General features: G+C 61.0%; 58 protein-coding genes and 5 tRNA genes (1 of these 63 only partly in view). 15 read left to right on the top strand and 48 right to left on the bottom strand.

Features of this window, described 5'->3' with window-relative positions; genetic code table 11:
* The 5 genes from pheS to thrS form a co-directional block, all read right to left on the bottom strand.
* A protein-coding gene (gene pheS, locus AC1RMG_RS00315; RefSeq protein ID WP_011060419.1) for a phenylalanine--tRNA ligase subunit alpha crosses the window boundary here: on the bottom strand, positions 1 to 597 show its 5' portion. Its footprint begins 420 nt before the window's first position; the window shows 597 of its 1,017 coding nt (coding positions 1–597); the start codon lies at positions 595 to 597; its stop codon lies off the left edge, out of view.
* 110 nt (positions 598 to 707) lie between these two features.
* The gene (rplT, locus tag AC1RMG_RS00310; RefSeq protein ID WP_011060418.1) at positions 708 to 1,064 is read right to left on the bottom strand and encodes a 50S ribosomal protein L20; all 357 of its coding nucleotides are present in this window, start codon (positions 1,062 to 1,064) and stop codon (positions 708 to 710) included.
* 30 nt (positions 1,065 to 1,094) lie between these two features.
* A complete protein-coding gene (rpmI, locus tag AC1RMG_RS00305; protein WP_002553160.1) occupies positions 1,095 to 1,289 on the bottom strand; it encodes a 50S ribosomal protein L35 in 195 nt (64 codons plus the stop codon).
* A 60-nt stretch (positions 1,290 to 1,349) separates the two neighbouring features.
* A complete protein-coding gene (gene infC, locus AC1RMG_RS00300; protein WP_169893379.1) occupies positions 1,350 to 1,901 on the bottom strand; it encodes a translation initiation factor IF-3 in 552 nt (183 codons plus the stop codon).
* Positions 1,901 to 3,823 carry a threonine--tRNA ligase gene (thrS, locus tag AC1RMG_RS00295; RefSeq protein WP_011060417.1) on the bottom strand — a complete coding sequence of 641 codons (1,923 nt, stop codon included), beginning with the start codon at positions 3,821 to 3,823 and terminating at the stop codon, positions 1,901 to 1,903. The genes infC and thrS overlap by 1 nt, the downstream gene beginning before the upstream one ends.
* A 384-nt stretch (positions 3,824 to 4,207) precedes the next feature.
* Here thrS and AC1RMG_RS00290 point away from each other — a divergent pair, with 384 nt between their 5' ends.
* Together AC1RMG_RS00290 and AC1RMG_RS00285 are read left to right on the top strand one after the other, a co-directional pair.
* A complete protein-coding gene (locus AC1RMG_RS00290; RefSeq protein ID WP_011060416.1) occupies positions 4,208 to 4,507 on the top strand; it encodes a hypothetical protein in 300 nt (99 codons plus the stop codon).
* Positions 4,508 to 4,799: 292 nt separating this feature from the next.
* A complete protein-coding gene (locus AC1RMG_RS00285) occupies positions 4,800 to 5,012 on the top strand; it encodes a cold-shock protein (RefSeq protein ID WP_003179963.1) in 213 nt (70 codons plus the stop codon).
* 70 nt (positions 5,013 to 5,082) lie between these two features.
* Here the strand turns inward: AC1RMG_RS00285 and AC1RMG_RS00280 are convergent, their stop codons facing one another.
* Together AC1RMG_RS00280 and AC1RMG_RS00275 are read right to left on the bottom strand one after the other, a co-directional pair.
* On the bottom strand, positions 5,083 to 5,394 hold the full coding sequence (locus tag AC1RMG_RS00280; protein ID WP_041117049.1) for an I78 family peptidase inhibitor: 312 nt from the start codon (positions 5,392 to 5,394) through the stop codon (positions 5,083 to 5,085).
* A gap of 161 nt (positions 5,395 to 5,555) precedes the next feature.
* Complete coding sequence (locus tag AC1RMG_RS00275; protein ID WP_493167866.1) at positions 5,556 to 5,861, bottom strand: hypothetical protein; 306 nt, start codon at positions 5,859 to 5,861, stop codon at positions 5,556 to 5,558.
* A 165-nt stretch (positions 5,862 to 6,026) separates the two neighbouring features.
* Here AC1RMG_RS00275 and AC1RMG_RS00270 point away from each other — a divergent pair, with 165 nt between their 5' ends.
* Positions 6,027 to 6,239 (top strand): hypothetical protein, encoded by a 213-nt coding sequence (locus tag AC1RMG_RS00270; protein WP_011060413.1) that lies wholly within the window; start codon positions 6,027 to 6,029, stop codon positions 6,237 to 6,239.
* 33 nt (positions 6,240 to 6,272) lie between these two features.
* Here AC1RMG_RS00270 and AC1RMG_RS00265 read toward each other — a convergent pair whose 3' ends face one another.
* From AC1RMG_RS00265 to AC1RMG_RS00230, 8 genes are all read right to left on the bottom strand, one after another.
* Entirely contained in the window at positions 6,273 to 7,301 is a 1,029-nt protein-coding gene (locus AC1RMG_RS00265; RefSeq protein WP_011060412.1) for a nucleoside hydrolase, read from the bottom strand.
* Positions 7,302 to 7,343: 42 nt separating this feature from the next.
* Positions 7,344 to 7,748, bottom strand: coding sequence for a D-ribose pyranase (rbsD, locus tag AC1RMG_RS00260; protein WP_072451517.1), 405 nt, complete (start codon positions 7,746 to 7,748; stop codon positions 7,344 to 7,346).
* Positions 7,745 to 8,662, bottom strand: coding sequence for a ribokinase (gene rbsK / locus AC1RMG_RS00255; protein ID WP_015634921.1), 918 nt, complete (start codon positions 8,660 to 8,662; stop codon positions 7,745 to 7,747). The genes rbsD and rbsK overlap by 4 nt, the downstream gene beginning before the upstream one ends.
* 24 nt (positions 8,663 to 8,686) lie before the next feature.
* Complete coding sequence (locus AC1RMG_RS00250; protein WP_011060409.1) at positions 8,687 to 9,709, bottom strand: LacI family DNA-binding transcriptional regulator; 1,023 nt, start codon at positions 9,707 to 9,709, stop codon at positions 8,687 to 8,689.
* A gap of 3 nt (positions 9,710 to 9,712) precedes the next feature.
* Complete coding sequence (locus tag AC1RMG_RS00245; protein WP_011060408.1) at positions 9,713 to 10,687, bottom strand: ABC transporter permease; 975 nt, start codon at positions 10,685 to 10,687, stop codon at positions 9,713 to 9,715.
* On the bottom strand, positions 10,684 to 12,237 hold the full coding sequence (locus AC1RMG_RS00240; RefSeq protein ID WP_123473679.1) for a sugar ABC transporter ATP-binding protein: 1,554 nt from the start codon (positions 12,235 to 12,237) through the stop codon (positions 10,684 to 10,686). The genes AC1RMG_RS00245 and AC1RMG_RS00240 overlap by 4 nt, the downstream gene beginning before the upstream one ends.
* Before the next feature lie 57 nt (positions 12,238 to 12,294).
* Entirely contained in the window at positions 12,295 to 13,251 is a 957-nt protein-coding gene (locus AC1RMG_RS00235; RefSeq protein WP_011060406.1) for a sugar ABC transporter substrate-binding protein, read from the bottom strand.
* A 272-nt stretch (positions 13,252 to 13,523) separates the two neighbouring features.
* Complete coding sequence (locus AC1RMG_RS00230) at positions 13,524 to 13,973, bottom strand: hypothetical protein (RefSeq protein WP_011060405.1); 450 nt, start codon at positions 13,971 to 13,973, stop codon at positions 13,524 to 13,526.
* A gap of 338 nt (positions 13,974 to 14,311) precedes the next feature.
* Here AC1RMG_RS00230 and AC1RMG_RS00225 point away from each other — a divergent pair, with 338 nt between their 5' ends.
* The 3 genes from AC1RMG_RS00225 to AC1RMG_RS00215 all read left to right on the top strand — a co-directional run bounded on the left by AC1RMG_RS00225 (position 14,312) and on the right by AC1RMG_RS00215 (position 16,551).
* On the top strand, positions 14,312 to 15,400 hold the full coding sequence (locus AC1RMG_RS00225; protein ID WP_011060404.1) for an asparaginase: 1,089 nt from the start codon (positions 14,312 to 14,314) through the stop codon (positions 15,398 to 15,400).
* Positions 15,401 to 15,587: 187 nt separating this feature from the next.
* Positions 15,588 to 15,857, top strand: a complete 270-nt coding sequence (locus tag AC1RMG_RS00220) for a DUF1654 domain-containing protein (protein WP_015634917.1) — start codon at positions 15,588 to 15,590, stop codon at positions 15,855 to 15,857.
* A 4-nt stretch (positions 15,858 to 15,861) separates the two neighbouring features.
* Positions 15,862 to 16,551, top strand: a complete 690-nt coding sequence (locus AC1RMG_RS00215) for an endonuclease (RefSeq protein ID WP_011060402.1) — start codon at positions 15,862 to 15,864, stop codon at positions 16,549 to 16,551.
* Between the two features lie 51 nt (positions 16,552 to 16,602).
* Here the strand turns inward: AC1RMG_RS00215 and AC1RMG_RS00210 are convergent, their stop codons facing one another.
* A complete protein-coding gene (locus tag AC1RMG_RS00210) occupies positions 16,603 to 16,953 on the bottom strand; it encodes a hypothetical protein (protein WP_011060401.1) in 351 nt (116 codons plus the stop codon).
* Positions 16,954 to 17,218: 265 nt separating this feature from the next.
* Here AC1RMG_RS00210 and csrA point away from each other — a divergent pair, with 265 nt between their 5' ends.
* Positions 17,219 to 17,413 carry a carbon storage regulator CsrA gene (csrA, locus tag AC1RMG_RS00205; RefSeq protein WP_007920550.1) on the top strand — a complete coding sequence of 65 codons (195 nt, stop codon included), beginning with the start codon at positions 17,219 to 17,221 and terminating at the stop codon, positions 17,411 to 17,413.
* A 238-nt stretch (positions 17,414 to 17,651) separates the two neighbouring features.
* Here csrA and AC1RMG_RS00200 read toward each other — a convergent pair whose 3' ends face one another.
* From AC1RMG_RS00200 to AC1RMG_RS00175, 6 genes are all read right to left on the bottom strand, one after another.
* Positions 17,652 to 18,092 (bottom strand): bleomycin resistance protein, encoded by a 441-nt coding sequence (locus AC1RMG_RS00200; protein WP_125062826.1) that lies wholly within the window; start codon positions 18,090 to 18,092, stop codon positions 17,652 to 17,654.
* Between the two features lie 79 nt (positions 18,093 to 18,171).
* Positions 18,172 to 18,633, bottom strand: coding sequence for a DUF2214 family protein (locus AC1RMG_RS00195; protein WP_493168749.1), 462 nt, complete (start codon positions 18,631 to 18,633; stop codon positions 18,172 to 18,174).
* A gap of 163 nt (positions 18,634 to 18,796) precedes the next feature.
* Positions 18,797 to 20,263 (bottom strand): glycosyl hydrolase family 18 protein, encoded by a 1,467-nt coding sequence (locus AC1RMG_RS00190; protein ID WP_015634913.1) that lies wholly within the window; start codon positions 20,261 to 20,263, stop codon positions 18,797 to 18,799.
* Positions 20,264 to 20,308: 45 nt separating this feature from the next.
* Complete coding sequence (locus tag AC1RMG_RS00185) at positions 20,309 to 20,938, bottom strand: lytic polysaccharide monooxygenase auxiliary activity family 9 protein (protein WP_011060397.1); 630 nt, start codon at positions 20,936 to 20,938, stop codon at positions 20,309 to 20,311.
* 343 nt (positions 20,939 to 21,281) lie between these two features.
* Complete coding sequence (locus tag AC1RMG_RS00180; RefSeq protein WP_041117035.1) at positions 21,282 to 21,632, bottom strand: hypothetical protein; 351 nt, start codon at positions 21,630 to 21,632, stop codon at positions 21,282 to 21,284.
* A gap of 88 nt (positions 21,633 to 21,720) precedes the next feature.
* Positions 21,721 to 22,041, bottom strand: a complete 321-nt coding sequence (locus AC1RMG_RS00175) for a helix-turn-helix domain-containing protein (protein ID WP_011060395.1) — start codon at positions 22,039 to 22,041, stop codon at positions 21,721 to 21,723.
* 275 nt (positions 22,042 to 22,316) lie between these two features.
* Between AC1RMG_RS00175 and AC1RMG_RS00170 the strand changes: the two genes are divergently transcribed.
* The 3 genes from AC1RMG_RS00170 (at position 22,317) to catB (ending at position 24,845) form a co-directional block, all read left to right on the top strand.
* The gene (locus AC1RMG_RS00170; RefSeq protein WP_493167865.1) at positions 22,317 to 23,450 is read left to right on the top strand and encodes an RNA ligase RtcB family protein; all 1,134 of its coding nucleotides are present in this window, start codon (positions 22,317 to 22,319) and stop codon (positions 23,448 to 23,450) included.
* Complete coding sequence (gene prfH / locus AC1RMG_RS00165) at positions 23,450 to 24,067, top strand: peptide chain release factor H (protein ID WP_493167864.1); 618 nt, start codon at positions 23,450 to 23,452, stop codon at positions 24,065 to 24,067. Before AC1RMG_RS00170 ends, prfH begins: the two co-directional genes overlap by 1 nt.
* Before the next feature lie 142 nt (positions 24,068 to 24,209).
* Positions 24,210 to 24,845 (top strand): type B chloramphenicol O-acetyltransferase, encoded by a 636-nt coding sequence (gene catB, locus AC1RMG_RS00160; protein WP_011060392.1) that lies wholly within the window; start codon positions 24,210 to 24,212, stop codon positions 24,843 to 24,845.
* Between the two features lie 144 nt (positions 24,846 to 24,989).
* Here the strand turns inward: catB and AC1RMG_RS00155 are convergent.
* Positions 24,990 to 25,066, bottom strand: a tRNA-Val gene (locus AC1RMG_RS00155).
* Positions 25,067 to 25,253: 187 nt separating this feature from the next.
* On the opposite strand from AC1RMG_RS00155, the gene AC1RMG_RS00150 reads away from it, so the two are divergent.
* The gene (locus tag AC1RMG_RS00150; RefSeq protein WP_011060391.1) at positions 25,254 to 26,537 is read left to right on the top strand and encodes an NAD(P)/FAD-dependent oxidoreductase; all 1,284 of its coding nucleotides are present in this window, start codon (positions 25,254 to 25,256) and stop codon (positions 26,535 to 26,537) included.
* A gap of 51 nt (positions 26,538 to 26,588) precedes the next feature.
* Complete coding sequence (locus AC1RMG_RS00145; RefSeq protein ID WP_262213300.1) at positions 26,589 to 26,735, top strand: hypothetical protein; 147 nt, start codon at positions 26,589 to 26,591, stop codon at positions 26,733 to 26,735.
* A gap of 8 nt (positions 26,736 to 26,743) precedes the next feature.
* Here AC1RMG_RS00145 and AC1RMG_RS00140 read toward each other — a convergent pair.
* The 12 genes from AC1RMG_RS00140 to truA form a co-directional block, all read right to left on the bottom strand.
* A tRNA-Asp gene (locus AC1RMG_RS00140) sits at positions 26,744 to 26,820 on the bottom strand.
* 102 nt (positions 26,821 to 26,922) lie between these two features.
* Positions 26,923 to 26,999: transfer RNA gene (locus AC1RMG_RS00135), tRNA-Asp, on the bottom strand.
* Between the two features lie 59 nt (positions 27,000 to 27,058).
* Positions 27,059 to 27,134 (bottom strand) — tRNA-Val (locus AC1RMG_RS00130).
* Between the two features lie 154 nt (positions 27,135 to 27,288).
* Complete coding sequence (locus AC1RMG_RS00125; protein ID WP_041117029.1) at positions 27,289 to 28,065, bottom strand: SDR family oxidoreductase; 777 nt, start codon at positions 28,063 to 28,065, stop codon at positions 27,289 to 27,291.
* Positions 28,062 to 29,273: an O-succinylhomoserine sulfhydrylase gene (locus tag AC1RMG_RS00120; protein WP_015634907.1), complete on the bottom strand. Its 1,212-nt coding sequence runs from the start codon at positions 29,271 to 29,273 to the stop codon at positions 28,062 to 28,064. The genes AC1RMG_RS00125 and AC1RMG_RS00120 overlap by 4 nt, the downstream gene beginning before the upstream one ends.
* Positions 29,274 to 29,309: 36 nt before the next feature.
* Complete coding sequence (gene purF, locus AC1RMG_RS00115) at positions 29,310 to 30,815, bottom strand: amidophosphoribosyltransferase (RefSeq protein ID WP_011060388.1); 1,506 nt, start codon at positions 30,813 to 30,815, stop codon at positions 29,310 to 29,312.
* Between the two features lie 41 nt (positions 30,816 to 30,856).
* Entirely contained in the window at positions 30,857 to 31,414 is a 558-nt protein-coding gene (locus AC1RMG_RS00110) for a CvpA family protein (RefSeq protein ID WP_019094938.1), read from the bottom strand.
* A 98-nt stretch (positions 31,415 to 31,512) separates the two neighbouring features.
* Entirely contained in the window at positions 31,513 to 32,172 is a 660-nt protein-coding gene (locus tag AC1RMG_RS00105; protein ID WP_015634906.1) for an SPOR domain-containing protein, read from the bottom strand.
* Positions 32,156 to 33,463, bottom strand: a complete 1,308-nt coding sequence (gene folC / locus AC1RMG_RS00100; RefSeq protein WP_493167863.1) for a bifunctional tetrahydrofolate synthase/dihydrofolate synthase — start codon at positions 33,461 to 33,463, stop codon at positions 32,156 to 32,158. The genes AC1RMG_RS00105 and folC overlap by 17 nt, the downstream gene beginning before the upstream one ends.
* A complete protein-coding gene (accD, locus tag AC1RMG_RS00095; protein WP_019094939.1) occupies positions 33,460 to 34,380 on the bottom strand; it encodes an acetyl-CoA carboxylase, carboxyltransferase subunit beta in 921 nt (306 codons plus the stop codon). The genes folC and accD overlap by 4 nt, the downstream gene beginning before the upstream one ends.
* A 259-nt stretch (positions 34,381 to 34,639) precedes the next feature.
* A complete protein-coding gene (locus AC1RMG_RS00090; RefSeq protein WP_072451529.1) occupies positions 34,640 to 35,272 on the bottom strand; it encodes a phosphoribosylanthranilate isomerase in 633 nt (210 codons plus the stop codon).
* A 61-nt stretch (positions 35,273 to 35,333) separates the two neighbouring features.
* The gene (truA, locus tag AC1RMG_RS00085; protein WP_011060382.1) at positions 35,334 to 36,158 is read right to left on the bottom strand and encodes a tRNA pseudouridine(38-40) synthase TruA; all 825 of its coding nucleotides are present in this window, start codon (positions 36,156 to 36,158) and stop codon (positions 35,334 to 35,336) included.
* A gap of 228 nt (positions 36,159 to 36,386) precedes the next feature.
* Here truA and AC1RMG_RS00080 point away from each other — a divergent pair, with 228 nt between their 5' ends.
* Positions 36,387 to 37,046 carry a M24 family metallopeptidase gene (locus tag AC1RMG_RS00080; protein ID WP_493167862.1) on the top strand — a complete coding sequence of 220 codons (660 nt, stop codon included), beginning with the start codon at positions 36,387 to 36,389 and terminating at the stop codon, positions 37,044 to 37,046.
* A gap of 74 nt (positions 37,047 to 37,120) precedes the next feature.
* Here AC1RMG_RS00080 and AC1RMG_RS00075 read toward each other — a convergent pair whose 3' ends face one another.
* From AC1RMG_RS00075 to leuC, 7 genes are all read right to left on the bottom strand, one after another.
* Entirely contained in the window at positions 37,121 to 39,709 is a 2,589-nt protein-coding gene (locus AC1RMG_RS00075; RefSeq protein ID WP_493167861.1) for a FimV/HubP family polar landmark protein, read from the bottom strand.
* 205 nt (positions 39,710 to 39,914) lie between these two features.
* Positions 39,915 to 40,925: an aspartate-semialdehyde dehydrogenase gene (locus AC1RMG_RS00070; protein ID WP_125063441.1), complete on the bottom strand. Its 1,011-nt coding sequence runs from the start codon at positions 40,923 to 40,925 to the stop codon at positions 39,915 to 39,917.
* A 181-nt stretch (positions 40,926 to 41,106) separates the two neighbouring features.
* Entirely contained in the window at positions 41,107 to 42,219 is a 1,113-nt protein-coding gene (gene asd / locus AC1RMG_RS00065) for an aspartate-semialdehyde dehydrogenase (protein WP_015634899.1), read from the bottom strand.
* A 54-nt stretch (positions 42,220 to 42,273) separates the two neighbouring features.
* A complete protein-coding gene (gene leuB, locus AC1RMG_RS00060; protein WP_011060378.1) occupies positions 42,274 to 43,356 on the bottom strand; it encodes a 3-isopropylmalate dehydrogenase in 1,083 nt (360 codons plus the stop codon).
* Between the two features lie 51 nt (positions 43,357 to 43,407).
* On the bottom strand, positions 43,408 to 44,172 hold the full coding sequence (locus AC1RMG_RS00055) for a class I SAM-dependent methyltransferase (RefSeq protein WP_401021764.1): 765 nt from the start codon (positions 44,170 to 44,172) through the stop codon (positions 43,408 to 43,410).
* A 94-nt stretch (positions 44,173 to 44,266) separates the two neighbouring features.
* Positions 44,267 to 44,911, bottom strand: coding sequence for a 3-isopropylmalate dehydratase small subunit (gene leuD / locus AC1RMG_RS00050; RefSeq protein ID WP_015634896.1), 645 nt, complete (start codon positions 44,909 to 44,911; stop codon positions 44,267 to 44,269).
* A 10-nt stretch (positions 44,912 to 44,921) separates the two neighbouring features.
* Positions 44,922 to 46,340 carry a 3-isopropylmalate dehydratase large subunit gene (leuC, locus tag AC1RMG_RS00045; RefSeq protein ID WP_493167860.1) on the bottom strand — a complete coding sequence of 473 codons (1,419 nt, stop codon included), beginning with the start codon at positions 46,338 to 46,340 and terminating at the stop codon, positions 44,922 to 44,924.
* Between the two features lie 153 nt (positions 46,341 to 46,493).
* On the opposite strand from leuC, the gene AC1RMG_RS00040 reads away from it, so the two are divergent.
* Both AC1RMG_RS00040 and AC1RMG_RS00035 read left to right on the top strand, forming a co-directional pair.
* Positions 46,494 to 47,384 carry a LysR family transcriptional regulator gene (locus AC1RMG_RS00040; protein WP_011060374.1) on the top strand — a complete coding sequence of 297 codons (891 nt, stop codon included), beginning with the start codon at positions 46,494 to 46,496 and terminating at the stop codon, positions 47,382 to 47,384.
* Between the two features lie 83 nt (positions 47,385 to 47,467).
* A complete protein-coding gene (locus tag AC1RMG_RS00035) occupies positions 47,468 to 50,746 on the top strand; it encodes an EAL domain-containing protein (RefSeq protein WP_011060373.1) in 3,279 nt (1,092 codons plus the stop codon).
* 48 nt (positions 50,747 to 50,794) lie between these two features.
* Here the strand turns inward: AC1RMG_RS00035 and AC1RMG_RS00030 are convergent, their stop codons facing one another.
* The 6 genes from AC1RMG_RS00030 to AC1RMG_RS00005 all read right to left on the bottom strand — a co-directional run bounded on the left by AC1RMG_RS00030 (position 50,795) and on the right by AC1RMG_RS00005 (position 54,599).
* The gene (locus tag AC1RMG_RS00030) at positions 50,795 to 51,241 is read right to left on the bottom strand and encodes an Hsp20 family protein (protein ID WP_011060372.1); all 447 of its coding nucleotides are present in this window, start codon (positions 51,239 to 51,241) and stop codon (positions 50,795 to 50,797) included.
* Between the two features lie 114 nt (positions 51,242 to 51,355).
* Entirely contained in the window at positions 51,356 to 52,315 is a 960-nt protein-coding gene (locus AC1RMG_RS00025; RefSeq protein WP_493167859.1) for a tRNA dihydrouridine synthase, read from the bottom strand.
* A 144-nt stretch (positions 52,316 to 52,459) separates the two neighbouring features.
* Positions 52,460 to 52,894: an acyl-CoA thioesterase gene (locus AC1RMG_RS00020; protein WP_011060370.1), complete on the bottom strand. Its 435-nt coding sequence runs from the start codon at positions 52,892 to 52,894 to the stop codon at positions 52,460 to 52,462.
* Positions 52,895 to 52,941: 47 nt separating this feature from the next.
* Positions 52,942 to 53,775 carry an alpha/beta fold hydrolase gene (locus tag AC1RMG_RS00015; protein WP_015634891.1) on the bottom strand — a complete coding sequence of 278 codons (834 nt, stop codon included), beginning with the start codon at positions 53,773 to 53,775 and terminating at the stop codon, positions 52,942 to 52,944.
* 26 nt (positions 53,776 to 53,801) lie between these two features.
* Positions 53,802 to 54,341 (bottom strand): TetR/AcrR family transcriptional regulator, encoded by a 540-nt coding sequence (locus AC1RMG_RS00010; protein ID WP_011060368.1) that lies wholly within the window; start codon positions 54,339 to 54,341, stop codon positions 53,802 to 53,804.
* 182 nt (positions 54,342 to 54,523) lie between these two features.
* A tRNA-Glu gene (locus tag AC1RMG_RS00005) sits at positions 54,524 to 54,599 on the bottom strand.
* Between the last annotated feature and the right edge of the window lies 1 nt (position 54,600).

Below are 54,600 nucleotides of genomic sequence, written 5' to 3'. Positions count from 1 at the left end.
ATCGGAGTCGCTACGATAGACACGGCCTGGGCAGACAATGCGAATCGGCGGCTGCTGCGACTCCATGGTGCGGACCTGTACCGGTGAGGTATGGGTGCGCAACAACATGTTCGCGTTGAAATAGAAGGTGTCGTGCATCGACCGGGCCGGGTGGTGGCCTGGGATGTTGAGCGCTTCAAAGTTGTGATAGTCGTCTTCAACCTCAGGGCCTTCGGCGATGCCGTAGCCAATATGAGTGAAGAACTGTTCGATACGCTCCAGGGTCCGCGTAATCGGGTGCAGACCGCCCGAGGTCTGGCCACGGCCCGGCAGAGTGACGTCAATGCACTCGGCGGCGAGCTTGGCGCTGAGTTCCGCCTCCTCGAAAGCCGCTTTGCGAGCATTGAGAACCTCTGTTACACGCTCCTTGGCAACGTTGATCAGCGCACCGACTTGCGGACGCTCTTCGGCAGGCAGGTTGCCCAGGGTCTTCATCACCTGAGTCAGCTCGCCCTTCTTGCCAAGGAAGTGAACCCGGATCTGTTCCAGGGCATTGATGTCTTCAGCGTGTTGCACGGCCTCAAGTGCTTGAGAAACCAGCGCATCCAGGTTTTCCATGTACAGACTCCAGATACAAAATAGGGGAAGAGCTTGAAGGCTCTTCCCCTATTTATGACGTTTAACATCTGGGCTCACGAAAGGTGAGCCCGGATGACTGTCGGGGGTACTTAAGCCAAGGTGGCTTTAGCTTTCTCGACAATCGCAGCAAACGCCGCTTTTTCGTTCACTGCCAGATCAGCCAGAACCTTACGGTCGATCTCGATGGACGCCTTTTTCAGGCCAGCGATCAGACGGCTGTATGACAGGCCGTTATTACGAGCACCAGCGTTGATACGAGCAATCCACAGAGCGCGGAACTGACGTTTTTTCTGACGACGGTCACGGTAGGCGTATTGGCCTGCCTTGATTACCGCTTGCTTGGCAACACGGAATACGCGCGAGCGAGCGCCGTAGTAGCCTTTAGCAAGTTTCAGAATTTTTTTGTGACGTTTACGGGCAATGACGCCACGCTTTACACGAGCCATGAGTTACTTCCTCTATTCTTGATCCAAAAATTAACGAAGGCGCAGCATGCGCTCGACTTTTGCCACGTCAGACGGATGCAGCAAGCTGCTACCGCGCAGTTGACGCTTACGCTTGGTCGACATTTTGGTCAGGATGTGGCTCTTGAAAGCGTGCTTGTGCTTGATACCGTTAGCAGTTTTCAGAAACCGCTTAGCAGCACCACTTTTGGTTTTCATCTTTGGCATGTTCGGATACTCCGCATTCAGTTGATAAACATAATCAGAAGGCCTGCCGTGCCCTGTTGATTACTTCTTCTTTTTCGGGGCGATGACCATGATCAGCTGGCGTCCTTCCATCTTAGGATGCTGTTCGACCGAACCGTACTCTTGCAGGTCAGCTTCAACCCGCTTGAGGAGTTCCATCCCCAGCTCCTGGTGGGCCATCTCACGGCCGCGGAATCGCAAGGATACCTTGGCCCTGTCCCCGTCACTCAGGAAACGTACCAGGTTGCGCAGTTTTACCTGGTAATCCCCTTCCTCCGTCCCTGGACGAAACTTGATTTCTTTAACCTGAATCTGCTTCTGGTTCTTCTTCGCAGCAGCAATCTGCTTCTTCTTTTCGAAGATCGACTTGCCGTAATCCATCACCCGGCAAACAGGTGGGACTGCGTCGGCGGAAATTTCCACCAGATCCAGCTTGGCTTCTTCAGCTATACGAAGCGCTTCATCAATCGAGACGATGCCAATCTGCTCGCCGTCAGCGCCAATTAACCGAACCTCGCGTGCCGAGATATTCTCGTTGATCGGGGCTTTCGGTGCAGCTCGTTTATCTTGTCTCATATCACGCTTAATAATAATTACTCCGAATCTTGGCGACCACGCCGGGAAACCGCTTGTGCGAGGAACGCCGAGAATTGGGCGACAGGCATCGAGCCCAGGTCTTCACCTTCACGGGTACGCACAGCGACAGTCTGCATCTCGACCTCCCGATCTCCAATAACCAAGAGATAGGGAACCTTGAGCAAAGTATGCTCGCGGATTTTAAAGCCGATCTTTTCATTTCTCAAGTCGGACTTGGCACGAAATCCGCTTTGATTGAGTGTTTTTTCCACTTCGAGGGCAAAATCTGCCTGTTTATCAGTGATATTCATCACCACGGCCTGAGTCGGAGCCAGCCACGCAGGGAATGCACCCTCGTAATGCTCGATCAGAATCCCGACAAAACGCTCGAAGGAACCGAGGATCGCCCGGTGCAACATCACCGGATGCTTACGGCTGTTGTCTTCGGAAACGTACTCGGCGCCCAGACGGATCGGCAGGTTGAAGTCCAACTGCAAGGTACCGCACTGCCAGACACGACCCAGACAGTCCTTCAGCGAGAACTCGATCTTCGGACCGTAGAATGCGCCCTCGCCCGGCTGCAGGTCGTATGGCAGGCCGGCGCTATCCAGAGCCGCTGCCAGTGCGCTTTCCGCACGGTCCCACAGATCATCGGAGCCCACGCGCTTTTCAGGGCGAGTGGACAGTTTCATCTCGATGTCCTTGAAGCCGAAGTCGGCATAGACATCCATGGTCAGCTTGATGAACGCCGCAGACTCGGCCTGCATCTGGTCTTCAGTACAGAAGATGTGAGCATCATCCTGAGTGAAGCCACGCACACGCATGATGCCGTGCAGAGCGCCCGAGGGTTCATTACGGTGGCAGGCACCGAACTCGGCCAGGCGCATCGGCAGCTCGCGGTAGCTCTTCAGGCCCTGATTGAACACCTGCACGTGGCAAGGGCAGTTCATCGGCTTGATTGCGTAGTCGCGGCTTTCCGACTCGGTGGTGAACATATTCTCGGCGTAGTTGGCCCAGTGCCCGGATTTTTCCCAGAGACTGCGGTCAACCACCTGCGGAGTCTTGATCTCCAGGTAACCGTTGTCACGCTGCACCTTGCGCATGTACTGCTCGAGCACCTGGTACAGGGTCCAGCCATTAGGGTGCCAGAACACCATGCCCGGCGCTTCTTCCTGGGTATGGAACAGGCCCAGGCGCTTGCCGATCTTGCGATGATCGCGCTTCTCGGCCTCTTCGATACGCTGGATGTAGGCAGCGAGCTGCTTCTTGTCCGCCCAGGCAGTACCGTAGATCCGCTGCAACTGCTCGTTCTTGGCATCACCGCGCCAGTAGGCACCGGACAACTTGGTCAGCTTGAAGGACTTCAGGAAACGCGTGTTCGGCACGTGCGGACCGCGGCACATGTCGACATATTCTTCGTGGTAGTACAGGCCCATCGCCTGCTCGTTCGGCATGTCTTCGACCAAACGCAGCTTGTAGTCCTCGCCACGGGCCTTGAACACCTCGATCACTTCGGCGCGCGGCGTGACCTTCTTGATCACGTCGTAGTCCTTCTCGATCAGCTGCTGCATGCGCTGCTCGATGGCGGCCATATCCTCAGGCGTGAAAGGACGCTCATAGGCGATGTCGTAATAGAAGCCTTCATCGATGACCGGACCGATGACCATTTTCGCGGTCGGATACAACTGTTTGACCGCATGCCCCACCAAGTGAGCGCAAGAGTGGCGAATGATCTCCAGCCCCTCTTCGTCCTTTGGCGTGATGATTTGCAGGGTTGCATCGCCGTCGATCACGTCGCAGGCATCGACCAGCTTGCCATTGACCTTGCCAGCCAATGTGGCCTTGGCCAGGCCCGCGCCAATGGATGCGGCGACCTCGGCTACGGATACTGCGTGATCGAATGAACGTTGACTGCCGTCGGGAAGAGTAATAGTGGGCATGGCGCCTCCTCTCCTAGTGGTGACCCCTACCAAAGGTCACGTGGGTTGGGATGAGCCAGTACGCGATTCAGTCCGGCCGTTCTGCTACGAACGCCTGCCTCACAGTGGCAAGAGCCTTGCGGCCAACCGAAAAACCGAACCAGAGTGACTGGGGTTCACATCAAGATTAATGAGGCATAGACGGCAAGGGCTAGAAAAGGCCCAAAGCTTGAAAACACCGAAGCCGGGCATGCTAGCACAGATACATCGCAATCGCCGTGCAGCAAATTATCGCGAGCCTGGTTTACAGTCTTTTATTGTTGAAAGTGAACTTGAGATGTACGTCGAGCCTCAAATAACCGGAGAATCGTCGTCCTTGCTACCGACTTCAGGAGAACCCGACTCATGCGCCTTATCAAACTGCTCGCCCTTGCCGCACCGCTCACCCTGCTACTGCCTTTGAGTGCACAGGCGGCATGGCCTGCCGGAGCACGCGCCGACTACATGAAGGACTGCACCGCGGCGGCCAGCCAGAACATCGACGCCAAGAGCGCCGAAAAGCACTGTGCCTGCGGCGCCGACAAGCTAAATGAAAAATTCACCACCGAGGAGATCAAGGAGCTGATGAGCAAAACCAAGCAACCCAGCGCAGATCTGCGAACCCGAGCATTGGACGCCATCGCTGCTTGCCGGGTGGTCAAATAAGCTGCTGATGCCCGGAACAGGCTGCGCCAGTGCTCGCCACAGAGCCTGAAACGCGGTCTTTTTCACAATTTACGCAGCTTTTACGGGTTTTTTTATTACCCTCTGTTTTACGCCAAAGCCCCTTAAACCGGGGCCTGCAGCCAACTCAGATGGCAAAATACACAGGTACATCGGGCAAAGAGCGCCTCTGGGGGGCTCCCAAGCCGAACATTTCGACTATGATAGCTCGGTGTGCCCAGTTGGCCTGAGCAGCACAGCACTACTGAAAATATATGTTTCTTGGAGATACACCATGTCTAATCGCCAAACCGGCACCGTAAAATGGTTCAACGATGAAAAAGGCTTCGGCTTCATCACTCCTCAAGGTGGCGGTGACGACCTGTTCGTACACTTCAAAGCTATTGAAAGCGACGGTTTCAAAAGCCTGAAAGAAGGCCAGACCGTTTCCTTCGTGGCTGAGAAAGGCCAAAAGGGTATGCAAGCTGCACAAGTTCGCCCTGAGTAATTTCTCAGCGAGCTAAAAAAACCCCGTCCATGTGACGGGGTTTTTTATGCGTGATCCAAAGGCCTCAGCCTCAACCACAGTTGACCCGGGTCACCACCAGGCCGGCATCAGTGTTCAGGTTCAGGCGATCCGAGCGGTACTCCAGGGTGATCATGTCGTTGGGCTTGAGGAACCGTGCGTACTGCGCGCCTGCGCGTGTACGGGCCTGCTCGAGCAACTCGGGAGAAGCCTTCTTGCCGACGGCGAATTCGGCGGCCGATGCTTCACAACGAGTGTGCCCGGACTCAGCGGCCACAGGCTCCTTTGTCGACCCGGCAGTGCTGCACCCACCAAGGACGACAGCGGCCAACAAGGTTCCGAATGAAGCGAGCTTCCAAGGCATGAAGCCTCCTTTTCAAAATTAAGCAGAGATCGTGCGACAGCCGATTTGGCTTTTGGTTTCAAAACAAATGGCCATTTGCCGTATCAGGTGAACAGCGGGCAAGTCTGCCTCAGCCGGTGCCACTCTTTCACGGGACAATCGTCACCGGATATGAACGACGCTCAATAGATGTCGATGTAGTCGAACGCCGGCTTGGGCCAGTTCTGTTTGAGCGCATTGAAGATCTGCATCACCCAGACCTCGTCGGCGGCAGCCACCTTGCCGACATACCCGGAGCCGGCCGCCCAGGTTTCCAGGCGAAACAGCAAACCTTCTATCTCGGCACCGCCCACCACCCCCGCAGAGATATAGGCAATTCCGGTTTTGCTCACGCGCAACTGGGTATGCACGTTGTCGCTGGCAGACGCCAGCAGCTGACGCACCGCCTCCAGGGTCAGGGCATCAGGCTGGTTCAAATCGATTTGCACGGAGGCTTCCTTGAGCACAGGAAAAGCCGCAGTGTCGCACAGCACTCGCCTGATGCCTAAGTCGGAGTGCCAAACGCCCGGCAACATGGTTAACTCTGCAACGCAGCAAATACCCGCCCAGAGCCCTGCCCTGGCACCCGCCTTATCCGAATTCGTGAGACTTTCATGGCCACCGTGAGTATCGACGCCGACATCAAAGCCAAATGGCCCCAGGGCCAATGCTCCTACAGCCCAGGGAGCCCGGAGGAGCTGGCGATCATTGGCATAGACCTGCTGGTCAAGGAACTGGGCACCCAGTCCGCCCGAGCCTTCATTGAACAAGTCTTCGAGAAATACCCGGCCGACCACCTGGGCGTACAGGACCCGGAACGGGAATAGAACCCCGCAGGCAGGTACCTGCGGGGGCAAGGTTTACTTGAGACGCGCCAGGCGCTCGGTGAGCAAGTCGAAGAAGCCCTGGGCATCGCCGTTCTCAACCCAGAACACGTTCTTTTCCTGCTTCAGGCCGTCGTACCAATCGACGATGGTCTGACCGAAGGTCGGCCCCTCGCGGCTGTCGATGACCATATTGGCTTGACGACCGGTGAACAGCTCGGGCTTGAGCAGGTAGGCAATCACTGTAGCGTCATGCACCGGGCCGCCGGGAATACCGTAGTGCTCCATGTCACCCTTGACGTACTCGTTGAGGATGTCCCCCACCACCTTGCTGGCGTTGTTGTTCAACGCCGCGATCTTCTGCAGCCGCGCATCGCTGGTCAGCACCTTGTGGGTCACGTCCAGCGGCAGATAGGTCAGTTTGACGCCGCTCTTGAGCACCACTTCGGCCGCCTGGGGGTCGGCGAACAGGTTGAACTCGGCCACCGGCGTGATGTTGCCACCGTTGAAGTGCGCACCGCCCATGACCACCACTTCCTTGATGCCCTGGGTGATGTCCGGTGCCTGGATCAGCGCCAGCGCCAGGTTGGTCTGCGGGCCGAGCATGGCGATGGTGATGCTGTGGGGCTTGGCCGCCCGCAGCGTATCGATCAGGTAGTTGATCGCATTGCCCTTGGCCAGAGGCGCCTTGGGCTCGTGCACCGTCACCCCGGAAATGCCTTCCTTGCCATGGATATTCTCGGCATAGATGGGGGTACGCAGCAGCGGCTTGGGCGCTCCGGCGTATACCGGCACCTCCTCGCGCCCCGCCCACTCACGGGCCAGACGCGCATTGCGCGAGGTCTTGTCCAACCGCACGTTGCCCGCCACCGTGGTCAGGGCGCGGATCTGCAGCTCCTCGGGGGAAGCCAGGGCGAACAGCAGGGCTACCACATCGTCGGCCCCCGGATCGGTGTCGATGATCAGATCGATTTTTTCCGCCGCCTGAGCGCCGGTAGCAGTGAGCAGAGACAAAAGCAGCAGACTCCGGAACCAGTGGTGAAACAACTGAGCATAGCGGCGCATGGCGCACTCCTTGTGCAAGATGGAAAAAGGCCCGACAACGGCCTAGAAGGTCACCCCGGCAATCAGGGCGATATTGCAATACGGCTGGCACTCCCCGGTGCGGATCACCGCACGGGCCTGGCGGCTGAGCACCTTGAAACCCTCGTGGTTCATGAGCTGCCGCTGCCCCAGCTCACCACCGGCGGTCATGCCTTCAAGCGCCGCCAGCGGCGTAGGCTGCTTGAGCAGAATTTCTTCGGCCAGCACATGACGCTCCACCTGCATCTCGCTGAGCAACACCTTCAAGGTAGTGAGAAAGTCGGGAACGCCGTGGGTCAGCGCCAGGTCGATCAACTCCACGCCCGGGGGCACCGGCAGGCCGGCATCGCCGATCACCACGATATCGCCGTGGCCCAGGGACGCGATCAAGCGTGACAGGGCAATGTTGAGCAAAGGTGTCTTTTTCATGAAGGGATAAACGCCTGAACGTCGGACAGCGTGGGAATGGAAGGTTGCGCACCGGCGCGCGTCACCGACAGCGCCGCAGCCACCTGGCCAAAGCGGATGGCCTCGGCTTCGCTCTTGCCGGCAGCCAGGGCCGCGGCAAATCCGCCGACAAAGGTGTCCCCGGCCGCCGTGGTATCGATTGCCTTGACCCTGGGCGCCGGGAAATGCTCGAAACGCTGGCCATCGGCAAACAGCGAGCCTTGCGCACCGAGGGTGATGATCACCTTCCCAGCACCCGCAGCGATCAAGCGACTGGCAGCCACTTCAGCGCTCTCCAGGGAGTCCACCGCTACCCCGCTCAAGGCCGAAGCCTCGCTCTCGTTGGGAATCAGGTAGTCGATCGCGCCATACCACTGCGCCGGCAGCGGGCCACTGGCCGGCGCCGGATTGAGGATCACCGTCTTGCCCAGTTCACGCCCGCGCTTGAGGGTGTAGCCCACAGTCGCCAGCGGCACTTCAAGCTGGCAGATGATGACTTGCCCATCCTGCAGCACCCCATCGAACCCGGCGACCTTCTCGGGAGTGAGCTGGCCATTGCCGCCGGCGACGATGACAATCGCATTCTGGCTACTGTCGTCCACCACGATCAGCGCCACCCCACTGGAGCCTTCGACCACACTCACCGCCTGGCAATCGATCTGCTCGGCCAGCAAGGCACCTCGCAGTTGCTCGCCATAGGCATCGTCGCCGACACAGCCGACCATCGACACCTGCGCTCCCAGCCTGGCCGCAGCCACTGCCTGATTGGCGCCCTTGCCACCGGATACCGTGGCGAAGGATTTGCCAATCAGCGTCTCGCCCCCTCGGGGCAGGCGCTCGGCCCGAGTCACCAGGTCCATGTTGAGGCTACCCACTACCACTACTTTTGCTGACATACATCGGTACTCAATCAGTTGGGTTCAGCGGTATTCGGCGAAAGCGCCACCGAGCGGCGCCGTCGACTCCCGCAAGACGATATTCGGCGTAACGATGCGCTGGTCGACCGGCAGCTCCCGGCAGGCGATCCGCCGCAGCAGCAACTCTGCCGCGGTTTCCCCCAGTTGCAGGATCGACTGGCCGACCGTGGTCAGCGCCGGGTAGACGTACCGGCTCATGAGGATGTCGTCGAAGCCGATCACCGAAAGCTCGCTGGGCACGCGGATATTGCGCTCCGCTGCCGCGCGCAGCACCCCGATGCCCATCATGTCGTTGCCAGCGAAAATCGCGCTCGGCGGCTGTCCGCCATCGAGCAACTGCGCGGCTGCGCGATAACCACCAGTGCTACTGAAATCACTTTCCAGGATGCGCTCGGCAGGCGCCTCGACACCGGCCTCACGCAGCGCCTGCTGGAATCCCGCCAGGCGCATCTGCGCCACACTGGTATTGCCCGGGCCGCCGATGCAGGCAATGTCCCGATGCCCCAGCTCCAGCAGGTGTCGGGTGGCCAGGTAGGCACCGTGCTGGTGGTCGATACGCACCAGGTCGGCGTTCACCCCTTCCAGCCCACGGTCGACAATCACCATCGGCGTGCGCACGCCGGCCAGCCCCTGGGCCAGGCCGCTGTCGCCACCGGCCGAGGTGACAATCAACCCGTCGATACGTTTTTCCAGTAATACCCGCAGGTAGTTGCGCTGCTTCTGCGGGTTGTCGTCGGAGTTGCAGAGGATCACGCAGTAGCCGTTGCGTTCGCAATAATCCTCGATCCCCCGAGCCAACTCGGCGAAGTACGGGTTGAGGCTGTTGGGTACCAGCAAGCCGATGGTCGCCGTGGTCTTGGCCTTCAGCGAACGCGCCACCGCGCTGGGCACATAGTCCAGGCGCGCGATAGCGGCCTCGACCTTGACCCGAACTTCCTCACTGACTGGCCGCGTCTTGTTCAGCACATGGGACACCGTGGTGTAGGAAATCCCCGCCAGCGCCGCCACATCCTTGATTGTTGCCATGAATCAAACCCGCCGATTGGCGCGCTGGCTGCGATAAGTGTCCAGCACCACGGCAATCACGATGACCGCACCAGTGATGATGCGCTTGGTCGGTTCGGATGCGCCGATTTGCGCCAGGCCCGCAGCCAGCACGGAAATAATCAAGACGCCAAAGAAGGTACTGATCACCGAACCGCGCCCGCCCATCAGGCTGGTGCCGCCGATCACCACCGCAGCGATGACTTGCAACTCCAGACCGGAGCCCGCGTTCGGGTCTGCCGCTTCCAGGCGAGAAATCTGAAACAGTGCAGCGATACCTGCCAGCAACCCCATCAGGCTGAAGACCAGAATCTTGTAGGGTTTGGGGTTGATCCCCGCCAGACGCACTGCCTCTTCGTTGGTACCGATGCCGATCAGGTAGCGACCGAACACGGTGCGAGTCAGCACCGCCTGGGCCAGGAAAATAATCAGCAGGGCAATGATAAACGACGGCGAAATGCCGAAGGCAATCGGATTCGACAACCAGGCGAAGGCGTCACCGATGTAGGCGGTGCGTGAGCCCGTCATCTGGTAGGCCACGCCGCGGGCCATTTCCAGTACACCCAGGGACACGATGAACGAAGGAATGCGCCAGGCCACGGTGATGGAACCGGTCACCGTTCCCGCCAGCGCCGCGCAAGCCATGCCCAGCAACGCCGCGGGCACCACGCTCCAGCCCCAGCCGAGAATCGCCACGCTGACGGTCGACGCCGCCAGGGCCAGCACCGAGCCCACGGACAGGTCGATGCCACCGATGATCAGGACGAAGGTCATGCCCACCGCCAGCACCATCAGGTCGGGAATCTGGTTGGCCAGGGTACTGAAGGTGTCATAGGACAGAAAATGACTGCTGAGTAGGGAGAACAGCACGATCATCCCCAGCAGCGCCCCCGCCAACCCCAGGTAAGTGCCGAGGCCGTAGTAGTGGCCGCCTCGCTTGCCGCTTGCTGCAGTTTTCATGATGCATTCCTAGGCGCTGCTTCATCGATCAGCGCATCTCGTTTTTGATAGCCGGCAAATGCCGCGGCAAGCAGTTCATCCTGGGTCCAGCTGTCGCGCTCGAAGGTATCGATCAGCCGCCCGGCCGAGAGCACGCCAATGCGATCGCAGATCAGCATCAGCTCGCGCAGGTCGCTGGACACCACCACAAGGGCCTTGCCCTGCCGGGTCAACTCCCCCAACAGGCCGTAGATATCGAACTTGGCGCCGACATCGATGCCACGGGTCGGCTCATCGAACAGCAGCACCGAACAGTCGCGCTCCAGCCAGCGGCCGATCACCACCTTCTGCTGGTTGCCACCGGACAGCTCGCTGACCAGTTGCGCCGGGCTGGAGCTGCGGATACGCATGGCGTCGATCTGGCGCCGCGCCAGATGCTCCTCGTCCTGGCCATTGACCAGGCCGCTGCTGGAAATCGCCGGCATGTTGCCCAGGGCGATATTGGCGCTGATGGACTGGGTCAACAGCAGCCCCTCACCCTTGCGGTCCTCGGTAATCAGGGCGATGCCGTTGGCCACCGCATCCGCTGGCGAGCGGATGCTCACCGGGCGCGCCGGGGTGCCCAGGGCGATGGTGCCGCTGTCGGCGACATCGGCACCGAAGATCAGGCGCAGCAGCTCGGTGCGCCCTGCCCCGATCAACCCGGAAATCCCGAAGATCTCGCCACTGCGGACCTCGAAGGACACATCGCGGACTTTGTCCGAGCGGCTGAGGTTGCTCACCGTCAAGGCCGGCGCGCCGATCCGGCGCTCGCCCAGGTCGATGTGCTCGCCCAACTCGCGGCCCACCATCAGGTTCACCAGTTGCTCGCTGTTGTAGTTGGCCATCGGCTCGACACAGACCAGGCAGCCGTCACGCAATACCGCGATACGCTGGGCAACCCGGGCCAGCTCTTCCAGGCGATGGGAGATATAGATGATCGACACGCCGCGGGCCTGCAGGCGGGTGATCTGCTCGAAGAGCATTTCTACCTCGCGGGACGTGAGCATGGCGGTGGGCTCATCGAGAATCAGCACATGGCAGTCGCCGATCAGGTTACGGGCGATCTCCACCATCTGCTGGTGGCCGATGCCCAGCTCGCCCACCAGGGTGTCGGGGTCGATGGCATCCAGACCGACCTGGGCCATGGCCTCGATCGCCGCCTTGCGCAATTGCCGGCGGCTGATCCAGCCACCACTGCTGGGCAGGTTGTCGAGAAACAGGTTCTCGGCCACCGACAGGGTCGGCAGCAGGTTGAGCTCCTGCATCACCATGCGAATGCCCAGATCCTCGGCCTGGGCGCGACTGCCCGGACGATAATCCTGACCATTGAACTGCATGTGCCCTGTGGTGGGGCTGACCAGGCCACCGATGATCTTCGACAGGGTGCTCTTGCCGGCACCGTTCTCGCCGGTGAGCGCCAGCACTTCACCGCGCAACAGCGTCAGGTCGATGCCGGTCAACACCGGTTGCGCATAAGTCTTGCCGATACCGCTGACCGATAGGACAGCGTTGGCAGCAGAAACTGACATAGGAAACTCTCCATGCGCCCGCCCAACCGGGCGAGCGCCGTTGTACCGCCGCAATGACTACTGAGTGACCAGTTCAACCGGAGTTTCGATCACGCCATTGGTGCCGCTGTCGACTTTCTCGCCCTTGAGGATCTTCAGCGCGGTCTCGATACCGAACACCGCCTGCTTGGCAGCGAACTGATCGGCAGTGGCCAGGACCCGGCCATCCTTGAGCATCGGCTTGATGGCGTTGATGTTGTCGTAGCCCACGACCTGCACCTTGCCTGCCTTGCCGGCAGCCCGGACTGCCGAAACCGCGCCCACCGCCATGCTGTCGTTACCGGCCAGCAATGCCTTGAGGTTCGGGTATTCGCTGAGCATGGCCGAGGCCACACGATTGCCGGCGTCGATTTCCCAGTCGCCCGACTGCAGCGACACCACCTTGATCTGCGCGGCTTCCATTGCATCCTTGAAGCCGGCGGTGCGCTGCTGCGCGTTGGTGGTGGTGGAAACCCCTTCGATGATTCCCACTTCGTCACCGGCCTTGAGCTGCTTGGCCAGGTACTCACCCACCAGACGCGCGCCCTTGCGGTTGTCCGGGCCAACGAAAGGCACGCTGATATTCTTGCTCTTCAGCACGCCGGGGTCGAGCTGGTTGTCGATGTTGATCACCGTGATCCCGGCGTCCACGGCCTTCTTGATCACCGGAACCATGGCCTTGGAGTCAGCCGGGGCAATCACCAGGGCGTTGACCTTGGAGACGATCATCTGCTCGACGATGCGGATCTGGTTGGCGGTATCGGTTTCATCCTTGATGCCGTTGGACACCAGGTCGAAATCGGCGGAATGCTCTTTCTGATAGGCCTTGGCACCATCTTCCATCGTCAGGAAGAACTCGTTGGCCAAGGATTTCATGACCAGGGCGACCTTGGGTTTCTGCGGGGTATCGGCTTGAGCCGAGGAAAAAGGAAGGGCCGCGGATGCAGCGGCGAGAACGGCGACAGCGAGGAGACGTCCAGCAAAGGGCAGCTTCATGGGTTCACTCCGATCTTATGATTATTGTGAGCAGCGTTCGTCAAACGGAACCGCCAGGTAGGCAGCCCCACTGGCCGACGGCGAACCTTGCAAAGATAGACGATTATCCTTGTCCGAAGGCCGCGCAAACGTTTGCGTAAAACGAACTATGCGAACCTCGCCAGCGTTTGTCAACGCTGTTCAAAGTGCGATCAGAGAGAGTGGGTAGCCATCCGCAGCCGGCCACGAGGAGAAAAACCTGCCCGAAAAATGCTCCCGGACAGGCTGATGATTCAGGCAGTGGTGTTCACCAGGCCACCGGAAGACGACTCCTTGGCCAACTCCCGGACCAGGTTGCCAGAGACTTCCGCCAGCGCGCCGTTGGTATCGGCGACTTGCCCTTGAATGGCCATCACTGCCGTCTGCTTGGCCTCAGGGGTTGGGTAGTTGGCGGCCTGGGCGGCAGCCAGTTGCTGTTGCAGCTCGCGAAGTTGCTGCTGCAGCTCCTGCATGCGCTTGAGCAGCATCTTTACCACGATGCCGTGCTTGTCTTCGCTTGGGCTTTCGCTTTCAGACTGTTCGGCCTGCTTGCTGGAGCCGACCCGCAAAGTGCCCGACTCGTCGGTACCCAACGCCGTAGACGCCTGTTCGGCGGCGGCATTACTCAACGCATCGATGGTCGCGGGCGACTTGCCATTGATCAGAATGGCTCCTGCCCCTGGAAATCCTACTGACAGTGACATGGGAACTCCTGGTGAAAAATCCTAGAAGGATCATCGACCGCTGCAGAACAATCTTTAATGGATGAGCGAGAAGTCATCCCGGGACTTGTGACGAGCATTTTCGGATTGCCGAACGCACCACCTTGAAAACGTTCGGAAACCCGGACGCCACATGATTTCTTACGCATAAAAACAGAAATAAAATTGATATAAATCAGTAACTTAAAATAGTCATCCAGCCAAGGTAGCGCTGGTACAGATCCTGCTCCACCCTCGCTGCCCCGGCGCATACAGATCTGCCGCCGGGGTGTTTCTAGATGAACCTGCATCAGCACCGTCTCACTACTAGAGAGAAAATAATGAAATCTGCCTTCAAATCCTTCGCCCCGGGCGCTTTGGCCCTCCTCTTGCTTCTACCTGCAGCCCTGCAAGCCAAAGAAGCTGAAACCCAACAGAAACTGTCCAACGTCGTGGTTCTCGCCACCGGCGGCACCATCGCCGGCGCCGGCGCCAGCGCGGCCAACAGTGCCACCTACCAGGCGGCCAAGGTCGGCATCGAACAATTGATCGCCGGCATCCCCGAATTGAGCCAACTGGCCAACGTGCGTGGCGAGCAAGTCATGCAGATCGCCTCGGAAAGCATCACCAACGAAAACCTGCTGCAACTGGGCCGCCGCGTTGCCGAACTGGCCGACAGCAAGGACGTCGATGGCATCGTCATCACCCACGGTACCGATACCCTGGAAGAAACCGCCTACTTCCTCAACCTGGTGGAAAAGACCGACAAGCCAATCGTTGTAGTCGGCTCCATGCGCCCGGGTACCGCAATGTCGGCTGACGGCATGCTCAACCTGTACAACGCTGTGGCTGTGGCCGGCAGCAAGAACGCCCGCGGCAAAGGCGTACTGGTGACCATGAACGATGAAATCCAGTCCGGCCGCGATGTCAGCAAGATGATCAACATCAAGACCGAAGCCTTCAAGAGCCCATGGGGCCCACTGGGCATGGTGGTGGAAGGCAAATCCTACTGGTTCCGCCTGCCAGCCAAGCGCCACACCATGGATTCGGAATTCGACATCAAGAACATCAAGAGCCTGCCTGACGTAGAAATCGCCTACGGCTACGGCAACGTCAGCGACACCGCCTACAAGGCCCTGGCCCAAGGTGGCGCCAAAGCCATCATCCACGCCGGTACCGGCAATGGCTCGGTGTCTTCCCGTGTGGTCCCTGCCCTGCAGGAACTGCGCAAGAATGGCGTACAGATCATTCGTTCTTCCCACGTCAATGCCGGCGGTTTCGTACTGCGCAACGCCGAACAGCCTGACGACAAGTACGACTGGGTCGTGGCTCATGACCTGAACCCGCAGAAAGCCCGCATCCTGGCCATGGTCGCCCTGACCAAGACCCAGGACAGCAAGGAACTGCAACGCATGTTCTGGGAATACTGACAGCCCCTCTGCTCGACCGGCCCCGGTCGAGCATGCTTGCAACCACTCGCCCGCCCGGGCGGGTGGTTCCCCGCCTTTCCCCCATGCAAAAAAATCTGCTCTCCTCGTGAGACAAATGCATAAAGCGTTGTCAGAGGAACTTCTTGAATTTTAAGCAGTTGCGAAATGCCCTACAGTTAAATACTGTATGCACGTACAGCTTAATAAGGAATGTTCCGTGGCCACGACCCAAACGCCCCTCAGCTCCTACGAACGCCTGGGTGTGCGCATCCAGAAAATCATCAACTCTCCCACCGCACAAAAGGCCAAGGCAGCGCTGATCTTCCGCCTCGCCGATGAGCCACAGGATGAGTGGGAACGCCTGCTGGAGGAGATCGCCGAAAACGATAACGTCACCCTCGCCTACCGCGACGATGGCGGTGTGCAGATTTTCTGGGTCGTGCCGAAGGAAGATTGAGTCGATGAGTGTCCGTTGTTTTGCCCTGCTGTTGCTGTTTCTCGCCTGTTCCGCCCAAGCCGATGCACCCCGCACCTTCAGCGAAGCCAAGAAAGTCGCCTGGAAGCTCTACGCCCCCCAATCCACCGAGTTCTATTGCGGCTGCAAATACAACGGCAACCGGGTGAACCTGGCGGCCTGCGGCTATGTTCCGCGCAAGAACGCCAAACGCGCCGAACGCATTGAATGGGAGCATATAGTGCCGGCCTGGCAGATCGGCCATCAGCGCCAGTGCTGGCAACAAGGCGGTCGCAAGAACTGCACACGCACCGATTCGGTCTATCAGCGCGCCGAGGCCGACCTGCACAATCTGGTACCGAGCATTGGCGAAGTGAATGGTGATCGCAGCAATTTCAGCTTCGGCTGGCTGCCGGAACAATCGGGCCAGTACGGTTCGTGCCTGACCCAGGTCGACTTCAAGGCCAAGAAGGTCATGCCTCGCCCTTCGATTCGCGGGATGATCGCCCGCACCTACTTCTACATGAGCAAGCAGTACGGCCTGCGCCTTTCCAAACAGGATCGTCAGCTCTTCGAAGCCTGGAACAAGACCTATCCAGTACAGGCCTGGGAGCGCCAGCGCAATCAGAGCGTGGCTTGCGTGATGGGGCGCGGCAATGAATTCGTCGGCGCAGTCAACCTCAAGGCTTGTGGCTGAACGCAGATCGCCCGCGGGTGGCGGGCGATCATTGAGCCTATGGAAACGGGCTTACTGCGCGGCTTGATGCTCGATGACCGTGACTTCGATGTCACGCTTCTTGGCCTTGACCAGCTTTTCGGTCACTTCATTCTTCTTCGCCTCGGCCTCGGCCTGGGAAGCAAACGGACCGACCACGACCAGACGCTTGCCGTCCACGGTCACCACATTGGAAATCACCCCGTGCTCGATCAGCCAGCCGGTCAGGTCACTCACCGCCAGGGGGAGCGGGCTGCCCACCAGCACATCCCATTGCGGCTCGGTCGAGGCCGGCTGGGTCTGTACTGCCACCGCCGTGCTCTTGTTCGCTTCGACCCGCTTGCCTTCCCCACAACCGGCCAACGCCAATACCGCCATCATCATCGCTACTGTGCGCACAACCTAACCCCTAGAAAGTCTGAGGTGGCGATTTTAGCACTCATGACCCGAGAGACCTCGTCACAAAATCGGACCGAAACAGGAAGAATGATATTTATTGCCTATGTATAGTTGCGCCTTGGGAATTAATAGATCTTCTGCGCGTCAGAAAGAGGCACCCACTCAGTGGAACTTCGCACTAATCTATACCTAAGACCGACCTCTGCACTGTTTGAATCTGGTGCCCTACAAAGCTATCAAGGAGAAGATCATGCTGATACTCACCCGCAAAGTCGGTGAAAGCATAAACATCGGTGACGACATTACGATCACCATTCTCGGCGTCAGCGGCCAGCAAGTGCGCATTGGTATCAACGCGCCAAAAGACGTCGCGGTACACCGTGAAGAAATCTATCAACGCATTCAGGCAGGCCTGACCGCTCCGGACAAACGCGAAACCCCCTGAACAGCATGAGCACCAGCCTTTTGCCCGCGCACAACGGCTGGCGCAGCGCCTGTCTTGTTTGCCTTGAGCTTTTCCCCGCAGACGGCCCGCACACCCTCGCCCGGTTGCAGCCACAGCAGATTCCCGCCCATCAGACTGTCGTCAACCACTGATTATCGCCCTTTCGCGATAGCGAGCCCGACCGTTGATTCCCGACACACGCCGCCGCTGCATTGCAGGCGGCGCACCGGTGCGGCGGTCAGGCGTCCGCTGCAGGCTCCACAGGCTTGAAGCCCAGGTCCTGGGTAAAGCGCAGCAGGTAACCATCCGGGTCGAGTACCAGCAGGTTCAACTCGCCGTGCAGCAATTCGTCGTGACGGTACCAGCACTCCTGAATCTCTCGACGCAAGGCAATGCCCGCCCGAGCCAGGGCGGATGCCAACTGGCGAATATCCGGGCACTCGATGGACAGGTTCATGCCGCGGCCAAATGGAGCCTGCAAGGGCCCCACGCGCCACTCCGATTCCTGCTGATCATCCTGCTCCAGCATCAGTTGGGCACCATTGAGGGAGAGGAAGGCAAAGAAGTGTTCCGGCCGCTGATACTCCACCTTGAAGCCCAGAAGATCGCAGTAGAAGGCCAGACTGCGCTGCAGGTCGGTGACCAGCATCTCCGGCACCAGGTCATTCATTTGAAACATCGAAGGCTTCCATTGCTCATTGATAGAGCCGCGAGCCTACTCTCAAGCAGCCACGCAGTGCAGCCCCGCTTACCAATGATTACAACTGAGCCCAGGTCACCCCACGCGCCATGCCGCTGGCGGCGATGACCATCAACACCATGAGCAGGGCCTGCACATCGCTGATACGGGCGAACAGCAGCGCCCGCCCGATCTGTGGCGCCCCCCCTCGCCCCAGGGCCATGCGCCAGCGGATCAAGGTCAGCATCGGCAGGATCTCCAGCAACAGGATGATCACGAACAGCGCCATCTTCAGGTGGAACAGCGGCTGGTGCAGGTAATACTCCGCACCCTTGCCATAACCGCCAAAAGCCCGCAACAACCCGGTGATCAACAACACCGCGGCCATCAGCCCCCAGACATTGTCGGCCCGCAACACCTGCCCGGGCGCCGCAGCGCCGCCGCTCAGGCGACGCAATGCCGAAGCGCGCGCCAGTACCCCGGCAAAGGCACTGGCAAACGCCAGCAAATGCACAGCCGCCAGCAACCATTGCTGCAACATCGAGCTCATCTCCGCTTGATTGATCGACACATCCGGGCAGCTCAGTAATAGCTCATAACCCGGGCTGTTGCCGGCCAGCGGAAACGAAAAAGGCGGCTCGCACGGATCGACAACTTCCGCAAGAACCGCCTGGCCACTCAACTTCATCAATGGCCGTCACAACTCAGCCATGACGCTCCTGCAGCACCTTGCTCCACAGGGTGAACGCTACGGATGGCGTCCAGCCCGGGTTGGAGGTGTGCTCCTGAAGGCACAGGTAACGATTGCCTTCGTAAGTCACTCCATCCTCCCTGAGGTAGTGCTGGCTGGTGCGCCACTCGGGAAAGCTCGGATCGACCGCACCGCCTGCGGTCCTGGCACTCACACTGCGACTGGGGAGCGACTCCTGGCCCTGAGTGTCGGTAGCGGTCACAAAATAGCTGTATTGGGTGTCCGCACTCAGCCCCTGATCCTCGAAGCCCGGAGAGGGAGTGCGAGCGACCGCATTGCCGTCGCGGTACAAGGTGTAGAACTCCACCGGCCGCACACTACCGGAAACACCCCAGCTCAGGTTGACGCTGCTGCGACTGGTGCCCAGTACCATCAGGTTTCCAGGAGCACCTGGGCGCTCCGGCTCACCGCCATCGCCATGGATCAGCGGCGCATAGCGATGACGAAACTCCCAGTTGTAGGGCACGCCCTGCCGACTGATGCCGGCATCCCAGTTCACCGACCAGGTCATCAACCCCTTGATGGCGTGACCGGCGCCCTGCAAGCGCTTGAACGCATTGCTCACCGCCGACGGGTCGATCACATAGCCGGTGGCCGCGGCATCGACGTTGCTTGGCAGGCCTATCACCAGCTTGTCCGCGGCAATGCGAGTGAAACCGCGGGTACCGGAGGCCAGGCTTTCGCTCAGGTAGTAGAGGAAATCCTCTTTCATCGCGTCATTGTTCTGGGCGATCCAGGCGCCCTGCCCGCCATTGGCCTCCTGCACCCAGAGCCCGTCGCCTCCCTGGTTATAGAACTGCGGCGCGACAAAGTCGTAATAGCCTTCCAGGGCCTGCAGGTAGGCCACGTACTTGCCATTGCTGGTCAGGTAGGGAAACTCAGGCGCCATGCTGATGATGAAGTGCTTGCCCTGGCCGGCGTAATGATCCTTCACCAGCTTCAAGGCGGCTGGCAGCACACTCTTGTTGTCGGCAAAGTCGATGGCGCTCTGCTCCAGGTCGATATCCAGGCCATCGAAGCCGTAGGTTTCCACCAGACGGATGATTTCGTTGGCCAGGGGCTGTTCGTTGCCCTTGTGCAATTCGATATGGGCATCGGCGCCGCCCAGAGAGATCAATACCGCCCGGCCCTGGCTGTTGAGCACGCCCACCTGGCGCCGGAACTCGGCGTCCGAAAGGTTGTAGGGCTTGAAGGTGGGAATACCGTTGCCCTTCATGAAGGCCACTGCAACCACGTTGTATTCCTTGGGCACGTCCACCAGATCCAGGTTGGCGAATTGCCCCTGCTGGTAGCCGTCGCTGTGACCGGCGGCCCAGTTGTGCCAGAAGCCCATGAGCACCTTCTTGCCGGCAATGCTCGGCATCAGGGAAGCAGCATCTGCGGCCTGACTCTTGATTAATGCAAAATCGATCTTATCCACGTTCTAATCCTTCAGAACTTTCAGAAAATGTTAACTACCTGAAACTTATTTAAAGTCCAGATCGAAAGCCTGATAAAAGCCATTGCCGGTATTGGCAACAATCCACACCAGTACTACAACATGGTGGCCCTTTTTATTTTTGGGCAGCACAACTTCATGATGAGTCTTGGCTTTCAATACCGAACCGAACTTGTCGAATGGCACTTCGGTGTAGAAGTCCTGATAAAAAGCCTGGGGTTCCAGCTGGGCGCGACTGATGCGCTGTTTCGGGTCCCAGCCGTCCTTGGTGATGAACCAGTTATAGCCCCGGGTAACGTGAGGTGCGGTGTATTCCCACTGCACCTGGAACACCTGGCCCGGGTTCACGTTCACCAGCGGCCAAGTGAAGGGCCGGTTGATCTTTTTCGACATTTCCTCGTTGGTGAAGTTGATGCAATCGCGATCATCAACCTTGCCGCCACTGAGAATATGACCATCGGCGGGTGGCGCGACACTGGCCACATCGCTGTCGTAAGGCTTTGGGAAAGGACCGGCGGCGAGGGCCGGAAAGTTTTTCCCGCCTTCCATCTCGTTGACCTGCCAGGTTCCCAGCAGCCCCAGTTCTACCGCTACCGCACCGCGGCTGGACGGAGAAACAACGCGACCATGTTTTAGTTGAGCCTGTGGCTTATTCATATCTTTCACTCCATTGATTAATTAACTACTGCTCCTTATTGAGCACCCTCAACTTAGCGCACTTTTCCCTGCTTTTTTCATCACCACAAAAACTAACCATTCAGGACAATTTACAAAAGTCCGCCCTAGCCCCCTTAATCCCTGGACTTCCTTATTTCAACTGACAGTTTGAAGAGGCAATGTATTACACGCTTTGCTACAGGCTTATTGGGTGTTTCCACAGATCGCCAATAACAGCTGGCCTGACCAGCTGGAAACCCTTCCCCAGAAATGACAAAACCCGGCCGATGCCGGGTTTGTACCTGATAGCGTCAAATGCCAACGCCAGTGACTATCCTCTGCGTTACAGACAGGTCGCTAGCGCCGCCAGGCGGCGCTTCGAGACATAGCTGTCTGCAACCGCATAAAAGTGGACGGTGGTCGTCGCGGCCTCGGCCTTGATATCGACAAAAGTCTCGGCGGAACGGGTATACACGGTGTACCCCCCAGCCTTGCCCGGTTGCAGATAGGCAGCGGCATCGACACCAAAGACCGACTCGTCCTGCCAGGCGAACTGCACACATTGCGCTACCAGTTGATCAGCCTTGGCCGAGGCCAGGGTTTTGTTGGGCGTTCGGGCCCGAGCTTCATCCATGGTAGAGCTCGCACAGCCAGCCAATAGCGCCGCCACCATTACCGCCATCAAAACCCGCATGCTGCCTCCTCGTCCTGAAAACGCGAGAGTATCGCTCAGGCCGCGTTAAAAAGGCGCGCGAACAGCAGAAAAACTCCCCCGCGCCCACTCAGCACTCCGCCAGGGAGGACGCCAGCTGGGCGATCGCCTCCTGGTCCTCATCTCCGAGGTGGCGGTAGTTCTGAATAATGGTGCTTTCATCCAGGCTCAGGCTGCCCTCGGACAAGCGCGAGCGCTCGCCGGTCAACACATAAAGCAGGTCAACGCCGTGGCGCCCGATGGCCATCAGGTAATCCGATTTGGGCACCCGCTCACCGCTCTCGTAACGGCCCTGGGCGTTGGCTTCAACACCGCCAATGGCACCGAATTCCTGCTGGGAGAGCCCCAACGCCTTGCGCTGTTCTTTCAAGCGCTCACCAAAGGTCTGCATAACCATCCTCATTCAACAAGGTGATGGTTTTACGACCGTAGCGGCCGCAGAAGGTGCACTTTGTTTGCCCACACCATTGCCAGCCCCCGGGCAAAAGATTAACCTGCGCGCCCTTTCCACACTTTTGCCAAGGAGATCCACCATGCAACAGCTGATCACCCCTTGCAGGACGTGCCTGGTTTAAACGCTGCAACCGCTACCCGCTAGCGCCTTCGCTTAACCCCCGCTTCGTCCTGCCACTACCTGAATATTTTTTTTCCAATCAGGAATTGGACATGGACACTTGCATCCGTCATTTGTCGAACGGCGTCTCTCTGATCGCCTCCGACACCACCTGGATCGAAGACAAAGCGCTCCAGCAACTGCACACCACCGCACAACTGCCCGGCATGCGCCAGGTCGTCGGCATGCCCGACCTGCATCCAGGCCGGGGCTATCCGGTGGGCGCGGCATTTTTTTCCACCGAAGTGGCCTACCCGGCGCTGGTGGGCAACGACATCGGCTGCGGCATGGCGCTGTGGCAAACCGACCTCTCCAGCACTCGCCTCAACCTCGACAAGCTGGAAAAGAAAATCGGCAATATCGACCTGCCTCTGGATGAACAGTGGGATGAACAACGCGCGCAACTGGCATTGCCTGTCAGCGGTCATGAGCACTCCCTGGGTACCATCGGCGGCGGCAACCACTTCGCCGAACTGCAACAACTCGATCAGGTCCATGACGCCGACGCCCTGCAAGCACTGGCACTGGACTCGAAAGCTTTGCTGCTGCTGGTGCACAGCGGCTCCCGAGGCCTGGGAGAGGCCATTTTGCGCAGCCACGTCGACCAACACGGCCACAACGGCCTGTTGATGACCAGCACCGCCGGCGCCCAGTACCTGGAGCAGCACGACCAGGCCTTGCGCTTTGCCGAGGCCAATCGACGGCTGATCGCCGAGCGCCTGCTGCACAATCTGCGGGCCAAGGGCCAGCCGCTGCTGGATATCAATCACAACCTGGTGTCTGCGGCGCAGGTCGACGGCGTATCGGGCTGGCTGCATCGCAAGGGCGCCACGCCATCGGACCAGGGTCCGGTGGTGATTCCCGGCTCTCGTGGCGACTACAGCTACCTGGTGCAACCGCTCCCCCAATCGTTCAGCCTCTACTCCCTGGCGCACGGCGCCGGGCGCAAGTGGCTGCGCAGCGACTGCAAGGGCCGGCTGGCAACGCGCTTCAGCTTCGATCAACTCAAGCGCACCCAGCTGGGCAGCCGAGTGATCTGCGAGGACCGCGGCCTGATGTACGAAGAGGCTCCCGAAGCCTACAAGAGCATCGACAGCGTGGTGGGCAGCCTGCGCGACGCCGGCCTGGTGAAGATCATCGCCCGACTCAAACCGGTACTGACCTACAAACGCCGGGGGTGCTGCTGATGATGTTGCTACAGCTGTCCTCCGCCCAAGGGCCTGCCGAATGCGAATTGGCAGTAACCCACGCATTACGCCGCCTGCATCACGAAGCCGAAGCGCAGAACGTGCGCCTCGGCATCATCGAGCAGGTTGCCAGCCAGGCTCGCGACGCCCATCGCTCGGTGCTGGTCAGCCTGGATGGCGAGCACGCCGCACACCTGGCTCGACGCTGGACAGGCACCCTGCTGTGGATCTGCAAAAGCCCTCTGCGGCCCGCACATCGACGCAAGAACTGGTATTTCGCCGGCCAGCCATTCAGCGCCCCTGAAGAAGCCGAAGGCGGCGAGATCCGCTTCGAGGCCATGCGCGCTTCCGGCCCTGGCGGGCAGCATGTGAACAAGACCGACTCCGCGGTACGTGCCACCCATGTAGCGACCGGCATCAGCGTCAAGGTGCAGTCCGAACGCAGCCAGCACGATAACAAGCGCCTGGCTCGTCTACTGATCCAGCAACGACTTGCCGATCGGCAAGAGCAATCCGTACAGGAACTGCGCTTGCAGCGTCGTGGCGCCCATCACCGGGTTGAACGGGGCAATGCCGTGCGTACCTTCAGTGGTAGCGCCTTCACCCCTCTGGACTGACCCGCCCTGGTTCGGGAAGCCGATCGTCACGACGGCTCCCTGAACCAGGTTGGTGGCTACAGAGGGCAATACGTAAAAGATCTTGAACCGGTGACCGATGCGGCAAATGCAGAGGACGCTGAAGACATGGAGCAGAGTCCCGATGAACAACTACTTCGATAGCCCCTTCAAGGGCATCACGCTTGATCGGCAAGTCACCCACCCGAATATTCGAGTAGGTCGTTTCAGCTACTACTCAGGCTACTACCACGGCCATAGTTTCGATGAGTGCGCGCGCTACCTGCCCCACGAGGAAGGTGCGGACAAGCTGATAATCGGCTCTTTCTGCTCGATCGGCTCGGGAGCCGCATTCATCATGGCCGGCAACCAGGGGCATAGAAGCGAGTGGATCAGCACCTTTCCGCTCTACTGGATGCCCGAGGAACCGGCCTTCGCGGGCGCGCAGAATGGATATCAAGCCGCAGGCGACACGGTGATCGGCAATGACGTCTGGATCGGTTCCGAAGCCATTGTCATGCCGGGCATCAGGATCGGCGATGGCGCCGTGATAGGCACTCGAGCCCTGGTGACACGGGACGTGGAGCCCTACGCAATCATCGGCGGTAACCCCGCCAAGACGATTCGCAAGCGCTTCGATGATCGGCGTATCGAGATGCTTGTGGAAATGCAGTGGTGGAACTGGAGCAGCGAGCAGTTGAAAGCAGTGATGCCACTGATGACCAGTGCCAATGTCGAGGCGCTGTTTGAACATTGGCAGGAGCACATCCGCCCCGACTGATCACTGGCCAAGATCGCAGCGAGCGCTGCAATGCCAGTTGGCTTCTTGGCGGATAGTGCAAAGCCATCAACATGGCCAGAAACAAAAAAGGGGCTCACCTTTCGGTGAACCCCTTCTAGACCGCCCAGCAGAGCGGATTTTGTTTGGTAGGCGCGATTGGACTCGAACCAACGACCCCCACCATGTCAAGGTGGTGCTCTAACCAACTGAGCTACGTGCCTGCTGTGAGGCGGCATTCTACGGAATTCCAAAGGGGTGTCAACACCTTTTTTGCAGCTAAGCCTATGAATATGCGAATTTTTTAATTTTCGCGGGATGAAGAAGTTTTTTCTTCTGTCTGGCAGCTCATTTGCAACTCAGGTAGCATCGGCGCACTCGTAAAATATATTAAACACATGAGGTCGCAGGATGGCGAACATTCCCTACCCACAGTCCTATTACGCGGCATCGGCCAATGCGGCTCCGGAACGTCCGATGCTCCAAGGCGAGATTGAAACCGATGTCTGCGTGATCGGTGCGGGTTATACCGGCCTGTCCAGCGCCCTGTTCCTCCTGGAAAACGGCTTTCGTGTGACCGTACTGGAGGCCGCCAAGGTCGGCTTTGGCGCTTCAGGGCGCAATGGCGGGCAGATCGTCAACAGCTACAGCCGCGATATCGACGTGATCGAACGCAGCGTCGGCCCCAAGCAGGCACAACTGCTGGGGCAGATGGCCTTTGAGGGTGGCCGGATCATTCGTGAACGGGTGGCCAAATACCAGATCCAGTGCGATCTGAAGGACGGCGGCGTATTCGCAGCGCTGACCAGCAAGCAGATGGGTCATCTGGAGTCGCAGAAGCGCCTGTGGGAGCGCTACGGTCACACCCAGCTGGAATTGCTGGATGAGCGGCGTATCCGCGAAATCGTGGCCTGCGATCAATACAAGGGCGGCATGCTCGACATGAGCGGCGGCCACATCCATCCACTGAACCTGGCACTGGGTGAAGCGGCTGCCGTGGAGTCGCTGGGCGGCACCCTCTATGAACAGTCCCCGGCAATCCGCATCGAGCGCGGCGCCAATCCGGTGGTCCACACGCCCCAAGGAAAGGTCCGCGCCAAATTCATCATCGTTGCCGGCAATGCCTACCTGGGCAATCTGGTTCCGGAGCTGGCAGCCAAGTCCATGCCTTGCGGAACCCAGGTCATCACCACCGAGCCCCTGAGCGATGAGCTGGCAGCCAGCCTGTTGCCCCAGGATTACTGCGTCGAAGACTGCAACTACCTGCTGGACTACTACCGCCTCTCCGGCGACAAGCGCCTGATTTTCGGTGGCGGCGTGGTGTATGGCGCCCGCGACCCGGCGAACATCGAGGCCATCATCCGACCGAAGATGCTCAAGGCCTTCCCGCAACTGCAGAACGTGAAGATCGATTACGCCTGGACCGGCAACTTCCTGCTGACGCTGTCGCGCCTGCCCCAGGTTGGGCGCCTGGGGGACAATATCTACTACTCCCAGGGCTGCAGCGGCCACGGCGTGACCTACACCCACCTGGCCGGGAAAGTCCTGGCGGAGGCCCTGCGCGGCCAGGCTGAGCGCTTTGACGCCTTTGCCGACCTGCCTCACTACCCCTTCCCCGGCGGCCAGTTGCTGCGCACGCCATTCACCGCCCTGGGCGCTTGGTACTACAGCCTTCGGGACAAGCTCGGCTTCTGAAAGCCAAACCTCCTTACAAGCACAAAAAAACCGCCGAGCAGGCGGTTTTTTGTGTTCGATCAGCAGCAAGCAAAAGACGCTGCCAAAGAGCGAATCCCGAAAACAAAAAACCCCGGTCTTGCGACCAGGGTCTTTGCTACCGATGCGAAACAAGCTGTTGGCTTGTTTCGTTGCTTCAAGGCGTTCAGTGATCCTTGAGGCTGATATGGCGCAGCGGACGGGACTCGAACCCGCGACCCCCGGCGTGACAGGCCGGTATTCTAACCGACTGAACTACCGCTGCGTATCGCTTGGACTTGCGTCCATGTGAACCGTTTAAATCATCTGATTGAAGAGCTTCGAGGCTTCCTCAATCTCAAGCCAGGCGAACCTGACTTGGAAAATATGGCGCAGCGGACGGGACTCGAACCCGCGACCCCCGGCGTGACAGGCCGGTATTCTAACCGACTGAACTACCGCTGCGCGTCGGTTGGAGGCTTCCTTGGAAGCTTCCCTCTTTCTTGCGAAAGAGACTCAGGGAATGGTGGGTGATGACGGGATCGAACCGCCGACATTCTGCTTGTAAGGCAGACGCTCTCCCGGCTGAGCTAATCACCCTTTGCTTCGCTGAGGCCGCGAAATTTACGCAGGTAACGAAGCTAAGTCAATAGCAGGCTTGAAGTTTTTTTCAAAAACAGCAGCAAGCAGAAACTTCGCACCAAGAGCCTGAGGTGCTCCTCTTGGGCTTGCAGCCACAAACTCGCTACCACCCTTATTCCTGATAAATCATTTTCTTGGTCATGCCACCGTCCACCACGAATTCCTGGCCGGTGACAAAGCCCGAATTGCGGGACAGCAGCCAGGCCACCATGGAGGCCACATCTTCCACCGTCCCTACCCTGCCTGCCGGATGCTGGGCATGATCGGCATCGGATAACGGCTCTGCGCGACGCACCGCAGGATCCCGGGCATCGATCCAGCCGGGGCTTACCGCATTGACCCGAATCTCCGGCCCCAGGCTGATCGCCAGGGCATGAGTCAAGGCCAGCAGCCCCCCCTTGCTCGCCGCGTAGGCTTCGCTGTCAGGCTCCGATTGCCTGGCGCGGGTAGAAGCCAGATTGACGATGGCGCCGCCATGGGCGCGCAAATACGGCGCACAGTGCTTGGCCAGCAGCATCGGCCCGCCCAGGTTCACCGCCATGACCCGATTCCAGTAGGCCAGATCCAGGCTTTCCAGGGTGATGTTGTGCGGGTCGGCTACAGCGGCATTGCAGACCAGGGCGTCGAGGCGCCCGAACTGCCCCAGCACCTCAGCCACCCCCTGGGCCACTTGCACTTCATCGGCCACGTCCATGGTGATGAACCAGGCACTTTCACCCAGCACCTTGGCCACCTTGGAGCCACGCTCACGATCGAGGTCGGTCAACACCACCTGCCAGCCTTCGCTGATCAGCCAGGCAGCGATTCCCAGGCCGATCCCCCGGGCCGCGCCGGTCACCAGCGCGACACGCCCATTGCCGCCGCCCTGGGGCGTGGACAACTCGATCACAAGGCTGCCAGGCCGCGAGCCAGGTCGGCTTGCAGGTCGACCACGTCCTCCAGCCCCACCGCGATGCGGATCAGGCTGTCGCGAATGCCTGCCGCTTCACGCTCCTGGGGCGCCAGGCGCCCGTGGGACGTGGTGCTCGGATGGGTGATGGTGGTTTTGCTGTCGCCGAGGTTGGCGGTAATGGAGATCAGTCGCGTGGCATCGATAAAGCGCCAGGCGCCCTCTTTGCCGCCCTTGACCTCAAAACTCACCACCGCGCCAAAACCACGCTGCTGACGCTTGGCCAGCTCGTGCTGCGGATGGCTGGCAAGGCCTGCGTAGTGCACCTTCTCGACGCCCTCCTGCTGCTCCAGCCACTCAGCCAGGGCCAGGGCATTGGCACAATGAGCACGCATCCGCAGGTTGAGGGTTTCCAGGCCCTTGAGGAAGATCCAGGCGTTGAACGGGCTCAGGGTCGGCCCGGCGGTACGCAGGAAACCCACCACTTCTTTCATCTGCTCGCTGCGCCCGGCCACCACGCCGCCCATGCAACGACCCTGGCCGTCGATGAACTTGGTCGCCGAATGCACCACCACGTCCGCCCCCAGCTTCAACGGCTGCTGCAAGGCCGGAGTGCAGAAACAGTTATCCACCACCAGCATTGCGCCCTTGGCATGGGCCACCTCCGCCAACGCGGCGATATCCACCAGCTCGGCCAGCGGATTGGAGGGCGACTCGACGAACAGCAGCCTGGTATTGCTCTTGATCGCCGCATCCCAGCCGGACAGGTCCGCCAGGGGCACGTAATCGACTTCAACACCAAAGCGCTTGAAGTACTTCTCGAACAGGCTGATGGTGGAGCCGAACACGCTGCGCGACACCAGCACATGATCGCCGGCGCTGCACAGGCTCATGACCACCGAGAGAATGGCCGCCATGCCAGTGGCGGTCGCCACAGCCTGCTCTGCCCCTTCCAGCGCCGCGATGCGCTCTTCGAAGGAACGCACGGTGGGGTTGGTGTAGCGCGAATAGACGTTGCCCGGCACTTCGCCAGCAAACCGCGCCGCCGCATCGGCGGCCGTACGGAACACATAGCTGGAGGTGAAGAACATCGGGTCACCGTGCTCGCCTTCCGGCGAGCGGTGTTGGCCGGCGCGCACCGCCAGGGTATCGAACGCTACGCCTTCAAGGTCGCTGTCCAGCCGACCGGCATCCCAATCCTGACTCATGCCGCCTACTCCTAATGTCTTCTTAAAATGCTCGGATCAGTTGTTGTACAGATCGATGATGGCGCTGACCGCCTGGGTCTTGGCCTTGGACGCATCGTTACGAGCGTTCTCGATCTTGTTCAGGTAGGCCTCGTCGACGTCGCCGGTAACGTACTTGCCGTCGAACACCGCGCAGTCGAAGTTCTCGATCTTGATCTTGCCACCACCGACCGCCTCGATCAGGTCCGGCAAGTCCTGGTAGATCAGCCAGTCGGCGCCGATCAGGTCTGCCACGTCCTGGGTCGAACGATTGTGGGCGATCAACTCGTGGGCGCTCGGCATGTCGATGCCATACACGTTCGGGTAACGCACGGCAGGTGCAGCCGAGCAGAAGTAGACGTTCTTCGCGCCCGCTTCACGGGCCATCTGGATAATCTGCTTGCAGGTGGTGCCACGGACGATGGAGTCGTCCACCAGCATCACGTTCTTGCCGCGAAATTCCAGTTCGATCGCATTGAGCTTCTGGCGTACGGATTTCTTCCGCGCCGCCTGGCCCGGCATGATGAAGGTACGGCCGATGTAGCGGTTCTTGACGAAACCTTCGCGGAACTTGACCCCTAGATGGTTCGCCAACTCCAGCGCCGCAGTGCGGCTGGTATCCGGAATCGGGATCACCACGTCGATATCGTGCTCAGGGCGCTCGCGCAGGATCTTCTCTGCCAGCTTCTCACCCATGCGCAGGCGCGCCTTGTACACCGAGACGCCATCAATGATCGAATCCGGGCGGGCCAGATATACGTGTTCGAAGATGCACGGCGTGAGTTGCGGGTTGGTGGCGCACTGGCGGGTGTAGAGCTTGCCCTCTTCAGTGATGTAGACCGCTTCGCCCGGAGCCAGGTCGCGAATCAGGGTGAAGCCCAGCACATCCAGGGAAACGCTTTCCGAGGCGATCATGTATTCCACGCCTTCGTCGGTATGACGCTGGCCGAAGACGATCGGACGGATACCGTGGGGGTCACGGAAACCGACAATGCCGTAGCCGGTGATCATGGCCACCACCGCGTAGCCACCCACGCAACGGTTGTGCACGTCGGTGACGGCGGCAAACACGTCTTCCTCGGTAGGCTGCAACTTGCCGCGCTGGGCCAGCTCGTGGGCGAACACGTTGAGCAGCACTTCAGAGTCGGAGTTGGTGTTGACGTGGCGCAGGTCGGACTCGTAGATCTCCTTGGCCAACTGCTCCACATTGGTCAGGTTGCCGTTGTGCGCCAGGGTGATGCCGTAAGGCGAGTTGACGTAGAACGGCTGAGCCTCGGCCGAGGTCGAGCTGCCCGCGGTTGGATAGCGGACATGGCCGATGCCCATGTGGCCTACCAGGCGCTGCATGTGCCGCTGCTGGAACACATCACGCACCAGGCCGTTGTCCTTGCGCAGGAATAACCGGCCATCATGGCTGGTCACGATACCGGCAGCGTCCTGGCCGCGGTGCTGGAGGACGGTTAGCGCGTCATACAGCGCCTGATTGACGTTCGACTTACCGACGATACCGACGATGCCACACATGCGACGCAACCCCTACTTAATGAAACTGAACTGAACCCATCTTACTGAGGCGTTTTGGCCGGTAAGAGGTGCTCCTTGAACGGTATTTCAGCGGGTACGCTGATACCGCTGGCCAGCCACTGACTGCTCCACCCCAATATGAGGTTCTTGGACCAGTCTGCAACCAATAGAAATTGTGGCACCAGTCGCGACTGTTGCCACCAGGAATCCTGCTGTACCGGCCCCAGGCTCAGGAGCCCGATCGCCACGACCACCAGCAGCGCGCCACGCGCAGCGCCGAAGGCCATGCCGAGGAATCGATCGGTCCCGGAGAGGCCGGTGACGCGAATCAACTCGCCGATGAGATAGTTGACCATTGCCCCCACCAGCAAGGTGGCGACAAACATGATTGCGCAGCCCGCGATCACGCGAGCCGAGGGAGTTTCGATATAACCGCCTAGGTACTCGGACAGTGAGCCACCAAACATCCAGGCAACGACTCCTGCGATGATCCAGGTAAGCAACGACAAGGCTTCTTTGACGAAACCGCGGCTCAAGCTGATCAAAGCGGAGATGGCGATTATTGCAACGATCGCCCAGTCAACCCAGGTAAATGGCACAGTGCAGCCTACAGACGGATAAGGCGGCGCATTTTAACAGAGCGCTTGGCTGTCGGTAAGCTGCGATTCACTGTGCTTTTAAAATCAAGCGGATAGCCTTAGCCACGCTCTGGCTGGAAGCGCACCACGAAACCCTTGAGATTATGCTGACGCCCCAGCAGGTCACGCAGGCGATCAGCTTCGGCGCGCTCGATCAGCGGCCCGACAAATACCCGGTTCTTGCCTTCGGCGGAACGGATATAGGCGTTATAACCCTGGCTGCGCAGGGTTTTCTGCAGGTTTTCCGCGCTTTCACGGCTCGACAGACTGGCCAGTTGCACCGACCAACTGACGGACAAGCCATTGGCATCGACCCGGCTCTGGCTGGTATCGGGCTTGGCACTGGCCACGGGCTGCGGCGGAACCGGAGCCGGTGTCGGCGCAGGCTTGGCCACAGGCGCAGGCTTGCTGGCCACGGTCGGAGCAGGAGCCACCACCGGGGCCGGTGCGATCGGGGTCGATGGCGCTTGTTGCACCACAGGCTCGTGCTCGTCGGCTGGCACAGAGCCCTCGGGCAGTACCTGAGGCTCAGGCACAACTACCGGCTCGACCTGGACCTGCGGCATGGCCGCGGCTTGCGGCGCCGACGGCACATCCACCGTCACATGACGCTGCTCATCCTCGCGCGAGAACAGCATTGGCAGAAAGATCACCGCCAAGGCCACCAACACCAGTGCTCCGACCATTCGCTGCTTGTAGACGTTATCCAGCATTGCCATGTGCAGCTTCCTCCGTGGAGCGCCGGGCGAGCCACTCAAGCGCCTCGGCAACACAATAAAAAGAACCGAACAGCAGAATTTCGTCATCTGCAGTGGCTTGCGCGCATTGCGCTTCCAGCGCGGCAGCCACACTGGAATAGGACGCTACCGAAGCACCAAGGTTCTCCAGAGCCTGCTGCAAATCCTCCACCGGGCGCGCCCGCGGCGTGTCCAGAGGCGCTACCGCCCAGTGCCGGACCGCCCCTTTCAGGCAGCCAATCACGCCCTCCAGATCCTTGTCCGCCAGCAGCCCGAACACCGCCAGACGCTTGCCCGGCACTGGCCGGCGCGCCAGGCGCTCAGCCAGGTACTGGGCGGCATGGGGGTTGTGACCGACGTCCAGCAGCAGGTTCAGGCGCTTGCCCTGCCAGTCGACCTGCCGGCGATCCAGACGCCCGGTAACCCGGGTCTGGCGCAAGGCTGCGCTGATCCGCTCCGGCTGCCATGGCAAACCGGTGAGCAGATAGGCCTGCAACGCCAGAGCGGCATTTTCCATAGGCAGATCCAGCAATGGCAGGTCTTGCAGCTCGACCGGCTTGCCCTGGGCATCCAGGCCACGCCACTGCCAATGCTGGTCAGTGACTCCGAGATCAAAGTCCCGCCCCCGCAGGAAAAACGGGCAGCCCAGCTCCCGCGCCTTGTCCAGTAAGGGTTGCGGCGGATCCAGGTCGCCACATAGCGCCGGAGCGCCAGGACGAAAGATCCCGGCCTTCTCGAAGGCCACGGATTCGCGGGAATCGCCCAGGTATTCGATGTGATCGACACCAATACTGGTCACCAGCGCCAGGTCGGCATCCACCAGATTGACCGTATCCAGGCGGCCACCCAACCCCACCTCCAGGACCACGGCATCCAGCGCCGCCTGCTGAAACAGCCAGAACGCTGCCAGAGTGCCCATCTCGAAGTAAGTCAGGGTGACTTCATCGCGCCCCGCCTCTACCGCAGCAAAGGCTTCGCACAACTGCTCGTCAGTGGCCTCGACGCCATTGATCTGCACCCGCTCGTTATAACGCAGCAGGTGCGGCGAACTGTAGACCCCCACCTGCAGGCCCTGGGCCCGCAGCAGGGAAGCGACAAAGGCGCAGGTAGAGCCCTTGCCATTGGTACCGGTGACCGTGACCACCCGGGGCGCCGGCTTGCCCAGCCCCATCTGGGACGCTACCTGCTGCGAGCGCGCCAGCCCCATGTCGATGGCCGAGGGGTGCAACTGCTCGAGGTAGGCGAGCCATTCGCCCAGGGTACGTTGGGTCATAGGTTTGCTGGAGCCGGCGGCACCACGATCGGCTCGACCGGTGCCGCGACGAATTCCGGCGTCGGCAGGCCCATCAGCTGGGCCAGCAGGTTGCCCAGGCGCGGACGCAGCTCCTGACGGGAAATGATCATGTCGATCGCACCATGCTCCAGCAGGAACTCACTGCGTTGGAAACCTTCAGGCAGTTTTTCCCGCACGGTCTGCTCGATCACTCGAGGACCGGCGAAGCCCACCAGGGCTTTTGGCTCGGCGACAATCACGTCGCCCAGCATCGCCAGGCTGGCGGAAACGCCGCCGTAGACCGGGTCGGTCAACACAGAGATGAACGGGATGCCTTCTTCACGCAGACGCGCCAGTACCGCGGAGGTCTTGGCCATCTGCATCAGAGAGATCAGGGCTTCCTGCATCCGCGCACCACCGGAGGCGGAGAAGCAGATCATCGGGCAGCGATTTTCCAGAGCATAGTTGGCGGCACGCACGAAACGCTCGCCAACGATGGCGCCCATGGAGCCCCCCATGAAGGAAAATTCGAAAGCCGAGACCACCACCGGCATGCCCAGCAGGGTGCCACTCATGGAGATCAGCGCATCTTTCTCGCCGGTCTGCTTCTGCGCAGCGGTCAGGCGGTCCTTGTACTTCTTGCCGTCGCGGAACTTCAGACGGTCCACTGGCTCCAGGTCAGCGCCCAGTTCGGCACGACCTTCGGCGTCGAGGAAGATATCGATACGGGCACGCGCACCGATGCGCATGTGGTGGTTGCACTTGGGGCAAACATCCAGGGTCTTTTCCAGCTCCGGACGATAGAGCACCGCCTCGCAGGATGGGCACTTGTGCCAAAGACCTTCAGGCACCGAGCTTTTCTTCACCTCGGAACGCATGATCGAAGGGATCAGTTTGTCTACTAACCAGTTGCTCATGCTTTCTTTCTCCAGTACCGGCGGCCCGAACGCTCTGGTTCGCAGCCCCGCGTATGCCCTTGAGCTAAATTCATGTGTGCGGCGATGATCAGTTCGCTGCCGCGGTCAGCACCGGGCTCGACCTGCCTGCAACGAACCTTTCCTCAGCCATCCCGACAACCCGCTCCAGAGCGGTTGCCACTCGATTCCGACCCCGCCTGAAGGCGACGCCTGCCTGTTTTGTACAGTGGTGTTATGGACGGCGGCAGACTGCCAGCCGTCACATCGACTCGTTGCTGCGACGCACTGCCTGCATAAATGCCTGAATCTTTGCCGGGTCCTTGATGCCCCTGCCCTGCTCCACCCCGCCGCTGACATCCACCGCATACGGGCGCACCCGGGCGATGGCTGCCGCCACGTTATCTGGCGTGAGGCCACCGGCAAGAATGATCGGCTTGCTCAGCCCCTGAGGAACCAGGGACCAGTCGAACGCCTCGCCGGTTCCACCCGGCACGCCTTCGACATAGGTATCCAGCAGAATCCCGCTGGCCCGCGGATAGGCCAGGCAGGCCGCCGCGATGTCATCCCCGGCCTTGACCCGCAACGCCTTGATATAGGGCCGGTGATAGCCCTCGCAATCAGCCGCCGACTCATCGCCATGAAACTGCAGCAAGTCCAGCGGTACGGCGTCGAGGATCTCCCCCAGCTCGCAACGACTGGCATTGACGAAGAGGCCAACGCTGGTCACGAACGGCGGCAAGGCGGCGATGATTGCCCGCGCCTGCTGCACATTCACCGCCCGCGGGCTCTTGGCATAGAACACCAGGCCGATGGCATCGGCCCCCGCCGCCACTGCTGCCAGCGCATCTTCTATGCGGGTAATCCCGCAGATCTTGCTGCGAACAGCTGGCATGTCATGAACCTCGGGGGCAAATCCGGAAAGTCCCGGATGGTAGCAAATGCTTTTCCGGGCGTCAGCCGTCAAGTTCCGAGAATCCGCTGAGGAAATGTGGCCCGATGTATCGCTCGGGCAACTGGAACTCGTCCTTGTATTCGACCTGCACCAGGTACAGACCAAAAGGATGGGCGGTGACGCCGCCGGTACGCCGGATCCGGCTTTCCAGCACTTCTCGCGCCCACTCCACCGGCCGCTCGCCGGCACCGATGGTCATCAGCACCCCGGCGATGTTGCGCACCATGTGATGCAGGAAGGCGCTGGCACGAATATCCAGGACGATCATCTTGCCGTGCCGGGTGACCCGAAGGTGATGGATCTCCTTGATCGGCGACTTGGCCTGGCACTGCCCGGCCCGGAACGCGCTGAAATCATGGGTGCCCACCAGGAACGCGGCAGCCTGGGCCATGCGCTCGATATCCAGCGGCCGGTGGTTCCAGGTGATTTCTTCGTTGAGATGGGCTGGACGGATCTGATCGTTGTAGATCACATAACGGTAACGCCGGGCGATCGCCTTGAACCGTGCGTGAAAATGCGCGGGCATCTCCTTGGCCCAGCTGACGCTGATGTCGTGGGGCAAATTGATATTGGCCCCCATCACCCAGGCCTTCATCGAACGCACGGCCTGAGTATCGAAATGCACCACCTGCCCGCAGGCATGCACCCCGGCATCGGTGCGTCCGGCACAGGACACCACCACCGGAGAATCCGCGACCCGGGACAGGGCCTTCTCCAGGGTTTCCTGGACACTGGGCACACCGGAGGCCTGACGCTGCCAGCCGCGGTAGCGCGAGCCCTTGTATTCCACACCCAGGGCGATTCGGGAAAAGCCTTCGGCTGCCATTTCGGCGGCCGGGTTATCTATATTTGCCAAGAACTTACAGCCTGCTGATATGCGCAAAGGCGCTCATTATAGGGCCGCAGACAATAGACGCCACGGGCTGTCGGGCTTTGTTTGCAGATTGATCAGCCATACAGCCGCCCACAGGGCGATTGCATCCGCCCCCAGGCAAACGCTATATAGTTTTTTATATATCGAAAACAACAAAGCCCCCTGATCGAGAACCGATGAATGATCGCAACCAGCAAAGAAGCCGTAGGCCTGGCCTACAGCCTGGAGGGCATGCTCCATGCCAAGCGCATGACCTGGGAGGCCATCGGGCAGATCGCCCGGCAGGTCAAGCCAGGCATGCAGGAATCCGCCGCCAGGGAAATGGGCCTGCAAGTCCTGCGGGAGATGGGTATGGAGCGAATCTGGCATCCGCTGCTGATCCGCTTTGGCGCCAATACCCTGAAAACCTTCAAGCAACGCTCCGATGGCGATCCGCTACTCCAGGAAAACGATCTGTTCTTCATCGACCTGGGCGTGGTCTGGGATCGCCATGAAGGTGATTGCGGGGCGACGTTCGTGGTCGGCGACGACGCTGAAATGCATGCCTGTGCCGCCGCGGCGAAAAGCCTGTTCGACCAGGTCCACGACCACTGGCAGAGCCACCTGGTGGCTGGCCCTGAACTCTATCGCTATGCACAGGAACAGGCCCGAGCCATGGGCTGGGTACTCAATCTGGATATCAAGGGCCATCGGGTCAGCGACTTTCCCCACGCCATCTACCGCGCCGGGGATCTGGGAGATTTCGCCGCCTGCCCGCAAGTGGGTCTGTGGATCCTGGAAATCCAGATCGCCCACCCTACCCGGCCCTTCGGTGCCTTTTACGAAGACCTGCTGGCCTGAGCCTCACCACCGCAGCGCCACCAACAAAAACGGCAGCCTCATCGGCTGCCGTTCTGTTCAAGCATCAGGTTGCTTCAGGCCAGTCGCCCCAGCATCTCCTGGGCTTCGCTCTTCTGCCCTTCGTTACCTTCGCTCAGCACCTCACCGAGGATGTCCCGCGCACCGTCGTTATCCCCCATATCGATATAGGCCTGGGCCAGATCGAGCTTGGTGGCCACCTCATCGCTGCCGGAGAGGAAGTCGAAGTCCGCCTCATCAGGCGCTGCAGCGGCATCCTCGGCAGTGAAGCTGGGGATCGCCGGCTCCGGCTGATCAAGGCTCTGGCTCAGACGATCCAGTTCGGCGTTGACATCATCCAGCTCGGAAGTGAAGGCGTCCTTGGAGTCCGCGCCAGCATCCAGCTCATCGGCCAGGGACAGATCGAAGTCCGCCGACAGGTCCAGGTCATCCAGGGCCGGGTCGGTGACGGTAGGCACGTCGCCTGCCGGCAGGTCCTTGAGGTCGTCGTCCAGGCTCAGCAGGAAATCTTCATCGCTCGGCTTCGCCGCCGGTAGATCAGCCCCCAGGTCCAGATCGAAATCACCCAGGTCGTCCAGGTTTTCCTCGGGAGCAAGCTGCTGCTCGAGCACCGAGCCAAAGCTCAGGTCGTCATCCAGCGGGAAGTCTTCCAGCTCGGTTTCAGGTTCAGGGGTGAGCACTGCCGGTGAAGCCGCCTCAAGGTCATCCAGGCTCAGGTCAAAATCCGCATCCAGGCCTTCTACCGGAGCAGCCGGCTCAGGCGCTGGCGGTTCGTCCTGCAGCAGCTCCTTGACGTACTCGGCATCCAGTTCGGCTGCCACGGCCGCAGTGGCCAGGCCAGCTGCCGCCGCTACCGCGACCATTGCCGGGAAGCGACTTTTCAGTTGCTCGACCTGAGCGTGGTTATCGCCATTGGCCACCAACTGCCGTTCCTGGGCGACAAAGGCGCTGCGGTCACCCTGATGCGCGTAGACCTCCATCAGCTTCAGGCGCAGATCACTGCGTTGCGGCTCCAACTTGACCGCTTCTTCGAGAATCGCCGCGGCCTGGTTCAGGCGGCCGGCATCGATGTGATTCTGAGCCTGGCCCAGCACATCGGTGGCCCGCTCGACCGGGGCTACCGGAGCGGGCGCCACCACCGGCGCTGGAGCTGGAGCTGGAGCTGGAGCTGGAGCTGGAGCGAGATTAACGCTTGGGGCTGGAACCTCAAGGCCTTCGAAGCTGCTTTCCGGCAGGTCCATTTCCTCGGTGAAATCGCTTTCCTCCGACAGTGCCCGCGCCATGCGCAAGTGCTTCTCCGCTTCCTGCTGAGCCTTGCGGCGACGAGCCAGCAACAGCAACAGCAGCAACAAGGCCAATACCGCACCACCACCCACCAGCCCCAGCAGGATCGGGTTGGACAGCAGATCGGAGTATTTATCCTCGTCGCTCTTGGCGGGAACGGCATCCGCAGCAGGCTTGGCAGCCGGCTCGCTGGCTGGGGCCGCTGGCGCCACCACTGGGGCTGGCGCTTCGGGCTTGGCCACCAACTCAGCTGGCATTGCCGGAGCTGGCTGGGCATTAGGTACCGCAGTACCTGCGCCCTCGGCCTGCATCTTGGCCAACTGGTTGTTCTTCAATTCGATCAGGCGCTGCAGCTTGTCCAGCTGGCTTTGCAGGTCCGCCATGCGCTCCTTGAGCTCGGCGTTGTCACGACGGGTTGCGTCGAGGCTTTCCTGAGTCACCGCCAGCTTGTTGTTCAGCGCCTTGGCATCGCCGGCTGCGCCCTTGCCCCGGGTCTTGCCGTTTTCAGCGGACACCAGGCTCAGGTTGTCCTTGGTGTTGACCTGCTTGGGTGCCTTGTCGGCACCGGCGCGACGAGTCGCGTCCACCTGCTGCTGGCCACGGGCACCGGCGCGGCGGCCCTGGCGCCAGGCAGCATTCTGCGCCGCCACTTCAGCAATTGCCTTGGGCTGCGGCAGCGCGGTGCTCTGCACCACATCGGGCAGGCGCAGCACCTTGCCGGTCTTCAGCCGATTGATGTTGCCATCGATAAAGGCATCCGGGTTCAGCGCCTGGATCGCCAGCATGGTCTGCTGGATAGAGGCACCGTTGCGGTTCTTGGCGGCGATTTCCCACAAGGTGTCACGGGCCGAGGTGGTGTACTGCTCCGGCTTGCCCGACTTGTTGGCGCGAGTGACCGGGGCACTCACCGCCGGGGCGCCCACTGGCGCGCTCTGCGCAGCGGCGGCGGCCTGCGGGGAGAATTTCGAAGGGTCCAGCAGCACACTGTAGTCGCGCAGCAGGCGGCCGTTGGGCCACATCACCTGCACCAGGAACTTGACCATCGGCTCCGACAGCGGCTGGCTCGAGGTCACCCGCAGCACACTCTTGCCGCCGGGATTGAGAATCGGAGTGAAACGCAGGTCGTTGAGAAAGGCCTGGCGATCAACGCCGGCCTTGGCGAACTCTTCTGCCGGCGCAAGGCTGGGCACTACCTCGGCGGCAGTGAGATCCTTGACATCGAGCAATTCGATTTCTGCTACCAGAGGCTGGTTCAGACTCGACTTCAGGGTCAGCTCCCCAAGCCCAAGCGCCTGCGCCATACCGGAGGACAGCGCCGAGGCGGCCGCTATTGCTAACACCAGTTTGCGAACTTGAACCATAGCCTCATCCTTTGTTTGAACATTCCTCGGCCAGCGAGAAGGTTTTGTAGCGGCTGCCAACAGGCATTGCGCGGGACCATCAACGACCACGACGCGCGATTATTTCTTGCATGCCCCGGGAGCACCTGACGGCCACTCACCTCCAGCAACTTGCCAAGCATAGCGCCCGGCTAGATTCATTCTGCAAATTGTTGCCAAGTATCTTTTACAGCAGGTCTTTTATCAACAATTCAGCCAGCTGCACAGCGTTCAAGGCCGCACCTTTGCGTACGTTATCCGAGGTCAGCCACAGATTCAGTTCCGTCGGGTCGTCGACCCCGGAACGAACCCGCCCCACATAGACAACATCCTGGCCCACGGCGTCACCCACGGCAGTCGGATAGTCGCCCGCCTCCACCAGCTCCAGGCCGGGGGCCGCTTCCAGCGCCGCATTGACTGCCGCCAGGTCAACGGCGCTGCCTGACTGCAGAGTCACGCTATAGCTATCGCCAAAAAATACCGGCGCTTGAATGCAAGTGACAGAAATCTTTAATAAAGGCTGCCCCAGCACCTCGCGCAACTCCCGGACCAGGCGCTTTTCCAGCAGGGTATGGCCCTGGGCGTCTGGAGTGCCGACCTGGGCCAGCAGGTTGAAGGCCACTTGCCGATCGAAAAAGCGTGGCTCCATGGGGCGCACATTCAACAGTTCGGCCGTCTGCCGGGCCAGTTCGCTGACGGCCTCACGGCCCTGGCTGGAGATCGCCAGGCTGGCGGTCAGGTTGACCCGCTGGATGTCCAGCAAGCCTTGCAACGGCGCCAGCGCCACGGCCAGGGCGGTAGCCGAAGCGCTCGGGCTGCTCAGTTGCAATGGTTTTTTCAAGCCGGCCAGCACCTGGGCATTGGCTTCGGGAACGACATTGGGCGCCTGGGTCGAAGGCAAGGCACCGGAAAGATCGATCACCGCGCAGTTGGCCGCCGTGGCACGCGGGGCAAAACTCAGGGTCACCGCCGGGCCGGCCGCGAAGAATGCCAGCTGGACCTTGCTGAAATCGAACTCGTCGACTTCACGCACCCGCACGTTCTTGCCGCGGAACGGCACCGAATGACCGGCCGACTCGCTACTGGCCAGCAGGTGCAGGTTGGCAACGGGGAAGTCACGTTCTTCCAGAATCTGCACCAGGGTTTCGCCGACAGTACCGGTGGCACCGATCACGGCAATATCAAGGGAAGGAGTCATGGTGCTACCTCAGGCGAAACGGGGGGAGCGGCACTTTACCCGGCACGGGGTGGCGAGGCAATTCGCGGGGGGGAGCTGTGGCTGGAACGAAGCACTCTTCGCGGGCAAGCCCACTCCTGCGGTGGGCATGAAAAAGCCCGCGCCTTGTGCAAGGGGCGGGCTATTTCAAGCGCTCAGAGAATCAACGCTCCAGCAGGATCCGCAGCATGCGGCGCAGCGGCTCGGCCGCCCCCCACAGCAACTGGTCGCCGACAGTGAAGGCGCCCAGGAACTGCGAGCCCATGTTCAGCTTGCGCAGGCGGCCCACCGGAATGTTCAGGGTGCCGGTGACCTTGGTCGGGCTCAGCTCCTGCATGCTGATATCACGCTGGTTCGGCACCAGCTTGACCCAAGGGTTGTGCTGGCTGATCAGCCCTTCGATATCGGCGATCGGCACATCCTTGTTGAGCTTGATGGTCAGCGCCTGGCTGTGGCAGCGCATGGCGCCGATGCGCACGCAGATGCCGTCCACCGGGATCGGGCTCTTGAAGCGACCGAGGATCTTGTTGGTCTCGGCCTGGGCCTTCCACTCTTCACGGCTCTGGCCGTTAGGCAGTTCCTTGTCGATCCATGGAATCAGGCTACCGGCCAGCGGCACGCCGAAGTTCTCGGTCGGGTAGGCATCGCTGCGCATGGCCTCGGCCACCTTGCGATCGATGTCGAGGATGGCACTGGCCGGGTTGGCCAGTTCATCAGCGACGGCAGCGTGGGTGGCGCCCATCTGCTTGATCAGCTCGCGCATGTTCTGCGCGCCGGCGCCGGAGGCGGCCTGATAGGTCATGGCGCTCATCCACTCCACCAGGCCGGCTTCGAACAGGCCGCCCAGGCCCATCAGCATCAGGCTGACGGTGCAGTTGCCGCCGATGTAGTTCTTGGTGCCCGCATCCAGCTGCTGGTCGATGACCTTGCGGTTCACCGGATCGAGGATGATCACCGCGTCATCTTCCATGCGCAGGCTGGATGCGGCATCGATCCAGTAGCCCTGCCAGCCCGCTTCGCGCAGTTTGGGGAAGACTTCGCTGGTGTAGTCGCCACCCTGGCAGGTCAGAATCACGTCGAGGGTTTTCAACTCTTCAATGCTGTAGGCGTCCTTCAGCGGAGCAATATCCTTGCCCACCGACGGCCCCTGGCCACCGACATTGGAAGTGGTGAAAAACACCGGTTCAATAAGATCGAAGTCCTGCTCTTCCAGCATCCGCTGCATGAGCACGGAACCGACCATACCGCGCCAACCGATCAGACCTACACGTTTCATCGCAACTACACCTATACAAAAGTGGGCCACTGTCTGTGCAGTGGGCCCGAAAGATTACAGATTCCGCAGCGCGGCGACTACTGCATCGCCCATTTCCTGCGTACCGACTTTGGTGCAACCGGCCGACCAGATGTCGCCGGTTCGCAAACCCTGGTCCAGGACCCGGCTCACGGCCTGCTCGATGGCGTCCGCGGCCTCGGTCAGGTTAAAGCTGTAGCGCAACATCATCGACACCGAGAGGATGGTCGCCAGCGGGTTGGCAATGCCCTGCCCGGCGATGTCCGGCGCCGAACCGTGGCATGGCTCGTACATGCCCTTGTTGTTGGCATCCAGGGACGCCGACGGCAGCATGCCGATGGAACCGGTAAGCATCGAGGCTTCGTCGGAAAGAATATCGCCGAACATGTTGTCGGTGACGATCACATCGAACTGCTTCGGCGCACGCACCAGTTGCATGGCGGCGTTGTCCACGTACATGTGGCTCAACTCGACATCCGGGTAGTCCTTGGCCACTTGCTCGACCACTTCACGCCACAGTTGGCTGGACGCCAGGACGTTGGCCTTGTCCACCGAGCACAGCTTCTTGCCGCGCACGCGGGCCATGTCGAAGCCGACCCGGGCAATACGGCGGATTTCACTCTCGCTGTACGGCAGGGTGTCGTAGGACTGGCGTTCGCCGTTTTCCAGTTCGCGGGTGCCCCGTGGCGCGCCGAAGTAGATGCCACCGGTCAGCTCTCGAACGATGAGGATGTCCAGGCCGGAGACAATTTCCGGTTTCAGGCTCGAAGCATCGGCCAGTTGCGGGTAGAGGATCGCCGGGCGCAGGTTGCCGAACAGGCCCAGTTGCGCACGAATCTTCAGCAGGCCGCGCTCAGGGCGGATGTCACGCTCGATCTTGTCCCACTTCGGGCCGCCCACGGCGCCCAGCAGCACCGCATCGGCGGCCCGGGCACGATCCAGGGTCTCATCGGCCAGGGGCACACCGTGCTTGTCGATGGCCGCACCGCCGATCACGTCGTGGCTCAGCTCGAAGCCCAGGCTGTACTTGTCGTTGGCCAATTCCAGGACCTTGACCGCCTCGGCCATGATTTCCGGGCCAATACCGTCACCGGGGAGAATCAGAATCTGCTTGCTCATGCGTTCCTCGTTTGCTCTGTCGGCACGCCCGCAGGCGTGCCCGGAAAAAGTCTATCGCTCGGCCCACAGCACCAGTACATCTGTACTGAACGAACCGTCGGCCGCAATCTCAAAATATTCACGCACTTCGTTACCCATTGCCTGCTGCAACTGGCGGATCGCCACCCGCAACGGCTCGGGAGTGCGCATGCGCTCGACCCAGGAGCTGTACTCCAGGCGCAGGCGCTGGCGGCTGGTACTGCGGGTGTGCAGGCCGGCCTCGCTGACCTGGCGCAGCCATTCACCCGCCGAATAATCGCGCACATGGCTGGTATCGCGCAGCACTTCGACGCTTTGCAGGTAAGTGTCCAGCAGCGGACTGCCCGGCGACAAGACATCGATGAACGCCGCCAAGCCGCCCGGCTTCAGGACCCGGCGCACTTCCCGCAGGGCCAGGCCCAGGTCGCTCCAATGGTGGGCCGAGTAACGGCTGAAGACGAAGTCGAACTCGCCATCGGCGAACGGCAGGCGCTCGGCGGCGCCCAGTACGGTGCGGATGTTACCCAGCCCGCGCTCCTGCGCCGCCCCTGCCACCACATCCAGCATCTGCTGGGAGAGGTCGTAGGCCACCACTTCCCTGACCTGCGGCGCGACATGAAAACTGACGTGGCCGGCACCGCAGCCCAGGTCCAGGAGCCGGGCTGTGCCCTTGCCTGCCACCTCGGCCTGCAGCAAGGCGAATTCGGCACCCTGAGCGTGCACGGCGCTGCTCAGGTAAGCCGAAGCCTGCTCGCCAAATTGCTTCTGTACTACCTGGCTGTGGGCGTTGCTGGTCATGGGGCGATCCTTTTGGGCAAGGGAAACGGCGTTCGCGGGCAAGCCAGCTCCTACAACGCCATCCGTAGGGGCCGGCTTGCCGTCGATCAGGCAATCAGGCGTCGCGGAACAGCCAGGGCTGGCTGGCGCGATGCTTGGCCTCGAAGGCGGCGATGGCGTCGCCGTCCTGCAGGGTCAGGCCGATGTCGTCCAGACCGTTGAGCAGGCAATGCTTGCGGAAGGCATCGATCTCGAACTTCAGCACCTTGCCGTCGGGGCGGGTCACGGTCTGCGCTTGGAGGTCGATGCGCAACTGGTAGCCCGGAGTAGCCTCGACCTGCTGGAACAGCTCGTCGATTTCAGCGTCGCTCAGGATGATCGGCAGCAAGCCGTTCTTGAAGCTGTTGTTGAAGAAGATGTCGGCGTAGCTGGGCGCGATAATGCTGCGAAAACCGTACTCCTCCAGGGCCCACGGCGCGTGCTCGCGGCTGGAGCCGCAACCGAAGTTCTCCCGGGCCAGCAACACGCTGGCACCCTGGTAACGCTCGGCGTTGAGCACGAAATCCTTGTTCAACGGGCGCTTGGAGTTGTCCTGGTAGGGCTGGCCCACGTCCAGGTAGCGCCACTCGTCGAACAGGTTGGGGCCAAAACCGGTGCGCTTGATCGACTTGAGAAACTGCTTGGGGATGATCTGGTCGGTGTCGACGTTGGCACGATCCAGAGGCGCGACCAAACCATTGTGCTGAGTGAAAGCTTTCATGCTGCGCTCCTTAGATCAATTCACGGACGTCGACGAAACGACCGCTGACAGCGGCGGCGGCGGCCATGGCCGGGCTGACCAGGTGGGTACGCCCACCGGCACCCTGGCGCCCTTCGAAGTTGCGGTTCGAGGTCGAGGCGCAATGCTCGCCGGACTCCAGGCGGTCCGGGTTCATCGCCAGGCACATCGAGCAGCCCGGCTCACGCCATTCGAAACCGGCTTCGAGGAAGATCTTGTCCAGGCCTTCCGATTCGGCCTGCGCCTTGACCAGGCCCGAGCCCGGCACCACGATCGCCTGCTTGATGGTGGAAGCCACTTTGCGGCCCTTGGCGATGACCGCGGCGGCGCGCAAGTCTTCGATCCGCGAGTTGGTGCAGGAGCCGATGAAGACGCGGTCCAACTGAATGTCGGTGATCGCCTGATTGGCGCTCAAGCCCATGTACTTCAAGGCGCGGACGATGGAATCGCGCTTGACCAGATCCATTTCCTTGGCCGGGTCCGGTACGTTCTGATCCACCGCCAGGACCATTTCCGGGGACGTGCCCCAGCTGACCTGCGGCTTGATCTGTGCGGCATCGAGCTCGACCACGGTATCGAACTTGGCGTCGGCATCGGACACCAGGTCCTTCCAGGCGTCGACGGCCAAGTCCCATTCGGCGCCCTTGGGGGCGAACGGACGTCCCTTGACGTATGCCACGGTCTTTTCGTCCGCCGCCACCAGGCCGACACGGGCACCGGCTTCGATGGACATGTTGCAGATGGTCATGCGGCCTTCGACGGACAGCTCGCGAATCGCGCTACCGGCGAACTCGATGGCATGGCCGTTACCGCCGGCGGTGCCGATCTTGCCGATCACGGCCAGGACGATGTCCTTGGCGGTCACGCCGAAAGGCAAGGTGCCTTCCACGCGCACCAGCATGTTCTTCATTTTCTTGGCCACCAGGCACTGGGTGGCAAGGACGTGCTCCACCTCGGAGGTGCCGATGCCATGGGCCAGGGCGCCGAAAGCACCGTGGGTCGAGGTGTGGGAGTCACCACAGACCACGGTCATGCCCGGCAAGGTGGCGCCCTGCTCCGGGCCGATCACGTGGACGATGCCCTGGCGCACGTCGTTCATCTTGAATTCGACAATGCCGTATTCATCGCAGTTGTCGTCGAGGGTCTGCACCTGGAGGCGGGAAACCTGGTCGGCGATCGCTTCGATCCCGCCCTTGCGCTCCGGCGTGGTCGGTACGTTGTGGTCCGGGGTGGCGATGTTGGCATCGATGCGCCATGGCTTGCGCCCGGCCAGACGCAGGCCTTCGAAGGCTTGCGGCGAGGTCACTTCGTGGATGATGTGACGATCGATATAGATCAGCGCCGAACCATCGTCGCGCTGCTTGACCAAATGCGAATCCCAGAGCTTGTCGTAGAGCGTCTTGCCGGCCATCGGACCATTCCTCATCAGCTTGTTTCTATGCCCCGGGCCCCGATCGTGCGCCGATCAATAACCCTTTGGCTTGTGAGGCCGATCCTATGGCGTTAGATTAAATAACTCAAATTCATATTTTTCATGCTTTGGATAACCAACTGGAATGCAACCATGGACCTGGCCAACCTCAACGCCTTTATAGCCATCGCCGAGACCGGCAGCTTTTCCGGCGCCGGCGAACGCCTGCACCTGACCCAGCCAGCCATCAGCAAACGCATCGCCGGCCTGGAGCAGCAACTCAACGTGCGGCTGTTCGACCGCCTGGGGCGGGAGATCGGCCTGACCGAGGCCGGGCGTGCCCTGCTACCCCGGGCCTACCAGATCATCAATGTGCTGGATGACACCCGCCGCGCCCTGACCAACCTCACCGGCGAAGTCAGTGGCCGCCTGACCCTGGCCACCAGCCATCACATTGGCCTGCACCGCCTGCCGCCATTGCTGCGGGCCTTCACCCGGCGCTACCCGCAAGTGGCCCTGGACATCCAGTTCCTCGACTCCGAAGTGGCCTACGAGGAAATCCTCCATGGCCGCGCCGAACTGGCAGTGATCACCCTGGCCCCCGAGCCCCACTCCCTGGTCAAGGCCACCGCGGTCTGGGACGACCCGCTGGACTTCGTCGCAGCGCCGGAACACCCGCTGGTCAGCAGCGGCCAGGTGAGCCTGGCGGACATTGCCCTGCATCCCGCGGTTTTCCCCGGCGGCAATACCTTTACCCACCATATTGTCCAACGCCTGTTTGAAGCCCAGGGCCTGACGCCGAACATCGCCATGAGTACTAACTATCTGGAAACTATAAAGATGATGGTGTCCATCGGCCTGGCCTGGAGCGTGCTGCCACGCACCATGCTCGACGACCAGGTGGCGCGCATTCCTTTACCGGGCATACAGCTGCACCGCCAGCTAGGCTATATCCTGCATACCGAACGGACACTTTCGAACGCTGCGCGGGCTTTCATGGCCTTACTGGATGCACAAGTCGATTGGCCAGGGAACCCGGCATAACACTCCGGGTATCGCCCGTGCCACGCCGCAGCGCCATGAGTATCCCGCACCCGACGAATGACTCAGCTCAAGGCCTGACCTCCATGCCCAAACCCGCTGACCGTATTCCGCCCTTGCCGCGTATCCATGCTGTCGACCCCCGGGAGTCGGAGCAAAGCTGGGAAAACGCACCGCAGCTGCTCGCCGCCCTCAATGGTGCGCGCCTGGGGGCCTGGTATTGGGATATTGAAAGCGGGCAGATCAGCTGGTCCCGGGGCACCCAGGCGCTGTTTGGCTTCGACCCGCGCCAGCCCTTGCCGGAAAACCTCGAATACCTCGACCTGCTGCCCATCGAGGACCGGGCCAGGACGATTCGCGCCTTTCATTCAGTGCTGGCCGGCGCGCCGCTGGAACACGCCATGCACCACCGCATCCGCTGGCCCGACGGCAGCCTGCACTGGCTGGAGATCAACGGCAGCGTGTTACCGGACAAGCACGGCAAGCCGCGAATGATCGGGGTGATCCGCGAGATCACCCACCAGCGCCAACGCGAAGAAGCCCTCAGCAGTTCGGAAAAGCGCTTTGCCACGCTGTTTCACCTATGCCCCAACACCGTGCTGCTGACCCGCCTGGAAGATGGCCTGATCAGCGAGGCCAACCAGTACTTCGAAAGCCAGTTCGGCTGGCCCGCCGAGCACGTGATCGGCCGTACCACCCTGGAGATCGGCCTGTGGGTCAACCCCGAACAGCGCGCCCAACTGATCAAGGCGGTCCAGAAGAAGGGCCAGGCCGCCAGCCTCGAAGTGCAATTTCGCGCCAGCAACGGGCAGATCCATGACGGCATCCTCAGTGCCCAGAAGGTTGAACTGGAGGGCAAGGCCTACCTGCTCAGCACCTTTCTCGACACCAGCGAGCGCAAACGATCCGAACAGGCGCTCAAGGACAGCCAGGAACGCCTGGACCTGGCCCTGGATTCGGCGCAACTGGGCACCTGGGACTGGCACATTCCCAGCGGCATGCTCTACGGCTCGGCCCGCGCCGCGCAATTGCACGGCCTGGAACCCATCCCTTTCCATGAATCCTTCGACGCCTTCTTCGAAGGCGTACCCACCGAAGAGCGCAACTCCATGCGCGATGCCTACCGCAGCCTGCGCGAAGGCCCGGCGGGCAACTATCAACTGACCTACCGGGTGCAACTGGAGGACGGCAGCTCGCGCTACCTGGAAAGCCGCGCCCGCCTCTACCGCGACGAACAGGGCAGCCCGCTGCGCATGGCCGGCACTCTGCTGGACATCACCGAGCAGGTGGAACGGGAACAGCGCCTGATCACCTCCGAAGAGAAATTCGCCAGCCTGTTCCAGGTCAGCCCCGACCCAATCTGCGTGACCTTGCTGGAAACCGGTCAGTTCATCGAGATCAACTCCAGCTTCACCCAGACCTTCGGCTGGACCCTGGACGAAGTGCTAAACCGCAGCGCCGAACAGATCGGCCTTTGGGAAGACGCCGCGCCGCGCCTGCGGCGCATCGAGCAGGTGATTCGTGAACAGGCGCTGAATAATGTGGCAGTGGTGGTCCACCACAAGAACGGCCAGCCGCTGACCTGCATCATTTCCAGCCGCCTGATCACCGTGGACAAGCAGCCCTGCATCGTCACCAACCTGCGGGACATCACCCAGCAGCAGCGCTCGGAGGCGGCCCTCAAGGCCAGCGAAGAGAAGTTCGCCAAGGCCTTTCACTCCAGCCCTGATGCCATCAGCATCACCGAGCGCGACACGGGCCGCTATCTGGAAGTCAACGATGGTTTCTGCCGCCTGACCGGCCACCGCAACGACGAGGTGATCGGCCGCACCATGTACCAGATCGGCATCTGGGCCGAAGAAGCGCAACTCTCCACCTTGCTGGCTGAGCTCCAGATCAAGGGCCGGGTGCACCACCTGGAAATGCTCGGGCGCAACAAGCGCGGGGAAATCCTCACCCTGGAAGTATCGGTGGAACCCATCACCCTCAACGAAACGCCCTGCCTGCTAATGACCGCCCGGGACGTCAGCCTGCTGAAGAACGCCCAGGCACAGATCCGCCACCTGGCTTACCACGACCCCCTGACCAACCTGCCCAACCGCGCCCTGCTGATGGACCGCCTGAGCCAGCAGATTGCCCTGCTCAAGCGTCATAACCTGCGCGGTGCCCTACTGTTTCTCGACCTCGATCACTTCAAGCACATCAACGACTCCCTGGGCCACCCGGTGGGCGACACCGTGTTGAAAATCATCACCGCCCGGCTCGAAGCCAGCGTGCGCATGGAAGACACCGTGGCACGCCTGGGCGGCGATGAGTTCGTGGTCCTGCTGAGTGGCCTTGAGGGCACGCGCAACGAAGTCAGCGAACAGGTCCGCCAGTTGGCCGACACCCTGCGCGAACTGCTGTCCGAACCGATGTTCCTCGATGGCCAGCGCCTGCAGGTCACCCCGAGCATCGGTGTGGCACTGATTCCCGACCACGGCTCGACCCCCACCGACCTGCTCAAGCGCGCCGACATCGCCCTTTATCGGGCCAAGGATTCAGGGCGCAACACCACCCAGATGTTCCACAACACCATGCAAAAAGCCGCCAGCGAACGCCTGCGCATGGAAACCGACCTGCGCCTGGCCCTGTCCCGGGGCGAATTCAGCGTGCACTTCCAGCCCCAGGTGGACGCCCGCGACAACCGCATCGTCGGCGCCGAAGCCTTGGTGCGCTGGCAACACCCGGAGTTGGGCGCACAGTCGCCGACCGAGTTCATCAAGGTGCTGGAGGACAGCGGCCTGATCCTCGAAGTGGGCACCTGGATTCTCGACGAGGCCTGCCTGGCCTTCAGCCAGTTGATCGATCAGAAACTGGTGGATCCCCAGCACTTCAGCCTGTGCGTCAACATCAGCCCGCGGCAGTTCCGCCAGACCGACTTTGTCGAGCGGGTCGAACACAGCCTGCACGCCTACGCACTGCCCTCGAGCCTGCTGAAGCTGGAGATCACCGAAGGCATCGTGATCCAGAACCTGGAAGACACCATCAACAAGATGCGCCGGCTGAAGAAACTCGGAGTGAGCTTTGCCATGGACGACTTCGGCACCGGCTACTCGTCCCTGACCTACCTCAAGCGCTTGCCGGTGGACACCTTGAAGATCGACCAGTCCTTCGTCCGCGATGCGACCCACGACCCCAACGATGCGGAAATCATCCGGGCCATTGTCGCCATGGCCCGCAGCCTGAACCTCAAGGTCATCGCCGAAGGCGTGGAAACCCCGCAGCAGCTCGAATTCCTCCAGGGCCTGGAGTGCCACCTGTACCAGGGTTTCCTCCATAGCAGGCCGTTGCCGCTGAGCGAATTCAAGAAGCTGCTGGAATGACAGGCACGAAAAAGGGCGCCACCAGGGCGCCCTTTTTTTGCAGCGGTCTTAGTGTTGCAGAGCCGCCTGCTGCGCACCGTTGATCGGGATGCGCTTGGCTTTGGCCTCTTCCGGCACAACCCGCAGCAGGTCGATATTCAACAGACCGTTGCTCAGGGCCGCGGCCTTGACCTCGATATGGTCGGCCAGGCGGAAGGACAGCTTGAATGCACGCTGGGCAATGCCCTGGTGCAGGTAAGTGACGCTTTCATTGGCATCGCGCTTGCCACCGCTCACAGTCAACACGCCTTTTTCCACTTGCAGTTCCAGGTCTTCTTCCTGGAAACCGGCGGCGGCAATGACGATGCGGTATTGATCGTCAGCGTGTTTCTCAACGTTGTAGGGTGGGTAGCTGCTGCCTGGTTCGTTGCGCAGTGCCGACTCGAACAGATCATTGAAACGGTCGAAGCCGACAGAGGAACGGAACAGTGGAGCCAAGGAAAATGCAGTACTCATGGGTGTTTCTCCTGATTATTCAGCGAGTGGTTATCTCCGCGACCCGAATTCGGCATCGCGTACCCAAGAGATAGGGATGGGCTCCAGCGTTTCAAGACATGCCTTAAAAATTTTTTACGCCGCCTCGCTCCGGGGCATGCCCAACAGGCGCCCGACCTGATCCAGCTCGGTTTCCCGGCGCAGGGCGGTGAACAGTTCGACCGCTTCCGGGTAGTTGCGGGTCAGCATCGCCAGCCATTGCTTCAGGCGCCCCGGCGCCGAACGCGGGGTCAGTTGCACCACTACCTGAGCCCAGAAATCCTGGAGCATCGGCTGCAGGTCGGTCCAGGACATTTCCACCACTTCTTCACCGGCCCGGGCTGCGGCGATCTGCCGGGCCAGATCGGGACGCGAAACCAGCCCGCGACCCAGCATGATGTCCTCGACGCCGCTGATTTCCCGGCAACGGCGCCAGTCCTCGACGCTCCAGATATCCCCGTTGGCGAACACCGGCACCTTGACCACTTCCTGCACCCGCGGGATCCACTCCCAATGGGCCGGCGGCTTGTAGCCGTCGACCTTGGTCCGCGCGTGCACCACGATATGTTCGGCGCCACCCTCGGCCAGCGCTGTGGCACAGACCAGCGAGCCATCCGGGCTGTCGAAGCCCAGGCGCATTTTCGCCGTGACCGGAATGTGCGCCGGCACCGCACGCCGCACATGCTCGACGATCTGGTTCAGCAGCTCGGGCTCCTTGAGCAGCACCGCCCCGCCCCGGGACTTGTTGACGGTCTTGGCCGGGCAACCGAAGTTCAGGTCGATGACCTCACTGCCCAGCTCGCAGGCCAGGGCCGCGTTCTCTGCCAGGCACACCGGGTCCGAACCCAGCAACTGCACTCGCAGCGGCACGCCGGCCGCGGTGTGTGCACCGTGCAGCAGTTCGGGGGCGAGCTTGTGGAAGTAGGCAGGCGTCAACAGGCGGTCATTGACGCGGATGAACTCGGTGACACACCAGTCGATCCCGCCAACACGAGTCAGTACATCCCGCAGGATGTTGTCGACCAACCCCTCCATGGGCGCCAGGGCAATTTGCATGAAACACACTCGACAAGAAAACGGGCAAAAAAACGTCCGCCAGTTTACTGGGTTTCGACCTTCAGCAGGAGTTTTACAGGGGCGAGCCAGCCGTTGCAGGCGCCTTCGCTGGCAAGCCGGCGCCTGCACGGGCACAGGGAGGTGTCAGGCGCCCTGCAGGGCCGGGCCGTAACCGTCCAGGAACTCGGCGGGCATGCGCTTGGGCTTGCCGGTGGACAGCTCGATGCAGACAAAGGTGGTCTGGGCCCGCAACAGGGTCGTACCGTCGCTCGGGCGCATCAGCTGGAAACGCCGGGTCATCTTCAGGCGCTGGTCCCAATCGACGATCCAGGTGGCCAGTTGCAGCTCATCGCCTTCATAGGCCGCCGCCAGGTAATCGATCTCGTGCCGCACCACGGCCATCGCCCGGTCCAGGCGCCGGTATTCGGCCAGGTCCAGCCCCAGGCGTTGCGAATGTCGCCAGGCGCAACGCTCCAGCCAGGTCACGTAGACCGCATTGTTGGCGTGCCCGAGGCCATCGATATCCTCGGCGGCCACCTGCAGATCGATGACGAATGGCGTTGCCAGATCCCAACTCATGCCCGACTCCCGGTCAGTTTTTTTGACCGGGGCAGTGTAACGGATGCTCAGGCCGATTGGCGCGCTTGCAGATGCCGTCCACTGACCAGCGCCACCACCGCATCCACCACGCGGGAGTCGGCCAATATCCGCTGGTGGCCACCTTCACTCAAGCGCAGGAGACGGCTGTCGAACCAGGCCTGGTGGATGAGCTCCGATTCCTTGACCGGAACGAAGAGGTCATCTTCGGCGTGAATGATCAGGCCGGGCATATCCAACTGATACTGGGCCACGTCCATGGCGGCGGCGCGCATTCCGACCTTCTTCTCAACCTGGCGGATAAAGGCGGAACGCGCCCTGGGCGGCAACCGCATGTAGCTGGCAAAACCGCGCAACACGGCCAAGATACGTGCCGGCGCGGCAATACTGACCAGGGTTTCGGTGCGCAGGCCCAATTGCACCGCGAGCATGGCGCTGGCACCGCCCATGGAGTGGCCGATCACCGCGCGCAAGGGCGGCAATTCGGCTGCTGCCTCCAGCATCGCCCGGGCAAACAGTGCCACGTTTGCCTCATCGCCCGGGGAACGACCATGGGCCGGGCCATCCAGCGCCACGGCGGTATAGCCGGCGGCCACCAGGGCCTCGATCAGGCTGGCAAACTGCGTGGGCCGCCCTTCCCAGCCGTGCATCAGCAATACCGTCGGCCCCTGGCCCCAACGCAGGGCTGAAAGCCCGAAACGCAAGGTCAGGCGCTCGGCACGCGCCAGCAGGGGCAACTCCCACTTTCGTGGCGGCAGCTCGCGAGGGGTCATGAACAAATGACGCATCCGATTCGCCGCCCATTGCGGCGCCACCCACCCCAGAGTGCCATTGACGCCACGAATCCAGCTCAATCTGCTCATCACCTACCTCGCCGTTGCACTTCAGGTCATAGCACCGCCGACTTGGCGGCACGCAGCAAACGATCGGACAACTCGCCGGGCCCCAAGGCCCGCGCCAGGGACAGGCCGCCCACCATCAGCGCCATGTCGGCCAAGGCCTTGTCGGTATCTTCGGGGCTGGCAGCCAGTTGCGCGACCATCAGCTCCATGTGTTCGTTCAAGGCCTTGCGAAAGCTCTCGGGCAAGCGCCCCAGTTCGCCGACCGAGGCTGGAATCGGGCACGCCTGCTCGGTGGAGTCGCGGTGTTTGCGCGACAGATAGAACGCCGCTGCCAACGCCCGGCGCTCTTCGCCGCTGAGGCTTGCATCCATTTCATCGAGCAGGCCGCGTCGATGGGAAAGCAACTGAGTGAAAGCCTCCAGCATCAGCGCATCCTTGCTCTCAAAGTGCGCATAGAAGCCGCCTACAGTCAGGCCGGCAGCCCCCATCACCTCACCCACACTCGGTTCGGCCGGGCCGCGCTGGATCAGTGCAGAACTGGCGGCCTGGAGAATACGTTCGCGGGTTTGAGCTTTTTTGTCGTTCATCGTTACCTCCGAATATTACGGAAAAAATATTATTCTCATAATAATTTTCCGCAAGTCGCCAGTGTGACCGTCGGTCAGAAGCACAGGCTGAGGAAGAAAGAGAGATTGGCCGAAGGCCAGAAAAACAAAAGGGTCATTCAATGATTGAATGACCCTTAAAAATCCCGCAGAGCGGGTAAACGTGGCGTCCCCTAGGGGACTCGAACCCCTGTTACCGCCGTGAAAGGGCGGTGTCCTAGGCCACTAGACGAAGGGGACA

It is taken from the genome of Pseudomonas sp. GW822-FHT04H02, assembly GCF_058800645.1.
The sequence above is the reverse complement of the archived record's forward strand: the minus strand, read 5'-3'. Positions and strand labels throughout refer to the sequence as shown.

What these genes read in the sequence shown, in the direction of transcription:
- rplT (WP_011060418.1), bottom strand. Translation starts at nt 1,064, where the DNA reads ATGGCTCGTGTAAAGCGTGGCGTCATTGCCCGTAAACGTCACAAAAAA.
- rpmI (WP_002553160.1), bottom strand. Translation starts at nt 1,289, where the DNA reads ATGCCAAAGATGAAAACCAAAAGTGGTGCTGCTAAGCGGTTTCTGAAA.
- thrS (WP_011060417.1), bottom strand. Translation starts at nt 3,823, where the DNA reads ATGCCCACTATTACTCTTCCCGACGGCAGTCAACGTTCATTCGATCAC.
- AC1RMG_RS00290 (WP_011060416.1), top strand. Translation starts at nt 4,208, where the DNA reads ATGCGCCTTATCAAACTGCTCGCCCTTGCCGCACCGCTCACCCTGCTA.
- AC1RMG_RS00285 (WP_003179963.1), top strand. Translation starts at nt 4,800, where the DNA reads ATGTCTAATCGCCAAACCGGCACCGTAAAATGGTTCAACGATGAAAAA.
- AC1RMG_RS00280 (WP_041117049.1), bottom strand. Translation starts at nt 5,394, where the DNA reads ATGCCTTGGAAGCTCGCTTCATTCGGAACCTTGTTGGCCGCTGTCGTC.
- AC1RMG_RS00270 (WP_011060413.1), top strand. Translation starts at nt 6,027, where the DNA reads ATGGCCACCGTGAGTATCGACGCCGACATCAAAGCCAAATGGCCCCAG.
- AC1RMG_RS00265 (WP_011060412.1), bottom strand. Translation starts at nt 7,301, where the DNA reads ATGCGCCGCTATGCTCAGTTGTTTCACCACTGGTTCCGGAGTCTGCTG.
- rbsD (WP_072451517.1), bottom strand. Translation starts at nt 7,748, where the DNA reads ATGAAAAAGACACCTTTGCTCAACATTGCCCTGTCACGCTTGATCGCG.
- rbsK (WP_015634921.1), bottom strand. Translation starts at nt 8,662, where the DNA reads ATGTCAGCAAAAGTAGTGGTAGTGGGTAGCCTCAACATGGACCTGGTG.
- AC1RMG_RS00250 (WP_011060409.1), bottom strand. Translation starts at nt 9,709, where the DNA reads ATGGCAACAATCAAGGATGTGGCGGCGCTGGCGGGGATTTCCTACACC.
- AC1RMG_RS00245 (WP_011060408.1), bottom strand. Translation starts at nt 10,687, where the DNA reads ATGAAAACTGCAGCAAGCGGCAAGCGAGGCGGCCACTACTACGGCCTC.
- AC1RMG_RS00240 (WP_123473679.1), bottom strand. Translation starts at nt 12,237, where the DNA reads ATGTCAGTTTCTGCTGCCAACGCTGTCCTATCGGTCAGCGGTATCGGC.
- AC1RMG_RS00235 (WP_011060406.1), bottom strand. Translation starts at nt 13,251, where the DNA reads ATGAAGCTGCCCTTTGCTGGACGTCTCCTCGCTGTCGCCGTTCTCGCC.
- AC1RMG_RS00230 (WP_011060405.1), bottom strand. Translation starts at nt 13,973, where the DNA reads ATGTCACTGTCAGTAGGATTTCCAGGGGCAGGAGCCATTCTGATCAAT.
- AC1RMG_RS00225 (WP_011060404.1), top strand. Translation starts at nt 14,312, where the DNA reads ATGAAATCTGCCTTCAAATCCTTCGCCCCGGGCGCTTTGGCCCTCCTC.
- AC1RMG_RS00220 (WP_015634917.1), top strand. Translation starts at nt 15,588, where the DNA reads ATGCACGTACAGCTTAATAAGGAATGTTCCGTGGCCACGACCCAAACG.
- AC1RMG_RS00215 (WP_011060402.1), top strand. Translation starts at nt 15,862, where the DNA reads ATGAGTGTCCGTTGTTTTGCCCTGCTGTTGCTGTTTCTCGCCTGTTCC.
- AC1RMG_RS00210 (WP_011060401.1), bottom strand. Translation starts at nt 16,953, where the DNA reads ATGATGATGGCGGTATTGGCGTTGGCCGGTTGTGGGGAAGGCAAGCGG.
- csrA (WP_007920550.1), top strand. Translation starts at nt 17,219, where the DNA reads ATGCTGATACTCACCCGCAAAGTCGGTGAAAGCATAAACATCGGTGAC.
- AC1RMG_RS00200 (WP_125062826.1), bottom strand. Translation starts at nt 18,092, where the DNA reads ATGTTTCAAATGAATGACCTGGTGCCGGAGATGCTGGTCACCGACCTG.
- AC1RMG_RS00195 (WP_493168749.1), bottom strand. Translation starts at nt 18,633, where the DNA reads ATGTTGCAGCAATGGTTGCTGGCGGCTGTGCATTTGCTGGCGTTTGCC.
- AC1RMG_RS00185 (WP_011060397.1), bottom strand. Translation starts at nt 20,938, where the DNA reads ATGAATAAGCCACAGGCTCAACTAAAACATGGTCGCGTTGTTTCTCCG.
- AC1RMG_RS00180 (WP_041117035.1), bottom strand. Translation starts at nt 21,632, where the DNA reads ATGCGGGTTTTGATGGCGGTAATGGTGGCGGCGCTATTGGCTGGCTGT.
- AC1RMG_RS00175 (WP_011060395.1), bottom strand. Translation starts at nt 22,041, where the DNA reads ATGCAGACCTTTGGTGAGCGCTTGAAAGAACAGCGCAAGGCGTTGGGG.
- AC1RMG_RS00170 (WP_493167865.1), top strand. Translation starts at nt 22,317, where the DNA reads ATGGACACTTGCATCCGTCATTTGTCGAACGGCGTCTCTCTGATCGCC.
- prfH (WP_493167864.1), top strand. Translation starts at nt 23,450, where the DNA reads ATGATGTTGCTACAGCTGTCCTCCGCCCAAGGGCCTGCCGAATGCGAA.
- catB (WP_011060392.1), top strand. Translation starts at nt 24,210, where the DNA reads ATGAACAACTACTTCGATAGCCCCTTCAAGGGCATCACGCTTGATCGG.
- AC1RMG_RS00150 (WP_011060391.1), top strand. Translation starts at nt 25,254, where the DNA reads ATGGCGAACATTCCCTACCCACAGTCCTATTACGCGGCATCGGCCAAT.
- AC1RMG_RS00120 (WP_015634907.1), bottom strand. Translation starts at nt 29,273, where the DNA reads ATGAGTCAGGATTGGGATGCCGGTCGGCTGGACAGCGACCTTGAAGGC.
- purF (WP_011060388.1), bottom strand. Translation starts at nt 30,815, where the DNA reads ATGTGTGGCATCGTCGGTATCGTCGGTAAGTCGAACGTCAATCAGGCG.
- AC1RMG_RS00105 (WP_015634906.1), bottom strand. Translation starts at nt 32,172, where the DNA reads ATGGCAATGCTGGATAACGTCTACAAGCAGCGAATGGTCGGAGCACTG.
- folC (WP_493167863.1), bottom strand. Translation starts at nt 33,463, where the DNA reads ATGACCCAACGTACCCTGGGCGAATGGCTCGCCTACCTCGAGCAGTTG.
- accD (WP_019094939.1), bottom strand. Translation starts at nt 34,380, where the DNA reads ATGAGCAACTGGTTAGTAGACAAACTGATCCCTTCGATCATGCGTTCC.
- AC1RMG_RS00090 (WP_072451529.1), bottom strand. Translation starts at nt 35,272, where the DNA reads ATGCCAGCTGTTCGCAGCAAGATCTGCGGGATTACCCGCATAGAAGAT.
- truA (WP_011060382.1), bottom strand. Translation starts at nt 36,158, where the DNA reads ATGGCAGCCGAAGGCTTTTCCCGAATCGCCCTGGGTGTGGAATACAAG.
- AC1RMG_RS00080 (WP_493167862.1), top strand. Translation starts at nt 36,387, where the DNA reads ATGATCGCAACCAGCAAAGAAGCCGTAGGCCTGGCCTACAGCCTGGAG.
- AC1RMG_RS00075 (WP_493167861.1), bottom strand. Translation starts at nt 39,709, where the DNA reads ATGGTTCAAGTTCGCAAACTGGTGTTAGCAATAGCGGCCGCCTCGGCG.
- AC1RMG_RS00070 (WP_125063441.1), bottom strand. Translation starts at nt 40,925, where the DNA reads ATGACTCCTTCCCTTGATATTGCCGTGATCGGTGCCACCGGTACTGTC.
- asd (WP_015634899.1), bottom strand. Translation starts at nt 42,219, where the DNA reads ATGAAACGTGTAGGTCTGATCGGTTGGCGCGGTATGGTCGGTTCCGTG.
- leuB (WP_011060378.1), bottom strand. Translation starts at nt 43,356, where the DNA reads ATGAGCAAGCAGATTCTGATTCTCCCCGGTGACGGTATTGGCCCGGAA.
- AC1RMG_RS00055 (WP_401021764.1), bottom strand. Translation starts at nt 44,172, where the DNA reads ATGACCAGCAACGCCCACAGCCAGGTAGTACAGAAGCAATTTGGCGAG.
- leuD (WP_015634896.1), bottom strand. Translation starts at nt 44,911, where the DNA reads ATGAAAGCTTTCACTCAGCACAATGGTTTGGTCGCGCCTCTGGATCGT.
- leuC (WP_493167860.1), bottom strand. Translation starts at nt 46,340, where the DNA reads ATGGCCGGCAAGACGCTCTACGACAAGCTCTGGGATTCGCATTTGGTC.
- AC1RMG_RS00040 (WP_011060374.1), top strand. Translation starts at nt 46,494, where the DNA reads ATGGACCTGGCCAACCTCAACGCCTTTATAGCCATCGCCGAGACCGGC.
- AC1RMG_RS00035 (WP_011060373.1), top strand. Translation starts at nt 47,468, where the DNA reads ATGCCCAAACCCGCTGACCGTATTCCGCCCTTGCCGCGTATCCATGCT.
- AC1RMG_RS00030 (WP_011060372.1), bottom strand. Translation starts at nt 51,241, where the DNA reads ATGAGTACTGCATTTTCCTTGGCTCCACTGTTCCGTTCCTCTGTCGGC.
- AC1RMG_RS00025 (WP_493167859.1), bottom strand. Translation starts at nt 52,315, where the DNA reads ATGCAAATTGCCCTGGCGCCCATGGAGGGGTTGGTCGACAACATCCTG.
- AC1RMG_RS00020 (WP_011060370.1), bottom strand. Translation starts at nt 52,894, where the DNA reads ATGAGTTGGGATCTGGCAACGCCATTCGTCATCGATCTGCAGGTGGCC.
- AC1RMG_RS00015 (WP_015634891.1), bottom strand. Translation starts at nt 53,775, where the DNA reads ATGAGCAGATTGAGCTGGATTCGTGGCGTCAATGGCACTCTGGGGTGG.
- AC1RMG_RS00010 (WP_011060368.1), bottom strand. Translation starts at nt 54,341, where the DNA reads ATGAACGACAAAAAAGCTCAAACCCGCGAACGTATTCTCCAGGCCGCC.